Source organism: Nonomuraea sp. NPDC050310 (assembly GCF_040655795.1).
Classification (GTDB): Bacteria; Actinomycetota; Actinomycetes; order Streptosporangiales; family Streptosporangiaceae; genus Nonomuraea.
Genome location: NZ_JBFAKP010000031.1, coordinates 1 through 57,671 on the forward strand (window position 1 = coordinate 1; position 57,671 = coordinate 57,671).

The 57,671-nt window shown below is 71.2% G+C and carries 42 protein-coding genes and 3 pseudogenes; 15 read left to right on the plus strand and 30 right to left on the minus strand.

All coding sequences use genetic code 11. The features are described 5' to 3' along the window. The 13 genes from AB0I67_RS39480 to AB0I67_RS39540 all read right to left on the minus strand — a co-directional run. Positions 1-266 (minus strand): aldehyde dehydrogenase family protein (locus AB0I67_RS39480; RefSeq protein ID WP_357935173.1); only part of this gene is annotated, 266 nt, incomplete at its 3' end. Positions 267-283: 17 nt separating this feature from the next. Further along, on the minus strand, positions 284-1,072 hold the full coding sequence (locus AB0I67_RS39485; RefSeq protein ID WP_357935175.1) for an HAD-IIB family hydrolase: 789 nt from the start codon (positions 1,070-1,072) through the stop codon (positions 284-286). Next, entirely contained in the window at positions 1,069-1,869 is an 801-nt protein-coding gene (locus AB0I67_RS39490; protein WP_357935178.1) for an inositol monophosphatase family protein, read from the minus strand. Before AB0I67_RS39490 ends, AB0I67_RS39485 begins: the two co-directional genes overlap by 4 nt. After that, positions 1,860-2,624, minus strand: a complete 765-nt coding sequence (locus AB0I67_RS39495) for an HAD-IA family hydrolase (protein ID WP_357935181.1) — start codon at positions 2,622-2,624, stop codon at positions 1,860-1,862. The genes AB0I67_RS39490 and AB0I67_RS39495 overlap by 10 nt, the downstream gene beginning before the upstream one ends. Then, complete coding sequence (locus tag AB0I67_RS39500) at positions 2,621-3,706, minus strand: ABC transporter ATP-binding protein (RefSeq protein ID WP_357935184.1); 1,086 nt, start codon at positions 3,704-3,706, stop codon at positions 2,621-2,623. Before AB0I67_RS39500 ends, AB0I67_RS39495 begins: the two co-directional genes overlap by 4 nt. Then, positions 3,707-5,533 (minus strand): iron ABC transporter permease, encoded by a 1,827-nt coding sequence (locus tag AB0I67_RS39505; RefSeq protein WP_357935187.1) that lies wholly within the window; start codon positions 5,531-5,533, stop codon positions 3,707-3,709. A gap of 23 nt (positions 5,534-5,556) precedes the next feature. Next, positions 5,557-6,222 (minus strand): DUF47 family protein, encoded by a 666-nt coding sequence (locus tag AB0I67_RS39510; RefSeq protein WP_357935190.1) that lies wholly within the window; start codon positions 6,220-6,222, stop codon positions 5,557-5,559. Further along, positions 6,213-7,193 (minus strand): inorganic phosphate transporter, encoded by a 981-nt coding sequence (locus tag AB0I67_RS39515; RefSeq protein ID WP_357935193.1) that lies wholly within the window; start codon positions 7,191-7,193, stop codon positions 6,213-6,215. The genes AB0I67_RS39510 and AB0I67_RS39515 overlap by 10 nt, the downstream gene beginning before the upstream one ends. Beyond that, positions 7,193-9,031: a 3D-(3,5/4)-trihydroxycyclohexane-1,2-dione acylhydrolase (decyclizing) gene (iolD, locus tag AB0I67_RS39520; protein ID WP_357935196.1), complete on the minus strand. Its 1,839-nt coding sequence runs from the start codon at positions 9,029-9,031 to the stop codon at positions 7,193-7,195. Before iolD ends, AB0I67_RS39515 begins: the two co-directional genes overlap by 1 nt. Further along, positions 9,028-9,909: a deoxyribose-phosphate aldolase gene (locus tag AB0I67_RS39525; RefSeq protein WP_357935199.1), complete on the minus strand. Its 882-nt coding sequence runs from the start codon at positions 9,907-9,909 to the stop codon at positions 9,028-9,030. Before AB0I67_RS39525 ends, iolD begins: the two co-directional genes overlap by 4 nt. Further along, positions 9,902-10,903 carry a 5-dehydro-2-deoxygluconokinase gene (gene iolC, locus AB0I67_RS39530; RefSeq protein WP_357935203.1) on the minus strand — a complete coding sequence of 334 codons (1,002 nt, stop codon included), beginning with the start codon at positions 10,901-10,903 and terminating at the stop codon, positions 9,902-9,904. The genes AB0I67_RS39525 and iolC overlap by 8 nt, the downstream gene beginning before the upstream one ends. After that, the gene (locus AB0I67_RS39535; protein WP_357935206.1) at positions 10,900-11,745 is read right to left on the minus strand and encodes a TIM barrel protein; all 846 of its coding nucleotides are present in this window, start codon (positions 11,743-11,745) and stop codon (positions 10,900-10,902) included. Before AB0I67_RS39535 ends, iolC begins: the two co-directional genes overlap by 4 nt. Next, positions 11,742-12,713 (minus strand): Gfo/Idh/MocA family oxidoreductase, encoded by a 972-nt coding sequence (locus AB0I67_RS39540; RefSeq protein ID WP_357935208.1) that lies wholly within the window; start codon positions 12,711-12,713, stop codon positions 11,742-11,744. The genes AB0I67_RS39535 and AB0I67_RS39540 overlap by 4 nt, the downstream gene beginning before the upstream one ends. A gap of 222 nt (positions 12,714-12,935) precedes the next feature. Between AB0I67_RS39540 and AB0I67_RS39545 the strand changes: the two genes are divergently transcribed. Both AB0I67_RS39545 and AB0I67_RS39550 read left to right on the plus strand, forming a co-directional pair. Then, positions 12,936-14,105, plus strand: a complete 1,170-nt coding sequence (locus AB0I67_RS39545) for an ABC transporter substrate-binding protein (RefSeq protein ID WP_357935211.1) — start codon at positions 12,936-12,938, stop codon at positions 14,103-14,105. A 97-nt stretch (positions 14,106-14,202) separates the two neighbouring features. After that, positions 14,203-15,477: a phytase gene (locus AB0I67_RS39550; RefSeq protein WP_357935214.1), complete on the plus strand. Its 1,275-nt coding sequence runs from the start codon at positions 14,203-14,205 to the stop codon at positions 15,475-15,477. Between the two features lie 165 nt (positions 15,478-15,642). Here AB0I67_RS39550 and AB0I67_RS39555 read toward each other — a convergent pair whose 3' ends face one another. Then, entirely contained in the window at positions 15,643-18,381 is a 2,739-nt protein-coding gene (locus tag AB0I67_RS39555; protein WP_357935217.1) for an AAA family ATPase, read from the minus strand. Between the two features lie 65 nt (positions 18,382-18,446). Here AB0I67_RS39555 and AB0I67_RS39560 point away from each other — a divergent pair, with 65 nt between their 5' ends. The 3 genes from AB0I67_RS39560 to AB0I67_RS39570 all read left to right on the plus strand — a co-directional run bounded on the left by AB0I67_RS39560 (position 18,447) and on the right by AB0I67_RS39570 (position 21,670). Further along, the gene (locus AB0I67_RS39560) at positions 18,447-19,670 is read left to right on the plus strand and encodes a GNAT family N-acetyltransferase (RefSeq protein WP_357935220.1); all 1,224 of its coding nucleotides are present in this window, start codon (positions 18,447-18,449) and stop codon (positions 19,668-19,670) included. A 40-nt stretch (positions 19,671-19,710) separates the two neighbouring features. Further along, positions 19,711-20,700, plus strand: a complete 990-nt coding sequence (locus tag AB0I67_RS39565; RefSeq protein ID WP_357935223.1) for an aldo/keto reductase — start codon at positions 19,711-19,713, stop codon at positions 20,698-20,700. A gap of 268 nt (positions 20,701-20,968) precedes the next feature. Continuing rightward, the gene (locus AB0I67_RS39570; RefSeq protein WP_357935226.1) at positions 20,969-21,670 is read left to right on the plus strand and encodes an alpha/beta fold hydrolase; all 702 of its coding nucleotides are present in this window, start codon (positions 20,969-20,971) and stop codon (positions 21,668-21,670) included. 385 nt (positions 21,671-22,055) lie between these two features. On the opposite strand, the gene AB0I67_RS39575 is transcribed toward AB0I67_RS39570, so the two are convergent. The 5 genes from AB0I67_RS39575 to AB0I67_RS39595 all read right to left on the minus strand — a co-directional run bounded on the left by AB0I67_RS39575 (position 22,056) and on the right by AB0I67_RS39595 (position 27,577). Beyond that, positions 22,056-23,444 carry an OmpA family protein gene (locus tag AB0I67_RS39575; protein ID WP_357935230.1) on the minus strand — a complete coding sequence of 463 codons (1,389 nt, stop codon included), beginning with the start codon at positions 23,442-23,444 and terminating at the stop codon, positions 22,056-22,058. 545 nt (positions 23,445-23,989) lie between these two features. After that, positions 23,990-25,300, minus strand: a complete 1,311-nt coding sequence (locus tag AB0I67_RS39580; protein ID WP_357935232.1) for an ABC transporter permease — start codon at positions 25,298-25,300, stop codon at positions 23,990-23,992. Further along, complete coding sequence (locus tag AB0I67_RS39585; protein ID WP_357935233.1) at positions 25,297-26,022, minus strand: ABC transporter ATP-binding protein; 726 nt, start codon at positions 26,020-26,022, stop codon at positions 25,297-25,299. Before AB0I67_RS39585 ends, AB0I67_RS39580 begins: the two co-directional genes overlap by 4 nt. Further along, positions 26,019-27,074, minus strand: coding sequence for a peptidoglycan-binding protein (locus tag AB0I67_RS39590; protein ID WP_357935236.1), 1,056 nt, complete (start codon positions 27,072-27,074; stop codon positions 26,019-26,021). Before AB0I67_RS39590 ends, AB0I67_RS39585 begins: the two co-directional genes overlap by 4 nt. After that, positions 27,071-27,577: a hypothetical protein gene (locus AB0I67_RS39595; protein ID WP_357935239.1), complete on the minus strand. Its 507-nt coding sequence runs from the start codon at positions 27,575-27,577 to the stop codon at positions 27,071-27,073. Before AB0I67_RS39595 ends, AB0I67_RS39590 begins: the two co-directional genes overlap by 4 nt. Positions 27,578-27,716: 139 nt before the next feature. On the opposite strand from AB0I67_RS39595, the gene AB0I67_RS39600 reads away from it, so the two are divergent. Together AB0I67_RS39600 and AB0I67_RS39605 are read left to right on the plus strand one after the other, a co-directional pair. Next, positions 27,717-28,373 (plus strand): response regulator transcription factor, encoded by a 657-nt coding sequence (locus AB0I67_RS39600; protein WP_357935242.1) that lies wholly within the window; start codon positions 27,717-27,719, stop codon positions 28,371-28,373. Then, complete coding sequence (locus AB0I67_RS39605; RefSeq protein ID WP_357935245.1) at positions 28,370-29,560, plus strand: HAMP domain-containing sensor histidine kinase; 1,191 nt, start codon at positions 28,370-28,372, stop codon at positions 29,558-29,560. Before AB0I67_RS39600 ends, AB0I67_RS39605 begins: the two co-directional genes overlap by 4 nt. A 106-nt stretch (positions 29,561-29,666) precedes the next feature. Here the strand turns inward: AB0I67_RS39605 and AB0I67_RS39610 are convergent, their stop codons facing one another. The 4 genes from AB0I67_RS39610 to AB0I67_RS39625 form a co-directional block, all read right to left on the minus strand. After that, the gene (locus AB0I67_RS39610) at positions 29,667-30,701 is read right to left on the minus strand and encodes an alpha/beta hydrolase (RefSeq protein ID WP_357935248.1); all 1,035 of its coding nucleotides are present in this window, start codon (positions 30,699-30,701) and stop codon (positions 29,667-29,669) included. After that, on the minus strand, positions 30,698-31,351 hold the full coding sequence (locus AB0I67_RS39615) for a DUF998 domain-containing protein (RefSeq protein WP_357935251.1): 654 nt from the start codon (positions 31,349-31,351) through the stop codon (positions 30,698-30,700). Before AB0I67_RS39615 ends, AB0I67_RS39610 begins: the two co-directional genes overlap by 4 nt. Before the next feature lie 168 nt (positions 31,352-31,519). Then, positions 31,520-32,143, minus strand: coding sequence for a PadR family transcriptional regulator (locus AB0I67_RS39620; protein ID WP_357935254.1), 624 nt, complete (start codon positions 32,141-32,143; stop codon positions 31,520-31,522). Between the two features lie 20 nt (positions 32,144-32,163). Then, entirely contained in the window at positions 32,164-32,439 is a 276-nt protein-coding gene (locus AB0I67_RS39625; RefSeq protein ID WP_357935257.1) for a hypothetical protein, read from the minus strand. 385 nt (positions 32,440-32,824) lie between these two features. Between AB0I67_RS39625 and AB0I67_RS39630 the strand changes: the two genes are divergently transcribed. Together AB0I67_RS39630 and AB0I67_RS39635 are read left to right on the plus strand one after the other, a co-directional pair. Beyond that, positions 32,825-34,597 carry a protein kinase gene (locus AB0I67_RS39630; protein ID WP_357935259.1) on the plus strand — a complete coding sequence of 591 codons (1,773 nt, stop codon included), beginning with the start codon at positions 32,825-32,827 and terminating at the stop codon, positions 34,595-34,597. A gap of 379 nt (positions 34,598-34,976) precedes the next feature. Beyond that, on the plus strand, positions 34,977-35,474 hold the full coding sequence (locus AB0I67_RS39635) for a hypothetical protein (protein WP_357935262.1): 498 nt from the start codon (positions 34,977-34,979) through the stop codon (positions 35,472-35,474). A gap of 159 nt (positions 35,475-35,633) precedes the next feature. Here AB0I67_RS39635 and AB0I67_RS39640 read toward each other — a convergent pair whose 3' ends face one another. Beyond that, positions 35,634-35,984 carry a hypothetical protein gene (locus AB0I67_RS39640; RefSeq protein WP_357935265.1) on the minus strand — a complete coding sequence of 117 codons (351 nt, stop codon included), beginning with the start codon at positions 35,982-35,984 and terminating at the stop codon, positions 35,634-35,636. A 9-nt stretch (positions 35,985-35,993) separates the two neighbouring features. Here AB0I67_RS39640 and AB0I67_RS39645 point away from each other — a divergent pair, with 9 nt between their 5' ends. Then, positions 35,994-36,098, plus strand: coding sequence for a WD40 repeat domain-containing protein (locus AB0I67_RS39645; protein WP_357935268.1), 105 nt, complete (start codon positions 35,994-35,996; stop codon positions 36,096-36,098). 303 nt (positions 36,099-36,401) lie between these two features. Here the strand turns inward: AB0I67_RS39645 and AB0I67_RS39650 are convergent, their stop codons facing one another. Beyond that, on the minus strand, positions 36,402-37,826 hold the full coding sequence (locus AB0I67_RS39650; protein WP_357935271.1) for an FG-GAP and VCBS repeat-containing protein: 1,425 nt from the start codon (positions 37,824-37,826) through the stop codon (positions 36,402-36,404). Positions 37,827-38,627: 801 nt separating this feature from the next. Between AB0I67_RS39650 and AB0I67_RS39655 the strand changes: the two genes are divergently transcribed. Continuing rightward, positions 38,628-39,077, plus strand: coding sequence for a hypothetical protein (locus AB0I67_RS39655; protein WP_357935274.1), 450 nt, complete (start codon positions 38,628-38,630; stop codon positions 39,075-39,077). Positions 39,078-39,291: 214 nt separating this feature from the next. Continuing rightward, positions 39,292-39,786, plus strand: a complete 495-nt coding sequence (locus AB0I67_RS39660; RefSeq protein WP_357935278.1) for a hypothetical protein — start codon at positions 39,292-39,294, stop codon at positions 39,784-39,786. A gap of 17 nt (positions 39,787-39,803) precedes the next feature. Here the strand turns inward: AB0I67_RS39660 and istB are convergent, their stop codons facing one another. The 5 genes and pseudogenes from istB to AB0I67_RS39685 all read right to left on the minus strand — a co-directional run bounded on the left by istB (position 39,804) and on the right by AB0I67_RS39685 (position 45,653). Continuing rightward, positions 39,804-40,379, minus strand: coding sequence for an IS21-like element helper ATPase IstB (istB, locus tag AB0I67_RS39665; protein WP_357935335.1), 576 nt, complete (start codon positions 40,377-40,379; stop codon positions 39,804-39,806). Between the two features lie 31 nt (positions 40,380-40,410). Continuing rightward, positions 40,411-40,602 (minus strand): hypothetical protein, encoded by a 192-nt coding sequence (locus AB0I67_RS39670; protein WP_357935281.1) that lies wholly within the window; start codon positions 40,600-40,602, stop codon positions 40,411-40,413. Further along, positions 40,599-42,256: pseudogene (gene istA, locus AB0I67_RS39675) on the minus strand (IS21 family transposase). The gene AB0I67_RS39670 and the pseudogene istA overlap by 4 nt, the downstream one beginning before the upstream one ends. Positions 42,257-42,371: 115 nt before the next feature. After that, positions 42,372-43,289: a site-specific integrase gene (locus AB0I67_RS39680; RefSeq protein WP_357935338.1), complete on the minus strand. Its 918-nt coding sequence runs from the start codon at positions 43,287-43,289 to the stop codon at positions 42,372-42,374. A 1,246-nt stretch (positions 43,290-44,535) separates the two neighbouring features. Then, a pseudogene (locus tag AB0I67_RS39685) lies at positions 44,536-45,653 on the minus strand (IS630 family transposase). Between the two features lie 251 nt (positions 45,654-45,904). On the opposite strand from AB0I67_RS39685, the pseudogene AB0I67_RS39690 reads away from it, so the two are divergent. The 3 genes and pseudogenes from AB0I67_RS39690 to AB0I67_RS39700 form a co-directional block, all read left to right on the plus strand. Next, a pseudogene (locus tag AB0I67_RS39690) lies at positions 45,905-46,937 on the plus strand (IS701 family transposase); the annotation flags it as partial. Positions 46,938-47,463: 526 nt separating this feature from the next. Next, positions 47,464-52,317 (plus strand): amino acid adenylation domain-containing protein, encoded by a 4,854-nt coding sequence (locus AB0I67_RS39695; RefSeq protein ID WP_357935283.1) that lies wholly within the window; start codon positions 47,464-47,466, stop codon positions 52,315-52,317. Next, the gene (locus AB0I67_RS39700; RefSeq protein ID WP_357935286.1) at positions 52,314-57,566 is read left to right on the plus strand and encodes an amino acid adenylation domain-containing protein; all 5,253 of its coding nucleotides are present in this window, start codon (positions 52,314-52,316) and stop codon (positions 57,564-57,566) included. The genes AB0I67_RS39695 and AB0I67_RS39700 overlap by 4 nt, the downstream gene beginning before the upstream one ends. The last annotated feature ends 105 nt before the right edge of the window (positions 57,567-57,671 follow it).

Genomic DNA, 57,671 nt, shown 5'->3' on the forward strand with positions numbered 1-57,671 from the left:
TCGGCCGAGATCAGCGCGGCCAGCTCGTCGCGGTGGGCGTGCATGAGCTCGCGGAAGCGGAACAGCACCTGCGTCCGCTTGACCAGCGAGGCGTCCCGCCAGGCGGGGAAGGCGGCCAGCGCCGAGGCGACCGCGGCGTCCACGTCGGCCGCCGAGGCCAGCGCGACCTTGCCGCTGACCTGGCCGGTGGCCGGGTTGGTGATGTCGGCGGTGCGGGCGTCGCCCTCGACCTCCACGCCGCCGATCCAGTGTGTCACCTTGTTCATGCTCACCACGTTCATGCTCACCACTCCCATCCGTTGGCCTGGAAGGCCAGCTCCACGAGGTCCGCGACGGCCCCGTCCGCGCAGGCCGCGACGACGGCGTCCGCCTCGGCGCGCACCGCGGGGTGCCCGTCGCCGACGGCGACGCCGGTCCCGGCGGCCAGGATCATGTCCAGATCGTTCGGGTTGTCGCCGACCGCCGCGACCTCGCCCAGCTCCACCCCGCAGGCCGCGGCCAGTTCGCGGAGCGCGACCCCCTTGCCCGACTTCTCCGGAAGGATCTCCAGGTAGGTGGCCTCCGAGAACACCGTCGCCACCCCGGCGACGTGCAGGTGCGGCAGCGGGTCGCCGATGAGCATCACCTTCGTGATCTCGTCGGCGGGCAGCTCGGTCCAGGCGCCCGGGTCGTGCAACGCGATGCCGTCGCGCGCCGCATAGTCGCGCAACGTGGGCACGTCCGACACGGCGTAGGCCACGCCGCCGGTGAAGGCGACCGGGAAGACACCTCCGGGCAGTTCGTCGAAGAGGCCGAGCAGCACCTTCCAGGCCTGGCCCGGCAGACAGCGCGAGCGCAGCACCTCGCCGGTCGCGAGATTCACCGTGCGGGCGCCGTTGTAGAGGATCGCGGGGCCGTCCAGCTCCAGCTCCTCGTAGTAGCGGAGGGCCGACGCCTCCATGCGGCCCGTGGCGATCACCACGGTGCCGCCCGCGTCGCGGAAGCGGCGTAACGCCTCCCGGCTCGCGGGCACCATCGCGAGATCGCGGCCCACGAGGGTGCCGTCCAGGTCGGTCACGATCCAGCGGATCACGCGTCACCTCCCGGGACGAGGTCCGCCAGCACCGAGCCCGCCAGGTCGAAGCCGCCCACGCAGGCCAGGTAGCCGCCCGGCTCGAGGACGCTGCCGGACAGCGGCAGGTAGGTGCCGCCCGCCTGCCGTACCAGCAGGGAGCCGGCGGCGACGTCCCAGGCGTTGACGTGGGTGCCGTAGGCGACGTCCGCCCAGCCCGCGGCGACGTGCGCGAGCTTCAGCGCGGCGCTGCCCGGCCTGCGGGTGCTGGCGAACGCCTCCACCATGCGGGCGAATCGGTGCAGAGCCTCCTCGCCTCCGGCAGCGAGGTCGCGCGGCGTCGGGAAGCTGGACAGCAGCATCGCCTCCCGATCGGTGCGCGCTCCGGCGCTGCGCAGCGGCCGGCCGTTGCACTCGGCGCCACCCAGCCAGGCGGTGAACTCGTCGTCCCGCACCGGGTCGTACACGACACCCGCCACGACCTCGCCGTTCACCGCCGCCCCGATCGAGGTGCAGAAGAACGGCAGGCCCGCGGCGAAGTTCGCGGTGCCGTCGATCGGGTCGACGTACCAGCACACCTCGCCGGCGCCGTGCGAGCCGCCTTCCTCGCCCACGACCACGCTGTCCGGGCAGAGCCGCCCGAGCACCGCGCGGATGTCCTCCTCGGCGGCCTTGTCGTGCTCGGTCACCGGGTCGTGGAAGTCACGCTTGGTCAGCACCTCGGGCCGCGAACGGAAGGCCGCCCGCAGCCGGTCACCGACGGCTCTGGCCGCCTCCGCCGCGATCGCGGCGAGCTCTCGCGAAGTGGTCACGTCCATGTGCGCTCCAGCAGGTTCAGCAATCCGTGCGGATCGTCGACGGTGGCGTGCGGCTCCTGCCGTACGCGGTAGGGGATCTCCTCGGTGCTGCGCGAGCGCATGAGCACGGAGGCGCCCACACCTGCCCGCGCGCCGCAGACGACGTCGCGGTCGTGGTTGTCGCCGACGTACCAGACCTGCTCGGCCTCGACGCCCAGCGCACGGCAGGCAATCATGATCATCTCGGGGTTGGGTTTGCGCACGCCGACCTCGTCGCTGTAGACCTGCACGGCCACCAGGTGGTCGAGTCCGGTGGCGGCCATGAAGTCCCGGTGCACGGCCCCGCTCAGGGCGTTGCTGACGACCGCGGGCCGCACACCGTGCTCCCAGCAGGCGGCGAGCAGTTCCTTCATGCCGTCCCGGACCTCCCTGCGGCTGCGCAGTTCACCCATACGGCGGCAGAGCGGGGTCGCCTCGGCCGTCACCAGGGCGCGGGCCTGCTCGGGCCAGTCGGTGGCGACGAACTCGGCCCAGAACCGGCGATGCGTCATCTCCTCGGGGGCGTACTGGCGCGAGGTCGAGTCCTTCCAGAAGGAGTCGGCCTGCGCGCCCGCGCGGACATCGCTCTCGATCTCCTCGACGGTGAGCCCGCCGAAGCCCGCCCGGCCGAGCAGGGCGTGGAGTTCGGCGGCGAGCTCGGCCCGCCAGGTGGTGCGCTTGACGGTCTCGACGATGACGCCTCCGAAGTCGAGCAGCAGAGCCTTGGGCGTGATCACGCGTACACCTCCGCCTCGTCCCAGGCGGTGAGCCGCGTGCCGTCCACGCCGAACAGATGCAGCTGGTCGGTCCAGCACGTGACGGTGTCCCCAGGGTCCGCCTCGATGGGGGAGTGCGAGACGGCGAACAGCTCGGTGTCCAGGACGCGCAGCCGTACGGTCCAGGTGGAGCCGGCGGGCAGGACCGCCTCCACGAGCGCGGGCTCCGTCCACGCCCCGGCGCGCGGCGCGCCGATGCGCAGCGCCTCGGGCCGCAGGCCGATCGCGGACGGCTCGCAGGTGACCCGACGCTTCTTGACGAAGCGGGTGAGCGACTCGGCCAGCGGCCCGCGCTCGACGATGGCCATGGGCGGGCTGCCGACGAATTCGGCGACGAACCGGTTGGCCGGGCGCGCGTACATCTCCATCGGCGGTGCGAGCTGCTGCAGCTCGCCCTGGTTCATGACCGCCACATGGGTGGCCATGGTCAGCGCCTCGAGCTGGTCGTGGGTGACGAAGACGATCGTCGCGCCCGACTCCTCGTGGATGCGCTTCAGCTCGGCCCGCATCTCCAGCCGGAGCCGGGCGTCGAGGTTCGACAACGGCTCGTCGAGCAGCAGCACCGCGGGGTCGACGGCGAGCATGCGGGCGAGCGCCACACGCTGCTGCTGGCCGCCCGACAACTGCGACGGGTAGCGATCCATGGCATCGGCGACGTGCACCATCTCCAGAGCCGCCTCGGCCCGCGCGCGGCGCTGGGCGGCCGGGACCTTGCGCATGCGCAGCCCGAACTCCACGTTGTCGCGCACCGACAGGTGCGGCCACAGGGCATAGTTCTGGAAGACCAGCCCCATCTCGCGCTTCTCCGGCGGGACGTACAGCCCCTGCTCGACCGAGTCGAGCACCCGGTCGCCGACGGTGATGCTGCCGTCGGTCGGCTGCTCCAGTCCGGCGATCATGCGTAGCGTGGTGGTCTTGCCGCAGCCCGACGGGCCGAGCAGGCACATGAACGCCCCGTCGGGGACGGTCAGGTCGAGGTTCTTGACCGCGAAGTCGCCGCCGCCGTAGCGCTTGGCGATTCCGCTCAGGGTGATGGTGGGCATCTATCCTCCCAGGCCGGACGCCAGGCTGCTCTTGGTCAGCCGCTGGGTCAGGTAGGTCATGGTGAAGGAGATCAGCGCGATCACGAGCACGACCGCGTTGGCGAGCTGGGTGTAGCCGTAGTCGACCAGGCCGATCGACAGGGTGGTGAGGAGCTCGGTGCCGGTGGTGGTCAGCATGACCACGATGCTCAGCTCCTTGAGCCCGGAGATGAACGGGAGCACGATCCCGGTGACGAGGGCGCCCTTCTGGATGGGGAAGATGATCCGCCGCATCCGCTGCCACCAGGAGGCGCCGGCGATCTGGGCGGCTTCTTCGGGTTCGCGGCCGAGCTGCGTCATGGCCGCGATGCCCGAGCGGGAGCTGTAGGGCAGATGAGTCACGGCCATGACGAGGATGAGCAGGAACGTGGTGCCGTACAGGGCGGGGATCGGCCCGCGGGCGACCGCGAACAGGGACAGCGACGCCGCCGCGAACGCGATGCCGGGGATGAGGTAGGGCAGGAACGAGACCTGCCGTAGGAAGGCCGCGATGCGGGGGGCCGAGCCGCGCACCGCCACGTACCCGATGAGCAGGCCGGCGACGGCGCAGATCAGCGAGGCGATGCCGACGATGCGCAGCGAGTTCCACGCCGCGGTCCACAGCTCGGTGCCGCGGAAGACGCCGTGCGGGAAGCCGACGGCTCCGGGCAGGCTCTCGGCGAACCAGTAGCTCAAGGTGAACGTCGACAGGTCCATCGGGACCCGGGTGAGCGACGACAGCAGCAGCGTCAGGATCGGCACGAGCACGCTCACCACGAAGATGACCCCGCCCAGCGCGAAGGCGGGCCAGCGCCACCGCCGCAGGTCGCTCAGCCGGTCCATCGCGCCCTTCCCGCCGACGGTGACGAAGCGGCGGTGCTCGCGCAGCAGCCGCGCGTCGGTGAAGACGATCAGGACGCCGATGACCACGATGATGGCGGTCAGCACGGAGGCGACGCCGGTGCTGCGGTCGCGGATCGACTGGTACAGGCCGGTGGACAGCACCCGGTAGTCGGCCGGCAGCCCCAGCACGTACGGCGTGCCGAACGTGCCGAGCACCCGCCCCACCACCAGGAGCACGGCCGAGGACAGCGCCGGCAGCATCAGCGGGGCGACGATCCGGCGGATGACCACGCGGCGCGGCGCGCCCAGGATGCGGGCGGAGTCCTCCAGTTGCGCGTCGATGCGCCGCAGCGCGTTGCCGACGAGCAGGAAGACGAACGGGTAGTAGTGCAGGCCGAGCGTGACGATGATCGGCAGCGGCCCGTAGGCGAGCCAGTCGGGCGTCGCGATGCCCTGCGCCTGCAGGACCCCGAGCTGTCCTCCGGCCCGGTCGTTCTTGAACAGGGTCAGCCAGGCGAGCGAGAAGGTCCACGAGGGCAGCATGTACGGCACGACGAGCGCCCCGGCCAGCCACTTTCGCCCGGGGACGTTGGTGCGGGTCACCATCCACGCCATGCCGCCGCCCACGACCAGCGCGAACAGCACCGTGCCCACGGAGATCACCAGCGTGTTGAGCAGCGGTTCGTAGAACAGCGGCCCGCTGACCTGCGAGCGGAAGACCCGCCACAGGTAGTAGCCGGTCCACTCGCCCGGCCGTTGCCCGGAGTGCACCTCGTCGCCGTACTGCAGGCGGAAGGCGTCGGACAACACCGCGACGAGCGGGGCGACGACCAGGTAGGCGAGCACCACGACCAGGATGAAGCCCAGCGCGGCGGTGGGGTCGTGGCGAAGGACGCGCAGCCGGTAGCGCAGCCTGCGCCGCCTCTGCGGCGGTGGTGGGGGCTCCACCTTGGTGAGAACAGCCATCGATTCGATTCCTTCGGGGGGTGTCAGTGGCTTCGTTTGAGCATCGCGTCGGCCAGCGCGTCGGCGGCCTCGCCGAGCCGCTGGCCGACGGCGTCCATCCGGGAGAGCAGTTCGCGGCGGCGCAGGGTGTCCATGTCCAGCGGCATGGTGAACAGCTCGCCCAGGCGGCTCTGGCGCAGTTGCCGCATGCGCGTCCTGGCCTTGCGCGTGGCCAGGACCGCCTCGGTGACCGAACCGGGATCGTCGATCATGTGCTGGACCGCGAGTTCGAGCTCGTCCAGGCCCTCGGCCAGCGCCTGGAGCGGTTCGGCGGCGAAGCCGAGGTCGTCGGGTCCGAAGATGTCGGCCTCGCGCACGTAGTCGCGCAGTTGGTCGAGCACGTCGTCGATGGAGCGGGACAGCCGGAACAGGTCCTCCCGGTCGATGGGGGTCACCAGGACCCGGCGCAGCAACGTGACCAGCTCGGCGCGCGCCGCGTCGCCCTGGTGCTCCACCTCCGTCATCCGGGTGCGGGCCAGCGCCCGGTCGAGCCCGGCGGCCATCTCGGCCGCCAGGTGCGCGCCTGCCTTGGCGGCGGCGATCTGCTCCCTGACCAGGTCGACGACGCCCCTGCCCGATCCGCCGCGCAGTTCGTCCCAGGCGCGGGCGAGCCCGCGCCGCCGCCTGCGCGCCGGTCTGTTCACAGCCATCTCACCGCCAGGCCGGCCAGGCAGCCCAGGGCCATGGACGAGGGGAGCGTGACCGCCCAGGCCGTCCCTATGGTCACCACGCCGTGCCATCGCACTCTCCTGCTTCCCTCGCTGGCGGCCGCGCCGACGACGCCGGCCGTGACGGACTGGGTCATGCTCACCGGCGCGCCGAGGACCGAGCTGCCGAGCACGGCCCCGGCCGCCGCGGCCTCCGCCGACACCACGTGCAGCGGCCGGGCCAGGACGAGCCCCCGGCCCAGCCGCGCGCCCACTCTGGGCAGGCTGGTCAGCGCCCCGGCCAGGAAGACCAGCACGAGCAGCGCCATCCAGGCCGGGCCGACCTGGACCGGTCCGATGCCGCCGACCCCGTGCCGGCCGACCTCGACGGCCACGCTGACCACGGCCAGCATCTTCTGACCGTCGTTCACCGCGTAGGCGACGCATTGCGCGCCGTACGCCAGCAGGTGCGCGGTCAGCACGATCCGCGGCATGCGGCCGTGGCTGGGCACCCGGCGCGACAGCGCGCCCAGGAGGTAGCCGAGCAGGACCCCGGCCAGCGGCGCTCCGGCGCCGATCGCCAGCACGGTGACCAGGCCGGACACCGAGACGGGCAGTCCGGCGCCGAACCCCGCGCCGGTGATGCCGCCGACCACCGCCAGGGTGAGGCTCGTCGGCAGTCCCCGTCCGGCCAGCACCGCGACCACGCCGACGGCGATCACCACACCCGCCAGGAACGCCGCCGCGCCGCCGTGCGCGCCGAGCCCGGCCAGCCGCTCGGTGAAGGTGGCCGCCACCGCGACCCCCAGCACGTACGGCACGGCCATCAGCGCTCCGGCGAGCAGGGTTACGGTCAGCCAGCCGGGCACCTTGGGGAAACGCAGGCAGAGGCCGATCAGCGCCGCCCCGTCATTCGCGCCGGTGACCAGCACGAACATGACGGCGGTGGCGGCGAAGGCGAGGGTCCACGCCATCACAGGTACAGCCGCTGCTCGCGCTTGGCCGCCGCATAGCGTTCGCGCGCCTGCCGGACCGGGTCCAGCCCGGACACCTCGGCGACCGGCACGTCCCACCAGGCCAGGGCCTGCGGCCCGGAGCCGGGCGCGGTCCTGGCGTACACGACGGTGGTCCGGGCGGCGGCCACCGCCTTGTCCAGCGCCTGGCGGAAGGAGTCCGGGTCGCTCGCCGTCAGCACCTCCGCGCCCAGGCTGGCCGCGTTGGCCGCCAGATCGGTCGGCAGCGGGTCGCCGTCGAGCTGGCCGGAGCCGCCTCGCGCCCGGTAGGCCGTGCCCAGCCGGCCCGCGCCCACGGCTTCCGACAGCGCCCCGATCGAGGCGAAGCCGCCGTTGTCGACCAGCACCACGACGAGCTTGACGCCCTCCTGGACCGCGGTCGCGATCTCCTGCGCCATCATCAGGTAGGAGCCGTCGCCGACCAGCACGAAGACCTCGCGCTCCGGGGCCGCCAGCTTGACGCCGAGCCCGCCCGCGATCTCGTAGCCCATGCAGGAGTAGCCGTACTCGACGTGGTACTGCCCCGGATCGGAGGCGCGCCAGAGCCGGTGCAGGTCGCCCGGCATCGACCCGGCCGCGTTGACCACGACGCCGCCGTGTGCCGCCTCGTTGACCAGGCCGAGCAGGACCGGCTGGGTCAGCTCGGGCCCGGAGCAGGCCCGGTCGGCGACCTCCTGCCAGTCTCGTGCCAGCCGTACGGCCAGCGCGCTCCACTCGGGGTCGGCCCGCCAGCCGCCGGGGTCGAGGGCGCGCAGCGCCTGCCGGGCGTCGGCGACGAGCATGACGGCGGCGTTCTTGGCCGCGTCGAAGGCGGCCACGTTGACGTTGAGGAACCGCGCCCGGCCGAACAGCGTGCGGGAGGCGGTGGTGAAGTCGGTGTAGCGGGTGCCGACGCCGATGACCAGGTCGGCGTCGCGCGCCAGGGCGACGGCCGCGGCGGTCCCGGTGTGGCCGATCGCCCCGGCCGCGCACGGGTGGCCGTACGGCACGGCCCCTTTGCCCGCCTGGGTTTCCGCCACCGGGATGCCGTGCCGTACGGCGAAGGCGAGCAGGTCGTCGCAGGCCCCGCTGTACTTCACGCCGCCGCCGGCCACGATCAGGGGGCGGCGTGAGGCGCGCAGCTCACGGACGGCCCGCTCCAGCGCGGCCGGTTCGGGTTCAGGGCGGGCGACGTGCCACACCCGCCGCGCGAACAGCTCCTCGGGCCAGTCGTACGCCTCGGCCTGCACATCCTGCGGCAGGGCCAGCGTCACCGCGCCGGTCTCGGCCGGATCGGTCAGCACCCGCATGGCCGCGAGCAGCGCGGCGGGCAGTTGCTCGGGCCGGTTGATGCGGTCGAAGAAGCGCGAGACCGGCCGCAGGCAGTCGTTGACCGTGACGTCGTAGGAGCGCGGGTCCTCCAGCTCCTGCAACACCGTGCCGGCCGCGCGGGTGGCGAAGACGTCGCCCGGCAGCAACAGCACCGGCAGCCGGTTGATCGTCGCGAGTGCGGCCCCGGTGACCAGGTTGGTCGCGCCGGGCCCGATCGAGGTCGTGCAGGCGAAGGTGGACAGCCGGTCGCGGGTGCGGGCGTAGGCGACCGCGGTGTGCACCATGGCCTGCTCGTTGCGCGCCAGATAGTACGGCAGCTCGTCGCGCAGGCCCGCGCCCTGCTCGGCCAGCGCCTGGCCGATCCCGGCGACGTTGCCGTGGCCGAAGATGCCGAAGCAGCCCTCGATCAGCCGTCGCTCAACGCCGTCACGCTCGCTCCACTGCCGCGACAGGAAGCGGACCAGCGCCTGGGCCGTGGTGAGCCTCATGATTCCTCCAGAAGCGCGGCGGCCGTGTCGACCGCGGCGGCCACGTCGTCGTCCGGCGGGTAGAGCAGCGCCCGGCCCACGACGAGCCCGCGCACGCCGGGCAGCTTCAGCGCCTTGCCCCAGGCGGCGTAGGCCTCGTCGGCCGCACGTCCAGGGTCGCCGCCGAGCAGCAGCGCCGGCAGCGTCGTGGCCGCCATGACGCGCTCCATCTCCTCGACGACGGGCAGCTTCAGCCAGGTGCGGACCGAGGTCGTGCCGAGCGCCTGCACGACGCTGATCGCCCGGATCATCGCGTCGGCGGTCAGGTCGTGGCGGACCGCACCGTCCACGCGCGCCGACCAGAACGGCTCGATCATCGCCATGAGGCCGTGCCCGGCGAGCGTGGAGATGGCGTGGCCGCAGCGCTCCAGCGTGGTGACGGTCGCCGGGTCCTGCAGGGCGATCCGGCAGAGCATCTTGCCGCCGTCGTAGCCCATCGCGGCGATCGAGTCGGCGGTGTAGGCGGTGAAGCGGTCGTCGAACTCGAAGACCGAGCCCTGCACGCCGCCGCGGTTCATCGAGCCGATGACGAGCTTGTCGTCGAGCGCACCGAGCAGCAGCAGGTCTTCGACGAGGTCGGGGGTGGCGAGCAGGCCGTCCACGCCGGGGCGGGCCAGCGCGGTCATCAGCCGGTCGAGCAGATCGAGCCGGTTCTCCATCGCCAAGGGTCGAGGTCCGACGCCCAGCGCGCCTCTGGCGGGGTGGTCGGCGGCGATGATCAGCAATTGGCCCCGGCCGTTCAGCAGTGGCCTGCGGCGCCGTTCGGCGGCGATCGTGAGCACCCGCTCCGGGCGTAGTGCCCGGTCCTCGCGGAGGCGGTCGAGGGCGTCCTCATGCATGCGCGGCCTCCTCGGCCTCATGGGCGGCATCGGCGGCCGCGGTCTTGCCATCGGCCGGCATCAGGGCGCCGATCTCTTCGGCGGTCGGCATGGCGGGTGCGCAGGCGAGGCGGCCGGCGACGATGGCTCCTGCGGCGTTGGCGAAGCGGATCGTCCTCTCCAGTGGCCAGCCCGTCAGCAGGCCGTGGCAGAGCGCGCCGCCGAACGCGTCGCCCGCGCCCAGCCCGTTGACCACCCGCACGGGCACGGGCGCGACCTCGACGCACTCGTCAGCGGTCATCGCCAGCACGCCGGCGGACCCGCGCTTGACGACGGCGAGTTGGACGCCCGCCTCCAGCAGGGCTCGCGCCGCCTCGTACGGTTCGCGGCGCCCGGTCGCCACCTCCGCCTCCTCCGCGTTCCCGACCGCGACGGTGACGTGCGCGAGCGCCGCCCGCGCCTGCTCCGCCGCGCTCGCCGGGTCCGCCCAGAACATGGGCCGGTAGTCCAGATCGAGCACTGTGTACGGCACGCGGCCCCGAGCCGTCCAGGCCGCGTGGTGCGCACCCCGTGACGGCTCCTGTGACAGCCCGGTGAGCGTCGCCCAGAACAGCCGCGCCCCGGCCACGGCGGCGAGGTCGAGATCCTCTGCCCGGATCTCCAGATCGGGCGCCTTGGGCAGCCGGTAGAAGTAGAGCGGGAAGTCCTCGGGCGGCCGGATCTCGCAGAAGGTCACCGGTGTGGGCAGGCCGGGCACCTCGGTGACGTGCCGGTCGCTCACCCCGTAGCCGCGCAGCGCGTCCCGCAGGAAGGCCCCGAAGGGATCGGCGCCCGTCCTGGTGATGATCTCCGCGGAGTGTCCCAGGCGGGCGGCGGCGACGGCCACATTGGCCGGGCTGCCGCCGAGATACTTGCCGAAGGATTCGACCTCGCGCAGCGACACGCCGATCTGGAGGGGGTAGATGTCCACCCCGATCCGGCCGATGGTCAGCACGTCGGCGCGAGCGTCGGTCACGCCAGTCTCCTGAGGAAGTCCAGGCTCTCGCGCACGTCCGCCACGGGTCCCGCGCCGGGGCCGGGTTCGCCGGCGAGGACGACATCCTGTTCCATCACGTACCAGCCGGTGTAGCCGGCCGCCTCCAGGCCGGTGACGATGGCCTTCACGTTCACGTCACCGTGTCCGAGCGGCCGGTACAGGCCGGCGGCGACGGCCTGGGTGTAGGTCAGCTCGCCTGCGCGGACCCGGGCGGCCATGGCCGCGTCCACGTCCTTGAGGTGCACGTGGGCGATCCGGTCCGGTGCGTCCGCGGCGATCGCGACCGGGTCGGCGCCGCCGACGAGCAGGTGGCCGGTGTCGAGGCACAGCTGTGCCTCGCTGCCGTCGAGGACCCGCGCGACCTCGTCCGCGCTCTCGACCATGGTGCCGACGTGCGGGTGCAGGACCACCGGCCGGTCGAGCCCGCGGGCGGCGCGGTCGAGGTTGGCGAGCAGGGTGTCCCAGCCGGCCCGGTCCAGCTCGGGGCGGGCGTCGTAGCCGTCGACACCCGTGGCCGCCGCGAGGACGGCGACGGCGCCGGGCTCGAAGGAGGCGACCGTGGCGCGCAGGGCCGGCAGCGGATCGTGGGCCGGGTCGTGCAGCACGACGGGGACGAAGCCGCCGACGGCGCGCAGGCCGTACCGGCTGAGGAGGGCGGCCCGTGCGGCGGGCTCGGCCGGCAGGAACCCGTCGGGGCCCAGCTCGGTGGCGGTCAGCCCGAGCCTGGCGATCTCGCCGAGTACGCGAGCCGGGTCGAGCTGGTAGCCCCAGCCGGGGACCTCGCACACTCCCCAGGAGATGGGGGCCGCAGCGATCTTCACTTGGCCACCTCCTGGAGGCGGACAGGACGGCCGGCGTGGCGGGACAGGTCGGCGGCCTCGGCCAGGTAAAGGGCGGCCAGGGCGTCGCGGACCGTGCAGGGGCTTTCTCGCTCGCCCCTGGCGGCCGAGAGAAAGGCGGTGATCTCCGCCTCGTAGGCGGGGGCGAAGCGGGTCTGGAAGTCGGGCCAGGGATCGGCAGGGGCGCTTCCCGCCTCGGCCAGGGTCAGGGGGGCGCGCTCGCCGAGGCCGACCGCCCAGGTGCGTAGCGTGCCGCCGAGCTCCATGCGCACGTCGTAACCGGCGCCGTTGTAGCGCGAGCCCTGCAGGGTGACGAGGGTGCCGTCGGTCATCGTGATCACGGCGGCGCTGGTGTCGACGTCGTCGGCTTCGGCGAAGTAGGCGTCGCCCCGGTTGGCGCCGGTGGCGTAGACGGTGTCCGCTTCGCGGCCGGTGACCCAGCGCAGGATGTCGAAGTCGTGGATGTGGCAGTCGCGGAAGATGCCGCCGGAGACCGGCACGTACGCGGGCGGCGGTGGGCTCGGGTCGAAGGTGACCAGGTGGGCGCGGTGCAGTTCGCCCAGTTCGCCGCTGAGGACGGCGTCGCGGGCGGCGGCGAATCCGGCGTCGAAGCGGCGCTGGAAGCCGATGTGCACGAGCGTGCCGGTGCGCTCGGCGGCCTCGGCGACGCGCCTGGTCTCGGCCACGGTCGGCGCCGCCGGCTTCTCGCAGAAGACCGGCAGCCGCAGCTCGCAAGCCTGGAGCAGCAGGTCCGCGTGGGTCGCGGTGGGGGTGGCGACGACCACGGCATCCGCCGTCCAAGGGTCGCCCACCCGGGCCCCGACCTCCGCGGCCACCGCCTCGGCCAGCGCGGCGTCGGCGTCGGCCACCACGAGCTCGTCCGTTACGCCGCTTAACGTCTGCGCATGAAACCGTCCGATGCGCCCAAGGCCCACTAAACCAACACGCATGCCGCCTCCTCGCTCAGGAGCTCCAGTTGTAGATGAACGACGGGTTAACGTCAATACTTTGTCCTGACATAAGGACTTGCTGCATCACCCACAAGGCGGATCGCTTGGACATGAAGATGTCTTGACAAAGTGTTCACGTCGCGTTCATCGTGGTGCGCACTGAGCGTCGGTCGGGGCTGGAACGGCGCGAACGGCCATGCACTTCAGAGGAGTACCGCCACCATGCGGCGTACCAAGAAGATCGTCCCAGTCGCGGCCCTGCTGGCTCTGGCCGCGTGCGCACCCTCTACCGGCGGCCAAGCCGGCACCGCGGACGCGACCGCGGCCAAGCCGCTGCCCTCAGCCTCCGTCGACACCGCTTTCGATCTGAACGCCCTGGTCGAGGCGGCCAAGAAGGAAGGCAGTCTGGTCGTCTACGACTCCAGCGGCGACATCGAGGAGGTCGCCAAGGCCTTCACCGCCAAGTACGGCATCGCCATGGAGGGCGTGAAGTCCGACACGCCGGAGACCGCCGAGAAGATGACCCGCGAGCACGCGGCCGACAACGTCACCATCGACGCCGCCATGTACGAGGACGGCGGGGTACTGATGGGCCAGCTCATCCCGCAGGGCATCGTGCAGACCTGGGTGCCCGCCGACCTGCAGGACCAGATCCTGCCCGAGGACCGCAACCCCCTGCGCGCCCTGTCGAAGGCCACCGTCTTCGCCTACAACACCAAACTGTCGCCCGGCGGCTGCCCGATCAAGAACATCTGGGACCTCACCGAACCCGCGTGGTCGGGCAAGTTCCTCATGCAGGACCCCTTGGGCAAGCCGACGGTCACCTCCTTCCTCACCCAACTGGACTCCCACGGCAACCAAGCCCTGGAACAGGCCTACCAGGACAAGTTCGGCGAGCCGCTGAAGACCAAGGAGAAGAGCGCCGCCTACGAGTGGATCAGGCGGATCGCGGCCAACAAGCCCGTGCTCACCAGCTCCGACGAGGACACCTCCAGCGCGGTGGGCGCGCCGAACGCCGCCGACAAGAAGATCGGCTTCATGTCGATCTCCAAGTTCCGCAACAACGAGGACAAGGGCTACGCACAGTCCACCTGCGAGGGGATGAAGCCCTTCGCCGGCTTCAGCTACCCCAAGTACGTCGCCATCGCGGCCAAGTCGAAGCATCCGAACGCGGCCAAGCTGTACGTGCACTTCATCATGACCGAGGAGGGCGTCAAGCACGAGATCGGCGAAGGCGGCACCTCCGGCAACAGCACCGTCAAGCCCCTGGTCGACCCGCCCGGCCTGACCGACTGGAGCACCCAGCTCTTCCACACCGATCCCCAGAAGCTGGTCGCCGACCTGCAGAACCGCCAGATCATGTCCGACTTCTGGCGGCTCACCCACCGCTGATCACCTGCCCTCCACAAGCCGTTCGCCCCGGCGACATCTCTCCCGGTTAGAAAAGTCACTCGCCGACGAAGTCGGTTCACCCCCTGTGAGGAGAACAATGCGTCCTGCCCATCCGCTGCTCCTGGCCGCCCTCAGCGTCGTGCTGTTAAGCGGCCTGGCGGCACCGGCCGCCGGTCAGAGCATCCCGTCCATCCAGCCGAAGGTCGAGACGCCCGCGCTGTTCGACGACGAGGCCGGCGGCAACGCCAACGGGGACGACCCCGCCATCTGGGTCCACCCCGGCGACGACGAGGACAGCGTCGTCGTCACCACCGCCAAGGAAGGCGGCCTGAACGTCTACGACCTCGACGGCGACCTCACCCAGCACTTCGACGCCCCGCCCGCCCCCGGCCCCGACGACGAGAACGGCCGCTTCAACAACGTCGACGTCACCTACGGCTTCGCCGGCAAGGACCTGGCCGTCGTCACCGACCGCGGCCGCGACCACCTGCGCTTCTACGCCATCCACGACGGCCACCTCACCGACGTCACCGACCCCGCCGTGCCGTTCCTGTTCAACACCACCCAAGAACAGGTCAACGACCAGGAGACCGGCTACGGCCTGGCCCTCTGGAAGGACGCCACCGGCACCTACGCCCTGGTCAGCCGCCGTCACAAGACCAGCGTCGCCCTGTTCAAGCTCCAGGCCACCGCCGGCGGCAAGGTCGGCTACCAGCACGTGCGCAGCATCGACCTGCCCGCCTCCTTCACCCTGCCCAACGGCACCTCCTGGACCCCGTGCATGGAACCCGACGAGCTGGCCCAGGTCGAGGGCATGGTCGTCGACCAGCAACGCGACGTGCTCTACGCCGCCCAGGAGGACGTCGGCATCTGGCGCGTGCGCGCCGACCTCACCACCGCGCCGGTCCTGATCGACAAGGTCAAGGAGTTCGGGGTGCCCGGCACCTACGACCCCGAGACCGAGGAGTGCACCCCCGGCGCCGACCCCGGCTACGGCGGCAGCCACCTGTCGGCCGACGCCGAAGGCCTGACCATCTACTACCGCGCCAACGGCCGCGGCTACCTGCTGGCCTCCAGCCAGGGCGACAACACCTTCGCCGTCTACCGCCGCGAGAGCGGCAACGCCTACCTCGGCCAGTTCCGCGTCGGCGCCGACAACGGCATCGACAGCGTCGAGCACAGCGACGGCTCCATGGTGCTGAACGTGCCGCTCGGCGAGTTCGAGAGCGGCCTGTTCGTCGCCCACGACGGCGCCAACACCCCCGAGGTGCCCGACCGGGAGAACACCAACTTCAAGTACGCCGAATGGGACGACATCGCCGACGAACTCGACCTCGACGTCGACACCGACGGCTGGGACCCGCGCGACTGATCGCGCTGCCCGCACAGAGCACCTGCGCTCCCTCGCCGACCGGTGAGGGAGCGCAGGTCTTCGTCCGGCCGTCCTCGTCGCCGCCTGGCCTACCCGAGGCGAAGGCCTCATCGTGTCGCTCGGGCCACCTCGAACGGGCGTCGGCGATGGGCGGGAGACGTGACGCTAGGAAGAGAAAGGCCCGGTCAACCCTTCGCGGAAGGCGATGGCCGTCGCCTCGGTGCGGGTGGTCGCGCCCAGTTTCGCCAGGATGTGCGAGACGTGCACGCCTGCCGTACTCGGCGAGATGTGCAGCTGAGCGGCGATCTGCCGGTTGCTCAAGCCCTCGGCGATCAACCTGAGCACCTGGTGCTCGCGTTCGGTGAGCCCGTCGTGAGCCGGTCGGGGTCGCCCGAGCAGGGCGATCTCGCGGGAGAGCGGCGCGGCGCCCAGGTCCTCGGCCAGCCGGGCGGCTTGCCTGCGCCGGACCGTCGCGCCGGGCTTGTCGCCCGCGGCCAGGGCCGCCCGCGCGCCGTGGTACAGGCTCAGCGCCAGCTCGTACGGCTGCCGCAGCTCCCGCCAGGCCGCTGCCGTCTCGTCCCAGCCGGTGTCCTCGATCAGGGCGTGCAGCATGATCTGCCAGGCGCGGTCGAGTGGCCCGTCGACCCCGAGCTTCGCGTCGGCCGCGGCGAGTTCGGCCTGACGTTCGGCGACGCGCCCCCGCACGTCGTCGCCGGCGCCGTGGTCGAGCCGGGCCCGCTGCGCCAGCGCGCCGGCGACCAGGACCGGCCGGGCGTCGCTGCTGTAGACGCGGGTGAGCTCCGGGTCGGCCAAAGCCCGCTCCAAGCGCCGGTCGGCCTGTTCCGGGTCCCCCCGGGCGACGGCCAGCAGGCAGAGCAGTTGATGGCGGGGGAACAGGCTTCCGCTGTCGGCGTGCTCCACGGCCGCCGCGGCGTCGGCTGCCGCGGCGACATCCCCGCGCAGCAGGGAGAGGTAGCCGTCGAGGACGAGCAGGATCTGCCGCGACAGCGGTGGCGGGTTCTCCGCGATGCTCTCCCGCAGCACGGTGGCCGCCTCATCCCACCGTCCGGCCAGGATCAGCGCGTGCCCGGCGTAGCGCGCGAGCTCGGCGCCGCGACTGCGGCCCAGCCCGTAGCGGCGGGCGTGGCGCATCCCGTCGAGGGCCGCGTCGATGGCGCGCTCCTGGTCGCCGGCCCTGGTGTGCATGGTGGCCTCGTACATCGGGACGGTCATGAGCAGGTCGTGGCTGTCGAGCCGCTCGGCGAGCGTGCGGGCCTGCGCCAGCAGGCCGAGGTCGCCGGTCATGGATCCGACCCCCAGCAGCCCGCGGATGGTGACCGTGGGGTCGCCGGTGCGCCGGCCGACGGCCAGCGCCTCCTCGAAAGCCTCGCGTGCCTTGCCCACCTCGGGCAGGAGGCCCATGGCCAGCACCCCGAGCAGCCGCCCCCGCTGGATGCCGCCGGGATCCGCGGGCAGGAGTTCGAGGGCTCGTTCCCAGTCGGCGACGCCGTTCACGTTCAACCGGTGCCGCAGTCTGCCGCGCAGCTCCAGCAACTGGGCGGTCCGTTCCGGCTCGTGCCGCTCGTCGATCGCGCTCAGCCCCGTGGTGGCGTAGTCGATGCCGCGTGCGTAGTCGCCGCTGAGCATGCAGGCCTCAGCAGCCCTGGTCAGGATGTCGATCCTGTCGACCTCCAGCTCCGCGTCCGGGTCCCAGAGGTCGAGGACCTGGTCGAGCAGGCGTACCTGCTCCTCGTAGGCGTAGGACCCGTGTGCCTGGTCTGCGGCCAGGTAGGCGGCGGACAGGGCCTGCTCGCGGTCCCCGGCGGCGTAGGCGTGCGCGGCCAGTTCCGCGTGAAGCCCGACATCACGCAGGGCATCGGCGTAGCGGGCGTGCAGCCGGGCCCGCTCGCCGGGCAGCAGGTCCTCGTACACCGCCTGCCGGATCAAGGCGTGGCGGAAGTCGTAGCCGTCGCCCGTGGTGACCAGCAGGCCACGGTCGACGAGCTCGCGCAGCAGGGCGTCCAGTTCGGGCCCGTCCTGCCCGGCCACCTGCGCCAGCAGCCGGTGGCTGACCCGCCCGCCCGCCACCGAGGCCAGGCGCGCCAGCTCGCGAGCGGGGCCCGGCAGTGAACGCGGTCCGTGCAGCAGCAGGTCACGCAGGCTGTCCGGGGTTCGCTCACCGGCGTGGGCGAGCGCCTCGACGAACAGCGGGTTGCCGTCGCTGCGTTCGTGGATGCGGCGTACGGCGTCCGCGTCCGGCTCGTCGCCGAGGATCGCGGCCAGTTGGCGGCCCACGTCCTCCCGGTCCAGGCGTTCCAGGCGCAGCATCGTCACGCGCGGGTGGCGGGAGAGCTCGGACAGTGGCGTTTCCATGGGACGGTGGGTGATCACCAGGAGCACGCCTGCCCGGGTCACGTTCCTGGCCAGGAAACCCAGCAGCTCGCGCGTGGCGGCGTCGGCCCAGTGCAGGTCCTCGATCAGGACAACCAGCGGCTGGTCCGCGGCCACCCGCTCGATCAGGGACAGGACCTCCTCGAACAGCCGGTGCTTGCCGCCCTCCCCACCGCCCGCCTCGCCGAGCTCCGGGAACCAGCGCGCCAGCTGGCGGTAGGGCCCCGGCAGAATCCCTTCCACCCTGATCAGGCGGCGCAGCACCGTCACGAACGGCGCGTACGGCAGGCCGTCGCTGCCCAGCTCCGCGCAGCCACCCGCGACCACCCGCACCTCCGGCCCCAGCGAGCGCGCGAACTCGGCCAGCAGCCGCGACTTGCCGATCCCCGCCTCCCCGGCCACCAGCGCCACCGCCGGCCCCTGCTCGACCGCCGTGTCCAAGGCCGTCGCCAGGGCCGCGAGCTCCTCCGCCCGGCCGACGAACCTCGGGCTGACCACGCGCTCCGCCACCACGGAACCAGCATAAATACCCAGATCACCAGATGCGCTGGGCCTGTTTACCCGGCCAGGCTCGATCCATGACAGCCACCTACCCGCTCCGCACCATCGGCGCCCACGAGCTCGACGCGTGGGCACGCATGATCACCACGACCTACGGCCAGGACTGGGTCGACGGCGGTCTGAGGAACGCCGCCGTCTCCATCGAGCCCGGTCGCACCCTCGCCGCCTACGACGGTGCGGAGATCGTCGGAGGCGCGTCGATCTACGGCCGGGTCATGACCGTCCCCGGCGGGACGACGCCCGTCGCCGGCATCACGCTCGTCGCGGTCCTGCCCACGCACCGGCGCCGCGGCATCCTCACCGCGATGATGCGCAGGCAACTCACCGACCTGCACGAATCGGGTGGCGAGCCGATCGCCGCGCTCAACGCCGCCGAGGCCACGATCTACGGACGCTTCGGGTACGGCGTCGCCAGCCACGTGGCCGAGGTCCGCGGGGACAAGCGGCTCATGGCCCTGCGCCCCGGCGCCGACCTCGGCGACGGCACGATCAGGCTGCTCTCCCGCGAGAAGGCGCGGCCGCTGCTGGAGAAGGTCTACGACACCGCCCGCCGTACCTCTGTCGGCTGGGTGGACCGTACGGAGAAGTTCTGGGAGGCCAGGCTGGCCGACGGCGAGCCCGCCCGCGACGGCGGGACGGCCCTGCGCTTCGCGGTCCATCTGGAGGCCGGCGGCGAGGTCACCGGCTACGCCCTCTATCGCTCCAAGCGGGACCTCGTGCACGTCATCGAGCTCGCGGCCACCACCAGGCGGTCGTACGCCGCCATGTGGCGCTTCCTCATCGACCTCGACGCGCACACCGGGCTCGCCTACGACGGCGCCCTCGACGAACCCCTCAACCACCTGCTCACCGACCCACGCGCGGCTCGCACCACGCTGATCGACAACCTGTGGGTCCGCCTCGTGGACATCGGCCGCGCGCTCACCGCTCGCCGCTACGCGACGCCCCTGGATCTGGTGCTGGAGGTCCAGGACCCGTTCTGTCCATGGAACGCCGGTCGCCACCGCCTGCTGGCCGATGGCGACACCGTCACCTGCGAACGCACCCAGGCTCGGCCGGACCTGCGCCTGACGGCGGCCGAGCTGGGCGCTGCCTACCTGGGCGGCACGTCCCTGACCTCCCTGGCGGCGGCGGGGCGTGTCGAGGAGTTCCGCCCGGGTGCGATCGCCGCCGCCTCGCTCGCCTTCCGCTGGGAACGCGAGCCCTTCCATCCCTCGGGCTGGGCCTTCCCCGCCTTCTGACCTGGCGACGCCGTAATCGCCGACAAGGGAGACACACCACATGCGTACGCATCGGCTCGGACACAGCACGACGACGGTCACCGAACTGGGCTTCGGCGGCGGGCCCCTGGGCGGCCTGTTCGCCCCGCTGGACGACGACACCGCGGCGCAGGCGCTGGCGGCCGCCTGGGAGTCAGGAATCCGGTACTTCGACACCGCGCCGCACTACGGCATCGGGCACTCCGAGCGCCGCATCGGCGAGCTGATGCGCGGCCGGTCACGGGCGGACTTCACCCTGTCGACGAAGGTGGGACGGCTGCTGATCCCGCAGGACCCGCGAGGGCGGATGGACGAGAGCTTCGCCGTCCCTGCCACCCATCGCCGGGTCTGGGACTTCTCCCGCGACGGCGTCCTGCGCAGTGTCGAGGACTCGCTGACCCGCATGGGCCTCGACCGGATCGACGTGCTGTACCTGCACGACGCCGAACAGCATTTCGAGGCCGCCCTGCGCGAGGGCTATCCGGCGTTGGCCGAGCTGCGCGCCCAGGGCGTGGTCGGCGCCGTGGGCGCGGGCATGTACCACCCCGGCAAGCTGGCCCGTCTGGTACGGGAGACCGACGCGGACGTCGTCATGCTGTCGGGTCGCTACACCCTGCTGGACCACAGCGCCTTGGACGAACTGCTGCCCGCATGTGCCGCGCGCGGCGTCTCCGTCGTCGCCGCCTCCGTCTTCAACTCCGGACTGCTGGCCACCGACAGGCCCGCCGAGGACGCACGGTACGACTACGGACCCGCCACCCCTGAGCTGCTGGAACGGGTCAGCAGAATCGCGGACGTCTGCGCGGGGCACGGTGTGAGCGTCCCGCAGGCCGCTATGGCCTTCCCCCTGCTGCACCCGGTGGTGGCGGGCGTCGTCGTCGGCATGCGCTCGGAGGAGGAGGTGCTGCGCAACAGGGAGGCGTTCGCGGCGCCGATCCCCGCGGGGCTCTGGTCCGATCTGCGCGAGGCGCGCCTGCTGGACGAACGCGCCCCGGTGCCCGCCGCATCGTGAGTCCGACTTCCTCGGTGTCGGTCAGGTGCTTCAGGAGAGTCTCGCCGATATGAGGCTCCCTGCCCGCGTGCGAGCGCTTGGGCCGCTGCATGGGATCAGACCCCGGATCAGTGCCGGTTCTCGACGCCGGCACCAGACGTGCCGCCCCGGACGAGCTGGTGCGGTCGACGGGGTCGCCTGCCCGGCGTTCGCGAGTACGGCTGAGCTGGATGGATCCAGGAGGCTGCCGAGACCGTTTCCCGGTTGGTCGCATGGCTAGCATCTCGCCATGCGTCTTTACGTTCGAGAGTTCGATGGACCGGCTGATCGTACGGTGCTGGTCATCCACGGCGGCCCGGACTGGGATCACAGCTATCTGGTGGAACCGCTGAAGACGCTGGCCGGCGAGCATCGCCTGCTGTTTCCGGATCTGCGGGGGTGTGGCCGTTCTCCGGTTGCCGATCCACTCACCCCCGACGCGATGGTGGGAGATCTCGTCGAGCTCATCGGCGCCTCGCGGGTGGACGTGCTCGGGTTCTCCTACGGCGGTCTGATCGCCCAGCGGCTGGCCGTCCAGGCTCCTCACCTGGTGCGCCGCCTGATCATCGCGTCCAGCAGCGTGCTGCCGGTGCCCGCGGACGCCTTCGACGGGTGGGAGGAGTATGAGCGCCGCCGCGCCGCGCACCCGTCGGTGTGGGACACCTCGCCGCTGGAGGGGGCCGACCTGACGCGTGCCGAGGCGCTGGCGACCGCTCCGTTGCACGTCTGGCGGCTGAAGCAGGTGAGGTTCACCGGCACCTATCTACGGGCATGGCGAGAGGGCCGGTGCTGGAAGAGGCGGGGCACATGGCGCACATCGATCAGCCGGAGGCCTGGCTGGCCGCGGTCACGCGGTTCCTCGTCACCGCCGTGTGATCCAGCAGTTTCCCGCGAAGATTGTCGACAGGACGGGCATCGCGCCCGGCCGTCGCACGCGCCACTCCGCCCGTGAGCAGTCAGGTACGGCCGGCCACCGCCTTGCGGGACGCGCCGACAGCGAGCTCAGCTCATGGCCGCCGCCCAGGCGTGGCGCGCGCACTGTCCTGTTCGGCGGTTGCCGCTCTGCCGACCGGCCCCACCGGAGCCGGCTCGCCTCCCGACCGCTAGGCCAACGCCCAGTAGCTCAAGGAGAGCCCGGCCGCCGGACCCCGTGGAGCGCCGGCCGCTGGGCCATCCACGACCGCGCCGGCCCGACCTGCGACACCTGCTTCCGGGCGATCGCGATCTCCAAGTTATGGGCGGACGAGCCGGATCCCTGCGGCATCACCCCGCATGATGCTGGAGCGCATCTCCTGGACAAGGCACCCCGCGCGGAAGCCGGTAAGGCGTCTGGCGGCCTACCGGTCCCAGCGCACGATCGGCACCTCGGGGACGGTCTGCCCGCCCTGGACCTGCAGCGTGATCGAGGTCCTGTCGTCGGGCGGCGCGGGGAAGTAGGCGTACGCCCGGCCCTTCCGCCCCTCGGCGAGGTGGTGGATCTGGTTCTCCGCCCAGCGAATCGGGAAGTAGCGCGCCTTGGTCGCCGGGTCCACGACGACGATGGCCCCGTAGCTGGACGGCCTGACGAAGTCGTTCACCCACCACTCGAACGGCCCGGGGATCGGGACGTGGTCGACCAGGGCGGTCACGTCGAAGCTGACCACCAGGTAGGCGCCGTCACGGAAGGCGGGCAGCACGTCGACCTTGTACTTCCCGCGGTGGTCGAAGGTCGTCACCGGCTCACCCGGACTCGTGCGGAACGGCGCGGGTGGCAGCACGGAGCCGCGCACGTCACCGACGGACGGCTCGCTGCCCGTGGCGCCCGGGTTCTCCTGCTTGATCGTGTAGGAGATGTCGACGCGGCGGTTGAGCGCGCGGCCCTCGGGGTTGTCGGCGCCGCCCGGCTGCTCGTTCGGGGCGACGGGCTGGGTTTCTCCCTTGCCGTCGGTCTGGTACCGGTAGTCGGTGCCGAGCTTGGCCTGGAGGTACTCGCTGACCGAGTCCGCTCGCCGTACGGAAAGCTGCTGATTGTAGGCGTCGTCGCCTTTGCTGTCGGTGTGCCCGGTGACGATCACGGGCGGCTTGGCCGGGTCGGCACGGCGGCGAGTCTCCTCGACGACCTCGTCGAGGACAGCGGTCGCCTTCGGGCCGAGCTTGGCCTTGTCGAAGGCGAACAGGACGTCGGTGCGCAGGCCGATCGTCTCGGTGGTCCCGTCCTGCCTGGTGGTGCGTCTCGGGGTCTCGACCAGTTCCTCGACGTTCCAGGCGCCTTCCCAGATCTGGCCTTGGGGAGCCACGATCTGCCACGGGTCGCCCGGCTTCGAGACCGGGTCCGCGGCGCCTTCCGTGACGGGGATGCCGGTCAGCGGGCCCATCTGCGTCGTCGGCGCGACCGTGACGGTCTTCGTCCCGGGCGGCAGGGGCGGGAAATACACCTCCACGGGGTACGGCACGCCGGGCTGGAAGTCGTCGCTGTACCTGCCGTGCCGGGTGCCGAACGCCTGGCCGTCAGCGTCGTTCTCGCGAAGCGGGGTGTAGTGCCTGCCGTTGACCGGGTCGAGCAGCCGGAAGTCGGCGAAGTCGGCCCGGGAGCGGTCGCTGGCGAAGTGCCCGGTCTGGGGCTTCTGCGTGGGGTTGGTGATCACCATGCGCAGGATCGTCAGCTTGGGACGGCGCTCGACGGCCTCGACCTCGACCCGGAACGGTTCGGGGACGTCCCAGCCGGCCAGCCCCTCCACGGCGTACACGGGCGGCGGCGCCGACGGCTGCGCGGGCGGCCGGGAGGCCGTGTCTGTCGTGGGTGACGCGCACGACGCGATCAGCAGAGCGGCGACAGCGACAAGAGCGGCGGAACGCAACTTCCCTCCCCGAAGTGATCGAACCGGGGAGGCTACTACAGGGCGGCTTGCCGCGAAAAGCGAGTTGCGCGGGGCCTTGTGTCGCTGGTGGTGACTGGCCACTCCGACGCGTTACGGGCCGGCCCCTGACTGGGGCCGGCCGGGCGATGGCTCAAGTCCAGGGAGATTCACGTCTGGCAGGAAATTGACGGAAACGTCTACCCTGAAGCCATCTTCTCGGAGGCTGTAACTCGCGGTTCAATCGATGAGGCCGAACGGATCATCGGTCAGAGAATTCCCCTGAATCTTGCCTCTCTGCTGACCGAACGGAAGCAAAGGGCGGTGTGGTGTGATCAAGCTCTACACCACGGGATTGACGCGGCGCGAAGTGTGAGCGGTCCTGCCCGGAGCGGGATGGATCACCTCTGACTGAGGTCGTCGCGGGTTCGTGGGTGTCAGTGTGCAGTCAGGGCCTCCGTGGGTGACAGCCGGGACGCGCGCACCGCCGGGTACAGTCCCGCCACTCCGCCGATCAGCAGCGTGGCCGCCAGCCCGCCCGCCGACGCCCAGAGCGGGATGACCGTCGGCCACTCCTGCGTGGAGGCGTACAACGTGACCACGAGCGAGCCGAGCAGCACGCCGCCCGCGCCGCCGAGAGCCGACAGCAGTTGCGACTCTCCGAGGAACTGCAGCCGGATCTGGCCGCGGGTGGCCCCGAGCGAGCGGCGCAGGCCGATCTCCGCCCGCCGCTCCAGCACCGAGATGACCATCGTGTTGGCCACCCCGATGCCCCCGACCAGCAGCGCCACACCGCCGAGGCCGAGCAGAAGGCTCGTCAGCGTCTCGTCCGCGGCCTCCTTGGCGGCCAGCGCGTCGGACGGGCGGGAGATCTCGACCTGCTCCGGGTGCTCAGGGTTGGCCGTGGCGGCCAGGACGTCCCGCACCCGCGTCACCGCGTCGTCCCTGGTACGGGTGTAGACGTGGGTCGGGTAGCCGTCGAAGCCCAGTTCGGACTCGGCGACCGGCCAGCCGATGAGCGCCGTCCGGTCCAGGGACGACACCAGCGGCACCGGATGCAGGATGCCGACCACGGTGAACCACCGGCCGCCGAGCCAGACCTGCGTGCGCGGTCCCGCGGTGGCGATCCCCAGCCGGTCGGCCGCCTCGGCGCCGAGCACCACCGCCGGGTACTGCGAGGTGGCCGCGTCCAGCCAGACGCCGTCGGCCATCTTCGCCCCGACCGTCCCCAGCAGGTCCGTGCGGGTGGCCATCACGGCGATGCCGCCCGACTCGGTCTCGGGGATGCGGTCGTGCCGGTACACCTTGGCCGGTACGGTGCCCGTCGCCGTCACGGAGGTCACCCCGTCGATGCGGCCGATCATGCCGAGCGACTCGGAGGGCAGGTGTGATTGCTCGCCAAAGATCGATCGGCCGGGGGCGACGGTGAGCAGGTTCGTGCCCAGGGCGGCCAGTCTGCGGTTGAGGTGCTCCTGGCTGGAGGTGGAGATGCCGACGACGGCCAGCATCGCGGCGATGCCGATGGCAATGCCGAGGGCCGACAGGAAGACGCGCATCGGCCGGGCGCGGAGTCCGGCGCCGGCGACCCTGACGACGTCGCGCGGCCGCAACCGGGCCGGCACCGGCCGCCGCCGGTTCCGCGTCGTCGCACCGGGCACCGTGCGCAGGGATCGGCTCTCCGCGGCCCGCACCCCGTCACCCCGGCCGCCGATGCCCTCCGGGCCGCTTGTGCTGTCCCGGCCGTTCATGAGGCGTTCACCGCCATCGACACCGAGTCCTGGATGATCAGGCCGTCGCGCATCTCCACCTGCCGGGGCAGTGACGCCGCGATCTCCCGGTCGTGCGTGATGATCACCACGGTGGTACCGGCCGCGTGCAGCTCGCGCAGCAGCTCCATCACGATCGTCCCCGCCGCGGTGTCCAGGTTCCCGGTGGGCTCGTCGGCCAGCAGCAGGACGGGGCCCGCGACGACCGCCCTGGCGATGGCGACCCGCTGTCGTTCCCCGCCCGACAGCTCGTGCGGCTCGTGCCGTATCCGGTGGCCGAGCCCGACCCGTTCCAGCATCTCGACCGCGCGGGCGCGCCGCCGGGCGAGCGGGACGCCCGCGTACAGCAACCCGTCGGCCACGTTGTCGACGATCGGCACCCCCGAGGCCAGATGGAACTGCTGGAAGACGAACCCGATGGTCGCCGCCCGCAGCGCCGACAGCTCACGGTCCGACAGGGCGGCCACGTCCCAGCCGTCGATCGCGACCGTTCCGGCCGTCGGCCGGTCCAGGGTGCCGATCATGTTGAGCATGGTGGACTTGCCCGATCCGGACGGGCCCACGATCGCGACGAGCTCGCCGCGCCGTACGGTGAGCGACACCCCGCACAGGGCCGCGACGCCGCCCGGGTACAGCTTGGAGACCTCCCGCAACCCGATCACCTCTGTCCCGGACGAGGTCGTGTGCTCCGCCGATTCGCTCATGCGGGCACCCCCACGGTCATGCCCTCGGCCAGCCCGGTGCCCGAGATCTCCACCCTGCCCTCGGCGAACATGCCGGTCTCGACCCGGGCGTAGGACGTGCTGGTGCCCTGGACGACCTGCACGCCGTACCCCTCGCCGGGCAGCGCGACCAGCGCGTTGATGGGTACGGCCAGCACGTTCTCGCGCCGTTCCGCCTGGAGGATCACCTCCACCGGAGCGCCGTCCAGGTCGCCCAGCTTCTTGCCGTCCTTGACCGACACCGTGACCTCCACGGTCGTCGGCTCGTCCGGCTTGGCGGCCTGCCCGGCGACGACCGTGCCGATGCCGGTCACCCGCCCGGGCACCGTGGTGTCGTCCGGCAGTTCGACCGTGGCCCTGGCGCCCTTCTTGACCAGTTCCTGCTTGGCCACGTCCAGGTGGACGACGACGGACCGGGTGGTGTCGGTGTGGCTGAGCACGGCCCCGCGCGCCGGGGCGCCGGGTGTCGCCTTGTGGTCGGTGACGCGCACCGCGCCCGGCGCCACGAGCACCTGGCCGGGCTTGACCGTGCCGGTCTCCGGCAGGCCGAGGTCGTCCTGCCAGTCCCGTACGGCTTCCGCCGTGGCGGAGGTGTAGTCGTCGTCCGCGGTGAACCCGTCGTAGCCGAGCTTCTTCAGATTGCGTTCGACCAGTTCCACGTCGGGTCCCGACAGGCCGGGGCCGAGCTCGCGGTAGAGCGGAAGCTTGCCGTACAGCAGCACGACCGGCTCGTTGTCCACCTTGTAGACCGCCTGGCCGCGCGTGACGTGCCGGCCCTCGGGCGCCAGCCAGGTGAGGGTGCCGGACAGCCCGTGGGCGGCGGCGACCGTGGGCGTGCCGTACCCGAGGGTGCCGGGGACCTTCTCGGTCTGGGTGAGCGTGACGCGGGTGATCTGCGCGGTCGCGGGCGGCAGGGCGCTGCGCGCCGGCGTCCCCGCCTCGGCCCCGCCGAAGCCCTTCGCGGTCGCGACGCCGGCCGCGACCACCACGGTCACCGCCCCGATGCCCGCGGCCAGGCGGGTGCGGCGCTTCATCGGCCGCCGTCCTGGACGAGCAGCGGCTCACAGGCCTCGGTCGCCTTCCGCACCGACGGGTCGGCGGTGTCGAACCGGCTCTGATCGCCGAATCCCCCGTTCGGATCGGGGTCGGGGAAGCCGGAGACGCCGTTGTCGCGCATGCACTGCGCGAACTTCCTGCGCTGGTCCTGGACCTGTGGATCCTGCTGGCCGCCGAGGATGCCGCTCGGCATGTGCTCACGGCAGGCGTTCAACGCCTTCTCCTGCGTGGCCTCGTCCACCGACAGGCCGCGCAGCGGCGCCGCGGGCAGCTTTCCGTCGGGGCCTGGGTCAGGGAAGCCGGGGATGCCGTTCTCCCGCAGGCACTGGGAGAACTTGCGGGCCTTGTCGGCGTTCTGCGCGTCGGGCGCGGCGCTCCCGCCCGTGGCAGGCTTGGTCGCGGCCGGCTCCGCACCGCCGCAGGCGGCGCTCCCGATCAGCAGTACGGCCAATGCCAGGGTCACCCCTCCACGTCGCCACATGGGTTCGTCCTTTCCTCGTCGGTGTCGATGGGCCGCAGTCAATCCACGCGGCGGTATCCACGACGTAACTCGGGCCGGGGTTACGCCCGCTTCACCTGCCGGGGCGGAGGATGGGCGCGACCGAGGAGAGGGGACGCCCGTGCGGGTTCTGGTGGTTGAGGACGAGCGGATCATCGCGGACGGGATCGCCGAGTGGCTGCGCCGCGAGTCGTTCGCGGTCGATGTGACCTACGACGGGCAGGCTGCGCTGGAGCGCGTGTACAGCAACGACTACGACGTGGTCGTGCTCGACCGGGATCTGCCCCGCGTGCACGGCGACGAGGTGTGCCGGTGGATCGTCGAGTCGCGCTCGCGTGCGCGGGTGCTGATGCTGACCGCCGCCGGGCGGCTGCGTGACCGGGTGGCCGGGCTGTCCATCGGGGCCGACGACTACTTGCCCAAGCCGTTCGCGTTCCTGGAGCTGTCCGCCCGGGTGCACGCGCTGGCCCGCCGTTCGCGCCCGGCCGCACCGCCCGTGCTGGAACGCGCCGGGATCCGGCTGGACCCGGCCCGTCGCGAGGTGCGGCGCGACGGGCGGCCGGTCGTCCTCGGGAACCGCGAGTTCGCGGTGCTGACCGAGTTGCTGCGGGCCGAGGGCGCCGCGGTGTCGGCCGAGGACCTGCTCGAACGGGTCTGGGACGAGCACATCGACCCGTTCACGAACGTGGTGCGCGTCACCATCATGAAGCTGCGCAGGAAGCTCGGCGACCCGCCCGTGGTGATCACCGTGCCGGAGAAGGGGTACCGGATCCCATGACGTTCCGCCTACGGCTCACCCTCGTGTACGGCGGGTTGCTGCTGGCCGGCGGGATCGTCCTGCTGGCGGTGACCTATCTGCTGGTGGCCCAGCAGATGGACAACGGGCTGGCGAGCAGATACCCGGCGCTCGCCGCGGGCCTGGACGGCACCCAGCTCCAGCTCGCCGGGCAGATCGAGGTGGACGGCAGGCAGGTCGGGCTGCGCGAGTACGTCACGCAGATCCAGGCGCAGCAGCGCCAGTACCGTGAGGACCTGCTCGACTCCCTGCTCACCATGGGCTGCGTCGCGCTCGGCGGCGTGGGCCTGACCGGCGGCGCGCTCGCGTGGACGTTCGCCGGACGGGTGCTGGCCCCCGTGCACCGGATCACCGAGACCGCCCGCCGGATCGCCGGCGGAATGGGACGCGGCCTGCACGAGCGCATCGCGCTGACCGGGCCGCGCGACGAGATCAAGGAACTGGCCGACACGTTCGACCTGATGCTGGAGCGTCTGGACGGCTCGTTCGACGGCCAGCGCCGCTTCGTGGCCAGCGCCTCGCACGAGCTGCGCACCCCGCTGGCGGTCAAGAGCGCGCTGATCGAGGTGGCCGTCACCCGGCCGGGAGCCTCCTCCGACGCGCGGGAGCTGGGCCGGGCGCTGCTCGCCGTCAACGACCGGCACGCGCGGCTCGTCGACGGCCTGCTGATCCTCGCCGACAGCGAGAACGAGGTGACCGAACGCCATCCCGTCGATCTGGACGACGTCGCCGGCACCGTGCTCCTCACGACGGCGGGGGAGGGCCCGGTGAAGGTCTCGTCCGCCGACCTGGCGGAGGCGCCCGTGGCAGGCGACCCCTACCTGCTGGAACGGCTGGTGCAGAACCTCGTGGAGAACGCGATCAGGCACAACGTGCGCGAGGCCGGCGCGTGGTTGTCGGTGCGCACCTGGACCGAGGACGGCCTGGCGATGCTGGAGGTCGCCAACAGCGGGCCGGTGATTCCCCGGTACGAGGTGGCGGCGCTGTTCCAGCCGTTCCGCCGGCTTCAGGACAACCGGCCGCCGGTCGGGGACGGCGGGGAACGCGGCTTCGGCCTGGGCCTGTCCATCGTGCGGGCCATCGCGGACGCCCACGCCGGAACCGTCCGGGCTGAGCCGCGGGACGGCGGCGGCCTGGTGGTCACCGTGAGCCTGCCGCGAAGGCCGTGAAGGGGGGTCAGGACATCACCGCCTTGCGCGCGGCCGCCGGGACCACCTGCCCGAGATCGGCACCGCCGTCGCGCCTCGATCCCGGCTATGGACGAGGTCGTTGCTCTCAGCCGTTCCGGGTGATCCAGTCGAGCATCCTGATGTACGCCATGGGAGCCCTGCGGTGCAGGTTGATCGCGTGGCCGACGTCGTCCAGCACGACGGCGTCCACCCGGGGCGCGCCCGGGTAGTACGGCCGCTGGTCTCGCACGAGGGCGACCGGTGAGCTGCAGTCGTTGGCGTCGGCGGCGCAGATCAGGCGGTCCCGGTCGCCGACGACGAACAACACCGGCACGGAGACGGCCTCGCTCACCCCGGGGGCGGCGGCGTCGCCGATGGTCATCAGCTCGCTGATCGTGTTGGTCTCCTTCGTGGCGCTGTCCCGCGCGATGACCTCGGGGTCGGCGGCCGGCCGGTGGTACATGAGCGCGGGCCGCTGCTCGTCTCGAACCGTCACATAACCGTAGTCTCCCGCGGGCACCTGCGCGGCCAGTCGCGGCACCTCGCTCACCGGCTGGCCGTACCGGGCCGCGAGCGCCGCCGCGGAGGGCGACTTGAGGCGGGAGGTGCCGGTGAGCACCAGGGCGTCGGCGGCGTGGAAGCGGGAGGCGGCGAGTATCGCGACCTCGGCGCCGTAGGAGTGCCCGACGAGCACCACCTTGGCGAACGGCCGCCGCCCGGCCGTGCCCGCCCGCAACGCGGCGACCACCTGGGCGACGGCCAGGGCGTTGGACTGCGTGGTCACCTCGCCACTGGCCGGGTGGGAACTGCGGCCGACACCGATGCGATCGAGATTGAACGTCGCGTGACCCGCCCGGCCGGCCCGCTCGACGTAGGAGTAGTGGTGGCGGCGGTAGGGGAAATCCCAGTACACGTGGCTGTAGTTCAGGCCGTGGACGAGCACGTGGACCGTGGTGGCGGTACGGCCCGCGGGGAGGCACAGCCGGCCCCAGATTCGATGGCGTGCGGGCTGGTCCACCGCGGTCGCGACCGGCACGCGCATCTCACTGCAGGTGGCGGACGCGACGGCAGGCGCCGGACTGGTGGTGAGCGCGACCGCCAGCGCCACCACAGCCGCCACGCGCGGCAGGATGATCTTCACGACCGCCTCCGTCCCCGGAACGCCAGCCACCCCATGGCCGCGAAGCAGGCGTGCACCTCGACGATGCCCAGCCGTTGCACCAGACCGGCGAACCCGTGCTCGGCTCCGTCCGGGGTCTGCCGGAAGGTCAGGAAGAACGCGACGAGCAGGACCAGCGTCAGCGGGCCTGCCGCCAGCAACCAGATGCCTGGCCGGCGCCACTCCGGCAGGCGGTGCAGCGACGCCCCGGCAGCCGCGAAGCCGATCACCGGAGCGCCGATGGCCAGCAGGTAGCCGAGGGAGTGCGGAAGCACGTGCTCCAGATCGAAGAGCCCGCAGATGATGTGCCCGGCTCCGGAGAGCGCGAGCAGCACGGTGACGGTCGTACGGGCGGGCGGCTGGATCGTACGGAAGACGCCGGCCACGCCGACGATCAGCATGACGCCGGTGACGACGAACGCCGCGTTCATGTACGGTCCGGTCGCGCCCATGCCGAGCCCGCTGACCGGCTGGCTGAGGGGCGAATAGCCGGCGAACCGGTGGCCGAAGAGCGTGTACCCGGGACTGAGGAAGCCGAGCACGAGCCAGGACAGCTCGAACAGGGCAGGACCGGCTACCGCGCCGAGAGCGGCCCAGCGGGCGGCTAACGGCGGACGAACGGCAAGGAACATGACAGAACTCCTCCAGAGAGCAGGCTCGTGGTGAGACATTCCGCGGAGGAGAGTTCCGGCTACGCTGGTGGTTGCCTATCTCGTGCGACCGGTTCCGTTCCCGCGGGATCAGTACGAGGCGACCTCGGCCGTGGTGTTCCCGCACCTCGGCCGAGATCGTTTTCGGGGTCAACCTGGCGGCCCACCCCCTGTCGCGAAGCGGCCGTGCGCCCGCGCCCACGCGTCGTGCCAGCCCGTCCCGGGTTCCACGATGCGGCGGACGAACCGCTCGACGAAGGCGATCTCGGCGTCGAGCACCGCGAGCCGGTACTCCTCCTCGATGACGAACAGCTCCGGAAGGCCGGAGCTGAGCGTGCCGTCGATCAGCGCCACGGTCTCCTTGCGCCGCTCGGCCAGCCGCTCCAGCCGCCCCCGCAACAGCGCCACGGCCTCGTCCGGAGGTAGCGCCCCGATCAGCGACAGTGCCGCGACGAAGCCGGGATACTCGTGCCTGGGCTGTTCGACCAGCTCGCGCAGCCAGTCGCGCAGTTCAAGGCGCCCCGCCTCGGTCAGGCTGTACACGGTCCGCTCCGGCAACTGCCCCTGGCGGCTGGTCTCCACCTCGGCGATCAGCCCCGCCTTGAGGAGCTGGCCGACCACCATGTAGAGCGATCCGTGGGTGAACTTGATGCTGCGGTCGTCTCCGTGGTCCCGCAGCGTACGGCTCAGCTCGTACGGGTGCATCGGCCGCCAGCTCAGGTACGACAGGACGGCCAGGGCCAGCAGGTTCGCGGGTTTGCGCGGCTTCGGCATCGGGGCTCCTCTAGTCAGGATCAACTATCATTCTTCGAGTAGTCGATGTCAACTACCCGATTTCGGCGAAGCCAGCGGTGGTGGTTGCTAGACGAAGTGGTGTGGCCTGAGGTGTGGCCCGGTGTCGGGACCGCGGCGCTCCAGTCGTTGATCGCGGCTCTCTCCCACACCGGCTCGGCCCGGTCGCGGATCGGCTCGAGCCGCCCGGTGAACACTGAGAGGTCGCCCGCGCCGATCCACACGCGCTCGAGGCTGGCGAACGCTTCGGAGCCATCCGGCGCGATCAAACCGCTCACGTGCGCCGGTTAGTGATGGCCACGTCGGTCACGCGCTCGCGCCCGACGCGTCGCTGCCGGACCTGATCGGAGCGCCGGACACCGCCGCGTCCGGGGTGGCCGAGGTCATGCGCAACCACACTCGTCCCGTGACCCGGAAACGGGCTTCGAGCGGCCGCGGGCGCGGGAGGGGCAGAGATGATCGTCCATCACCTCCCCGCCCAGGTCTCCACCGGGCTGACCCTCACCGTCGCGAGACGAACGCGCCCTGCGAATACCTCATGGTCATCTCACGCAGAACCTGATCGGCCCGTCATCGCCACCGGCCATCCCGGCGCGTTGCGTGATCTGATGGAATGCCGGCTCCGGCGCTGGTTCGTACCTGATTCACCCTAAGATCCCCTTCATGCAGCCACTGCGCCAGGGGGATCCGACAGCGCTGGGCCCCTACACGCTTCTCGGTTTCCTCGGCGAGGGCGGCCAGGGCTCCGTCTTCGCCGGACGGGCGCCGGACGGCACCGCCATCGCGGCCAAGGTCCTGCACGCCCGCTTCGCCGGTGACGCCGCCGCCGTGCAGCGCTTCCAGCGTGAGGTCGAGCTGACCCGCCGGGTGGCCCAGTTCTGTACGGCACGCGTGCTCGACGTCGGATTCGCGGGCGCGGTGCCGTACATCGTCTCCGAACTGGTCGAGGGCGTCTCCCTCCAGCAGGCCGTACGCACGCGTGGCCCCTTGACCGGCGACGATCTGGTACGGCTCGCGGTGGCGACCATGACCGCGCTGATCTCCATCCACCGGGCGGGCATCGTGCACCGCGATTTCAAGCCTTCCAACGTGTTGCTCGCCGCTGACGGGCCCAGGGTGATCGACTTCGGCATCGCCAGGGCGCTGGACGCCTCCTCCGTCACCGCCAGCAGCGTGGTGGGCTCGCCCGGGTACATGTCGCCCGAGCAGATTCGGGCCGAGCAGATCGGGCCCGCCTCGGACCTGTTCTCGTGGGCCGGGACGATGGTCTACGCCGCCACCGGTTCGCCCGCCTTTGGTCTCGACTCCGTCCCTGCGGTCATGCATCGGGTCCTCACCGCCGAGCCTGACCTCCAGGCCATCGGTGAGCCGCTGCACGACGTGCTGAAGGCGTGTTTCCAGAAGGATCCCGCGCTGCGCCCTGACGCACAGACGGCCTGGCACGCGCTGATGGACGGCTCTCCGGCCGCCGCACCTGTGACGCCTCCCCGGGACCGCGTGCCCAGTGGCCCTCACGGGGACAGCGGCCCCGGCGAAGCCGGGGTTTCTCGCCGTGACACCACACCGGCGGCGCCCAGACCAGACCAGGCTGCCCGCCGTACCACCAAGTGGGGACGTCCCGTGGCGGCGGCGGCCGGGGTGGCGGTGGCGGTGGGTGCGGCCTACATCCTGTGGCCGGCGCCCTTGACCGGGCCGCACGCCGTCGCAGACCCAGCGGCCACCACCACGCTCGGCCTGTCAGCCTCAGCCCCGCCGGCTCCTGCCACGCCGGCGCCCGGCACGCCGACCGGTACGACCCCGCCGGCTTCCGCCCGGAAGGCCACCCCGAGCACAAGCCCGACCCCCTCGCCGGCCGCCACTCCCACGCCCACCCCGACGGGCACCCCCACCCGACGCCCTGCAGCGTCTGGACGCTGGGATACAAGGGGTGACGTGTCGGAGTGGGACATCACCGGCCCACGCAGCGCCAAGCTGACCGGATACCCCCAAGAACCCACCGGCCCCGGCTGGGGGTTCCTGATGTGGACGAAGCGGCCGATGAGCACCAGCTTCACGCTCTCGGTCCGCACGCGCCTGCTCGAGTACGGCCGCCGGGACAAGACCCCGAAGTACGGCTTGCTGTTCTCCAACACCGAGCCCGGCAACGACATCGGCTACTACGTCGAACCGCTCACCGCGGACGGCAAGCTCACCGTCCTGGTGATGGAGAAGGGCGCGTTCAGCTGGGAGCGCATCTCCTGGCCGTTCGGCTTCGACCCCGATGACTTCCACACGCTCAAGGTGACCAGGAAGGGCTCGACCTACACCTTCTATCTGGACGGCCGGCAGGTGTCCCGGCGCGAGGTGCCCGGAGTCGACCCAGAAGGCGTGGGCCGGGTCGGTCTGGCCGGGTTCGATGTCCTCGCCGAATTCCGTGACTTCAGAGTGCGGAGATGACCTCCCTCATCGCCGAGCCGCAAGGGGGGCCAGGTTGGTGACTCGACTCGCGAAGCGCCTGGTGCGGCTCTCAGTGGCAGGGCGGTTGGTACGGCACGCCGGGCAGGTGTCGCTCCCACTGCGGCGGCCACCGGCCGGGGCGGGCCGGCCTCGAGAGTGGTAGAGAATATTTGCGCTCGCTCATGACCTCGGGTCCGTCGACCGCGTCAGCTACCGGACCGTCGATCGCCCCCAGCTCCCTTCCTCGAGCATCCAGGCGCATGGCGATCGTGAGGCCGCTCTCAGCGAGCGATACCAGACGTTTCATCTGGTGAACTTCTTCTCCCTGCCGTCAGTCCAAAGGGGGTGTACGGCTCGCGGGTAGAGAAGGAGGGCCGTCATGAAGAAGGTGCTTGTCGCGGTGCTGACCGGCGGGGCGCTCCTCGCCTCGGGGACGCCCGCGCTTGCTCAGGACGCTGGGCCCACGCTGGGACCCTACGGGTATGGCAAGGTCAAGCTGGGGATGAGCGCGAAGAAGGCCAAAGCAACCGGAAAGGTGGCGCGCAAGCGGACCGCCGCTGGGGGAACATGCTCGGGGTGGTACTTCAGGGCGCACCCCACCGGCAAGTCCCGGGTGGGCCTGTACATCTCCAAGAAGGTCGGCGTCGCGGTCATCTTCGCGCCCAGGGGCGTCAAGACCCCTGAGGGCATCGGCATCGGCTCCACGATGAAGCAGGTCAAGAAGGCCTACCCGCGGCTGAAGTTCGTGCTGGACACCGGCCGGCCCTATGTCTCCGTCCCCGGCAACCCGAAGGCCTACTACGAGTTCTTCCCCGAGAAGGACGGCATCGTCGCCGGGGTGGCTCTGGGAAGCAGCACCCAAGACTGCGTCAGCTAGGTACGCACCGGAAAAGATCATGGTCTCGGAGGGAACCCGGGCCCGTTGTCCAACGGCTTTGTCTCATGTCTCAGCGCGTGCCCCTGCGCGTGCAGACGCGCGCGAAGGATGAGACGAGACGATTGGACAAAGGTGGAGAGGGGCGGGGAGCGTCCAGGGTCAGCGGCGGCGGGGGAGCGCTTCAGGCATGACGTCACCGGCGGCCTTGACCCGGCGGGCCGCAGGGACCAGGCGCGGGCGCAGCAGCACTGAGCTCGGCCGGCTGGAGTTGGAGGCTGCGGTGCCCCGCTGCGGCGCCTGGATGAGCCGGCCCGCTACGGCCTGACCGCTCATTCCGCTGCCGGACGCTCGCGCGTCCGGGACGTCTTGGGTGCTCACGGTGGTGAGGCTGTATGAGACCAGCAGGACCAGAGTCTGGTCAACCTGGAGCTCGTCGAGGTCGCTCTGTCCGGCCTGGACCTGGCGCGGCAGGTTGTCGGGAGCGAAGAAGGCCAGCCACTCACCGCCCACGACGGCGCGGTGAACGCGTTGGCGTGGAGCCCTGACAGTCACCTGCTGGCCAGCGCTAGTGGCGACGGCACAGTCCGGGTCTGGAAGGCAGGAGCAGATAGGCCCGGTGCGTGATCTCTACGAGCGAAGGGGGCTGGCGGTGGCGAAGCGCTTTGCGCCCCCTCCGAGGTCGACACCAGCCAGAATCCGCTCTGCCCGGGATTGCATAAGGCTGACCTGCGCAAACGCAGACAGCTAATCCCATGCATGAACGAACCGAAGATGTATGCACTGATGTCCGCTTTTCGGAGGCGACTCTGCATGATCATGCAACGCCGGAGCGTTCCCTGCCTTGCGGCACGAAATGATCACTCGCCTCCAATGATTGCCGAACGGTGCGTGAGGTACTGACATGCCACAGGCGGTAAGTCGGACGGCTCAGTGCAGCAGGGCGTAACCGAACCGGCCGGCCTCGCCGAGCCCGGCCGCGGCGGCATGGACGACCTGGCCGCCGGCCGGGATGCCGGTGGCGGTGCCGGGCAGGACGGCCAGCATGCCCTGGAAGGCGTTCTTGCCGGGCGCGCCCACCACGAGTTCGCCCTTGCCGTCCCGGGTGAGGTCGATGATCGAGACCGACAGGCCGAAGGCGTCGCCGGAGACCGACTGCTCGCTGACCGGGTCGCCGGTGGGGTCGGCGCCGGGAGGGGCGATGCCGTCCTGGGTGATGATCTGCGTGCGGGACAGGGCAGGGCCGACCGGCGAGCCGGGGATGAGGGCGACCGCGCCGGCCCGGTCCACGCCGGACACCGTGGCGTAGGGAAGGCCGATGGCGAGGTCGGCCGTGCCGTCGCCGTTGAAGTCGCCGGTGGCCAGGCTCGGGGTACGGCTCCCCTCGCTCGGCGAGAGGGTGGTCAGCCAGGTCAGGTCGCGGGCGGTGAAGCCGACTCCGTACATGCCGGCGCCGTATTTGTCGCCGTACCAGACGTTGATGGTGCCGGTGCTGGGGGTGACCATGATCAGGTCGCGGTAGCCGTTGCCGTTCACGTCGCCGAGCACCAGCTTGGAGTCGGGCTTCGGGCAGGCCAGCCTGGTCGTGCCGGGTGCGGCCTCGCACGCCTGGGGGCTGCCCATGACGTGCGGGTCGGGGGACGGATTGCGCAGGTCGCCGCTGTACCACAGGTGGGTGCCGGTGTTGGCGAGGGAGTCCCAGCCCACCCACATGCCCTCCAGTCCCCCGTCGCCGTGGATGTCGCCGATCACCGCGGACCGGGCGGTGAGGGAACGGGTGGGGCTGAGCTTGTTGGCCTCGAAGGCGCCGCCGTTGTACCAGCCGCCGAGCGCCTGGTTGTAGCCCGACCGGTAGATGCCCACGATGTCGGGACGCAGGTCGCCCTGGTCGGCCAGCCCGAAGGCCAGCGACTCCATGTGGTTGGGGCCGGTTTCAAGCTGGCGGGTGGTGTCGTTGCCGCTGGTCCAGGAGTGGATCTGGCGCGATCGATAGCCGCTGGAGATCAGGTCGGTTCTTCCGTTGCCGTCGGTGTCGGCCGCGGTCAGCGCCAAGCCCCATCCCGAGCAGGGAGTGTTGATCGAGTAGAGCATGCAGCCGGGTTCCGGGCGCAGGTGGGAGTGCCCGGTGAAACCGTCCGGGCCGCCGTACAGGACGGTGATCAGGCCGGTGTTGCTGCTTCCTGAGACAGCCGGGTAGGACGGCATGCCCACGGCCAGGTCGTTGTAGCCGTCGCCGTTGAAGTCGCTGTTGTAGGCGATCGGCGCGGCTGAGGCGGACGCGGGTGCGGCAACGGAGGTGAATGTCGTGGTCAGCGCGAGCAGCGCGGCCGACCAGGCGATCTTGCTCGCTTGCATGCCAGCATGATCGATGCTGGGTCTTGCGAAGCGGTTGGATGCGAATGGTCTTGCGGTCCGGATGTAGGGACCGCCGGTTCCCGGGCCGGCGGCCCCGCGCCGGCCGCCTCTCTGGACGCCTCGTCCTGGACTCATGAGCGGTGGTCACGCAGGAGGTCCGCAGCGCCATGCGGTGGCTGCAACTCGAGGTGGAGGCGGGCCTGCCCCGGCCAGTGGCCACCGGTCCGCCCAGCTCGGCACTCGCTGCGGTCGACTGGCCGGGGCCGCACACTGGTACGGCAAGGCCGACCGGGCCGTCGACGGCCGCTGGTGGGTCGAGTTGCTGGACGAGCAGGAGACGTCAGATCCCTGCGGGCCCGGTTGCCGGCAGCCCTTGGTGTTGAGGCGGAGATGCTGAACGCGCCTTTGTCGGGTCACCAGTCGATCTCCAGACATAACGACGTGGCCGTAGAGCAGTTCGGCGGCCCGACCTTCACCGGCGACGCCGCGTTCCCGGCCGATCGCGCTGCATGATCGAGCAGCAGGCACTCGCCGCCGGAATGCCGGCGATGGGTACCTCACACGAGTGGATGAACATAGCGGGCCAGCCCGCCCGCAGTACGCCAGGGACCTCGGCCTCTCGCTCACCAGCTTCGAGGAATGGGCTCGGCAAGACCTGCGGCCCACGGCTTGACATAGAGGGGGCGGCCAGCTGCTCTAAGTGCGTAAAGACGCGCGTGCTCGGAGGCGGTTTCGGCGCATCCAGGCCGCTCGGCGGCCCGAGCCGCACAGGGCGCCGATCTGCTCCAGCGTCCCCCCGCCGTGATCGCCGCGTCCGGGTCCGCGCCAAAGGGTGCCGCCGACGTCATCGTCTGGCGCACCGCCACCGCCCGGCTGGACGGCCGCCGTACCGGCCCGCTGTTCCTGACCGGTCGCCGTGCTAGCGTCAAGCTGCTGTCCGGTGACCTCGACCTCGGGCCGCCCTGGCCGTGCACAGCCGGAGGCGCTGTTTCACAGGTGTTCGTTTATGAAACGCTTCGCTGGAGTCGTACGGCACGGCCGACCGCCCAGGGCCACGAGTTCCTCCACCGAGAAGTCCTTTCAGAGGCCATCCTCGGCGTCGGCTGCGACTTCGTCCTGATCGGATGCGCCTCCATCACCGACCTGGCGTGCTCCACGCCGTCACCCGCGACAGCGAGCATCGCGTCCGTCCGCAGGCCGGTGACGCGCCGCGCGGGGGATCGGGTCAGCGGGCGGCGTAGGCGCGAATGAAGGCTCGGGCTCCGTCGGTCATGATCTGGCGGATGCGGTCGTGGTCGGCGGTGGCGGGTGATTCTGTGAGCGAGTTTGAGAGCCAGGTTCGCGTGAGTTCTGGTGCCGCTTGCCGATCTTCGGCCCGTTTCGTATGAACGAATTTTGGTGCCACCTGGCGTGCCCGGTTCTGGGCTTGGCGGGGTGAGGTATGCAAGGTTGTCAGACTGTAGGCATGGCTGTGACGTTGCAGGTAGACCGGGTGCCGTTGGCTGAGTTGGATGCCGCTCGTGTTTCATCAGCGCAGCTAGAGCGGGTCGTCAGCTTTGGCGCAGTGGCGGCGTCCGATTATCTCGATCTTGATTGGGCGAGGACGGGCTTGCTCTGGTTGAGCGAGAAGGCCGGAGAGCCGGTGGAGTCGGCGATGCGGCGGGCTCTGGATGGCGATGCGGCGATCGATTCAGCGGCCGGTATGGGTCTTGGCCTGTATTCGCAGGTGTCGTTCCTTGAGCCGCCGAGCGTTGTTGAGGTCGCTTCAGTGTTGGCGGGCCTGGACGTTGAGGTCTTCCTCGCAGCGTTGCCGGTCGACCTGGGCGAGTCCCGGGCTGTGATGGGCGGCGATTTTGGGAGGGACCCGCGCGGTTATCTGGCGGGTCATCTGCAGGCGTTGCGCAGCTTCTTCGGGAAGGGTGCCAGTCGTGGCCTGGCGATGATGGTGTGGTGGGACTGATGCGGTGGCCTCTAGGGTCATGTTGCGGCGTCTTGGTGGGTGCGGGTGTGGGCGAGCCGGTAGGAGTCGGTGCCGGTTTCGATGATGGTGGCGTTGTAGGTGAGCCGGTCGACGATGGCGGCGCATAGGCGTGGGTCGGTGAAGGTTTTGGTCCAGCCGCCGAAGGATTCGTTGCTGGCGATGGCGACGCTGGCGGTTTCCTCGCGGTCGGTGAGGACTTGGAAGAGCAGGTCGGCGCCGCGTTTGTCGAGTTCGAGGTAGCCGAGTTCGTCGATGCACAAAAGGTCGTAGCGGCCGTAGCGGGCGATGGTCTTATTCAGGACGAGTTCGTCGGCAGCCTCGACGAGTTCGTTGACGAGTTTGGCGGCCAGGACGTACTTGACCCGGAATTCGGCCATGGCGGCCTCGGTGCCCAGCGCGATGAGCAGATGGGACTTGCCGGTGCCTGAGTCACCGATCAGGCACAGTGGTTGGCCGTGGCGCACCCAGTCGCATTTGGCCAGGGTGTGGATGAGAGCGGGCTGGACGTTGGGGTTGGCCTCGAAGTCGAAGTCGTTCAACCATTTCTGGCGGGGGAACCCAGCGGCCTTGATGCGGCGTTCGGAGCGGCGGCGTTGCCGGTCTTCATTCGGCCATCAGCAGCTCGGCCAGGAATCCGCGGTAGGTGAGCTGTTCGCGTTCGGCGGCATCAGCAGTGGCGGTGAACTGGCCGCGGATGGTGGGCAGGCGCAGCATCCGGCAGGCCTGGTCAACGGCGGCCTCGGCGGCTGGCTCGGTGAGACCACGCTGGTGGGTGAGCTGGTGGTGGGTGGTCATGACGCATCTCCCTTGCTGGTGGCTGTTCGGCGGCTGGGCAGCAGTTGGTCGTAGGCGGCGACCGAGGGTGGCGGACGGGTGTCGACGGGCAGCGAGGCCAGCCGATGCTGAGTGAGCGAGACGATGTCGTCGGGTAGCTCAGCCGGGTGCCCGACTGGCAGGGCACTGGAGCGTCTGGCTGGTCGGGCAGGCTGTTGGTCGCTCTGGGCGGCTTTACGGGCCTCAACTGCGACAACATCGCTGCTCAACGCACCCACCTTCAGCGCGGCGGCGATCCCGGCGACGACATGGTCCTGGGCCATGCTGCGGTGCAACATCAATACCTCGATCAACGCGCGGGTGCCAGCCGCGTCGCCGTGCACGCGCCGCACCGCGGCCCACCAGGCGTCGTGGACTGGAGTGAACTTCCCAGCGGAGCGGGCCTGCTCCAACGCCGTCGCTCCCGGCAGCGCGCCGGGCTTACGGACCAACACCTCCAGGTAGTGGTCCAGCTCAAGTCGAGAGGAGTTCTTGGCGATCGCTCGTTCATGCCGGGCAACCTCGTCTTGTCGGCGAACACCACCACTTCGTTGGAGTGCAGCAGCACTCGGACCTGTCGACCGACCAGCCGCACCGGCACCGAGTACCGGCTACCGCGCACACAGATCTGGGACCTGCGATCAACCCGCGGGTGGAAGACCCTGCCGGTCTCGAACGGTTCGGAGGGCAGCGACTGGAGCAGTGGCGCCTCGAGGGCGAAGTACTCGCCGACGGTGTGGGCGCGAGATCCGATCCGGCGGCCATCATCCTCCATATCCCATTGGTCGATGAGGGCGTTCAGCTCGGCGATCGCCGTAACCTGCGGGACCGGCACGAGCCGGTTGCGGCGGAACCGGCCGACTTCGCCCTCTACCCCGCCCTTCTCATGGGCGCCGTCCTTACCGGGCCGGCAGTAGAAGGCGTCCAAGCCCACGTGAGAGCGGAACGCGGTCCACCGTTCGTTCTCTACTCGGGCCCGGGTGAATCCGAGCACTTGAGCGACCGCGGAGGTCAGATTGTCGTAGCGGACCTTGCCGGTCGGGATCCCGCCCAGCACCCTGAACGCGTGCACATGGCCCTCGAGAAAGGCTTCCTGCCCGCACGACAGCGTGACGTGGTGCACGGCCTTGCCCGAGTACGACATACGGAACACGAACATGTAGCACTTGGTCCGCCGCCCGGCCAGATCGACCCACACCTCCCCGAAGTCGACCTCGGCCTCCTCGCCCGGCCGGTGCACTTGATCGATCGGCACCTCCGGCGGCGCATGGCCGGCCTCCACCCGGATCTGCGGCCGCCGTACTGCCACGTAGTTGCACACCGTCGAATAGGAGATGCCTTCCATCTCATGTTCAGCGACCAGCCGGTCGAAGATCCGCCGGACCGTGTGTCGCTGCTTACGCGGAGCCCCCAGATCCGCCCGCAACATCGCATCGATCATCGGTTTCAGCGGATCCAGCCGAGACCGTCGCGGCGCCATCGGCTTCCGCGGTGCCGGCCACGCCGACCGCAGCGCCTCAGCAACGGTCCGCCGCGACACCGAGTACTTGCGCGCCAACTCCCGCTGCGACAAGCCCTCCACCCGGGAGTCCCGCCTGATCGCCGCGAACTTCTCCACCTTGGTCAACCGCGCCACCAGTGCCCCCTCACGACCCGAGGCACATCAAACGTCCCACCACACCACCACGAGCGGTACCAAAACTCGCTGAACCGTCACCGCCCGGCTACACGGCGGTACCGAACTTCACTCGTCAGCGGCACCAGAACTCACGCGTAGAACCATCGGGTGAGACGCGGGCGTAGCGGGCCAGCGAGGCCACCGAGGTGTGGCCGGAGTAGGCCAGCAGGGTGGAGGTGTTCGCACCGTCCTCGGCTGCGTGGGTGAGCGCGGAGTGGCGGAGCTGGTGGAGTGTGTACGGCCCGCCGGGCAGGCCGGCGGTGGCGGCCTCGAACAACTCTGCGGCGCGGCGGTAGGACAGCCGGGCCGCTCCGGTAGCCGGGTCGAGGTCGCCGGGCGGCAGCTCGACGCGGGCGCGGCGGCCGGTCAGGAACAGCGGCCCGGTGCGCCGGCCGTCCAGCAGGCGGGGCAGCAGGCGGGCGGTGGCGGTGCGCCAGACGATGACGTCGACGGCGCCACCCTTGCGCCGCACCCGGGCGCGCCGGTTGCGCAGGTCGAGGTCGCAGGCGTCGAGGGCGAGCACCTCCTGGGCGCGGGCGGCGCTCTCATACAGCAGCCGGAACAGCGTCCGCTCCCGCAGCGCCAGGCGCGGGCTGGTGAGCAGAGCCTCGACCTCGGCGCGGGCCAGCGCGCGGGTGCGGTCGAGGGTGCGCGGGCGCCGGCGGATGCGGCGCAGGGGGTCGCCGGTCAGCCAGCCCTGATCACGCCACCACCCGCAGGCTGAGCCGAGCGCGTCCAGGCGGGCGTTGAACGTCGCGGCGGCCGCGTCGCCCCACCGGCCGGTGAACCAGGCCGCGATCCGGTCAGCGCCACTGTCGCCTTCCAGGTGGGTCAGCGGGACCTGCTCGCCGAGCTCGGTGGTCAGGGCGCGCAGTGCGATGGCGTAGGCCTTGGCGGTGTTGGCGGCGGCGATCGTCTCCAGGAAGGCCGCCGCGGCGGCGCCGAGCGCAGGCACCCCGGCCGGGCCGGCGGCCGGATGGAGGCGGTGCACGTTCGCCAAGGTGACCCCCTTCGAGGCCCTATCGCAGATAAGCGCCCGGAGTCACCCCTGCCGCAGCGGGGTGTTCCCCCAGGACGGCATTCACGTTATCGCAGATAATGAATCATTATCTGCGATAGATAGCCATGATCATCGCTACCTCCGATGCGCTCAGATTCCTCGCAGCCCGGCCCTGCCGTTCATTTATAACGATCACACACCGCACCAGCGGTCACTCACAGCTACTTTGGGGCTGGGGCCACGTTCGGGAGCGGAGGGCCAAGTAGCGCGCGTTGGGGTACATGCCGTGGTGGCCCGCCACCGGCGTGGTGGCGGGCCCTCACGGCGCCGGGGCCACAGAGTGGTCCGGTCGCGGGCGTCGTGGCCGGTCGGACTTATCTCATTCCCCGTATGCACGCCTCAGCGGCCGCTTCCTCGCCCGTGTCAGTGTTGAGGAGAAGGTCCATGCATCCGTGGCGGTTGCCTTGTTCGGCCTCATCGCACGCCATCTCCTGGAGGTCGTGGTACTGGAAGCCGTTCTCATTCACGTAGGCGAGGCAGGCGTCGGCGTCGGCGTCGGCGTAGGCGGGGGTAGTGAAGCTGAGGGCGGCGGGGGCAGGGCGAGCAGGGCCAGGGTCAGGGTGGCGAGACGTCGGCGGGTCGTGGATTTCATGGGGCATGCCTCCAGGGTGGTCGAGTGCGTGAGCGGTCAGCGGTGGTGATCATCCCCAGACGAACACGGAGTGTAATTGTCAGTTACGCACTGCTACCGGTGCTGCGCCGCGAGGCGGGGCGCTCCGGTGATGCATGATCATGCAGAACCGCCCCGGAAAAACGGCCGCTGTCACTCTCGATGACACAGAGGCTGCCATACGAGACAAGTACCAGTGGCTCGTGGAACGATTTACCGAAACGTATCCCATCAATAAAGGATCTTCCTTCTAATCCGACGGTCGCAGGTTCGAATCCTGCAGGGCGCGCTTGGATCATGGCGCTGACCTGGGGTAACGCGTGGCCGCACCCTCCTTTGGGACATAGCTCTAGCCGTTCGGTGCTCCGCCGGTGCTCGCCCGTACCAACCCTGTACACACCATGATCAACATGCTGTCTGTCGTCGTGTTCACCGCTCCCTCCGCGCGTGACAACGGCCTCGTTCCGCGCGCTCCCATCGGAACGAGGCCGTCATCTCACCTCGTCGGCTCTTCCTGCTGACAGCTAGTGCTGTGATCGGAAACCTCCACCGGCTCGAATGCGGGATTCAGGCTGCTGGTGTGAGTGGCCGGCAGCCCCAGCGGATGCCCTTCTCACTTCGGATGCGAGCGCGTTCGCGTCGTTGGGCGGCCGGCACGTCGGGATGGCGAGTGTGCGCGTTGCGCCAGCGTAGATAGGCGTGCAGTGCGCGGTCTGGACGGTGTGGTTCGGGTGGTCGGAGTTGGCCAGAGTGAACTGGCGGAGCGGTCCGAAGTGCGCCTCGATCGGGTTGGCCCAGGAGGCATACGTGGGGGTGAACAGCAGCTTGACCTTGTTCTTCTTCGCCCAGGTGCGGATGCGCCAGTTCTTGTGTGCCGACAGGTTGTCCAGGATCACGTAGATCGGGGCGCCGTCCGGACGGGCGGCGCGGATCGACTTCAGAACGGCCCAGGTGTGGTCGATGCCCTTGCGTGCCCGGTTGACACCCCACAGCAGGTCGTCGCCGACGGAGTAGCAACCGTGGAAGTAGGTGGCGCCCTGGGTGCGGTGGTAGGTGGCCGGCAGCCGGTCCGGCTCACCCTGCGGGGCCCAGCCAGTCCCCGCGGTCGGCCGGATGCCGAGCGGGCCGAACTCGTCGAAGGCGAAGGTCCGCCTCGGCCGCTGCGTCAGCGCGTACTCGGTCTGATCGAGCTTGGCGTCGAAGTCCGGATCCGGAGACTCCTTCCAGGTCTTGGTGCGCTGGAAGGAGACCCCGTGTTGGTGCAGCAGGGTACGTAAGGTCTCCAGGTCGATCGAGATGGCCCGGCCGGGAAGGCGGCGCAGGTAGGCGAGGAGCTTGCGGATGGAGCAGCGGGTGAAGGGCTGGCCGAGCTTGTTCGGGCGGGTGGCCGTCTGCGCGACGAAGTCTTCGTCATCAGGACTGAGCAGGCGGGGACGGCCTCCCGCTCACTGAGGGTCCCGGCAGGCCAGCCCGATCTCGTTGAACCGGTGGATCACCTCGCGCATGGTGTCCTCATCGGCCTGCACCAGGCGGGCGATGACCGGCACCGTATTGCCGCCGGCCGAGGCCAGCAGGATCATCGCCCGTCGATAGCGGACCGTGCTCATCGTGCCGCGCCGCACGATCCGCTGCAGCCTCTGGCCTTCCGGGTCCGTGAGCCTGCGGACCTTGACCGGTTGCGTCACCGGGCCTCCCGAGCGCCAATCGAACAAGACCAGCCCATCCAATCGGCCGGTAGGTCCTACCCGCCAACCCGGTGATCATTTCCGGTCACAGCACTGGTACTCCAGTGACACTTCGCGATCTTCGAGGTTGGGACGCATGAGAAGGGCCACTGCGTGATCATGCGGAGTTTGTGAGAACAACCGTAGGTCGCGCAGTGGCCGCGGCCGACCTCGTAACCCCTGACCGATGGCTCGTCACCCTCAATGATCTCCTGGGCCGGATCGCTCACCGATTCACCCGTGTCGAACCACGCCGTACCGCGACCGCCTACGTCCACGCTCTGCGGGCCGACGTGGACCGCAAGAACTGCTGGAACCTGGCCCACCATGCCGGGCTTGCAGGGCCTCAGGCGATGCAACGCCTGCTGAGGAACGCTTCCTGGAACGCCGACGAGGTCCGCGATGACGTGCGCGCCTACGCGGTCGACCACCTCGGGCCCGGCGGGCCCTCATCGTGGATGAGACCGGATTCGACAAGAAGGGCACCGGCTCGGCCGGGGTTCAACGCCAGCATTCCGGCACCCTCGGCCGGATCGACAACTGCCAGATCGGCGTCTTCCTGGCCTACGCCACCGCTCGCGGACGGGCGCTGGTCGACCGCCGCCTCTACCTGCCGGAGCGCTCCTGGCTGGCCGCCCCGACCGGTGCCACCGGGCCGGCGTCCCCGCCGAGGTCGGCTTCGCCACCAAGCCGGCCCTGGTCACCGCAATGATCCTGGCCGCCCTCGACGCCGGGATCGACACCTCGTGGGTGACCGGCGATGAGGTCTACGGCCAAGACCCGCGCCTGCGCGCCGCGTTGGAGGAACGCCAGATCGGCTACGTGCTGGCCATCGCCGGCAGCCGGCGCGTCCGCCTGGACGGGCAGGACACGACCGCTCTCCAGATCGCTCACGCCGTCGCCGACCGGCACCGGCACCGGCACCGCTACAGCGCCGGAGCAGGCGCCAAAGGCCACCGCATCTACGCGTGGGCCTGGGCTCGCATCGACACCCACCTGCCCGGCTGGCGATGGCTGCTGATTCGCCGCAACCTGACCACCGGCGAGCTGGCCTTCTACCGCTGCTACGCCCCCACCCCGATGCCCTTGCTGCGCCTGGTCCGCACAGCCGGGATCCGATGGGCGATCGAGGAGCCCTTCCAGGCCGCCAAGGGCCAGGTCGGATTGGACCACTACCAGGTCCGTGGGTGGACACCCTGGCACCGGCACATCACTCTCGCCATGCTCGCCCTGGTCTTCCTCGCCGTCCTGGTCGCCACTCAGCCCGACCCCGGCAGTGACCAGGCCATCGCCTTAACCATCCACGAGATCCGTCGACTCCTGGCCGCACTCAAGCTCAGCCCCACACCCTCCATCACCAAGCTTCTGCGCTGGTCCACCTGGCGACGTCACCACCAAGCGTGTCCTCGCCATGATCTCAAAGCGTCACTGGAGTACTAGGCGGCGATCCGCAGGGTGACCTGGTCCTGCTCGTTAAGGGTGTTCATGTCGGTGTGCTCCTTCAGGGTGTTTCGTCGATGGCTCTACGATCGCCACCCGACCACCCGCCGGCCGTATCAGCGCTGCGGGTGCGCCCGCTCCCACGCCTCGAACGCCACGTCCCACTAGGCGGCCGATGAGCAGCGGCACACCTGGGGCAGGCGTTGCGGGCGGTGCTCAGGGGGTGACTCGACCGATGACGTTACGGTAATGCAACCTGACAAATCATCACCTTCTTCTCGGGATCATGGCACGCTGACCGGCGTCGTATGTGATCGATGAGGAGACCTCTATGGCGTTACGGGTCCACGAGGCCTTTGCACAGCAGGTGCGTCACACCCCAGAGCGCACCGCCGTCGTGGCGGGGACCACCCGCCTCACCTACGCCGAGCTCGACCACCTCGCCAACGGCATCGCCCACGATCTGGGCCGCCACGGGGCGGGCCGGGAGGCGGCCGTGGGTGTCTGCCTGGACCGCGATGCGACGATGCTCGCGGCACTCCTGGGCGTCTGGAAGGCGGGCGCGGCCTACGTGCCGCTCGATCCCGCCTATCCCGCGGAACGGCTCGACTACATCGCCCGGGATTCCGGCGCCAAGCTCCTGATCACCTCCGCCGACGTGGCGCGACGCGGCGTCCTGCGCGGTTCGGGGACTCCCATCGTGCTCGCCCACGATTCCGCGCCCGCTCCGCACGCCCCTGACGTGCCCGGCGCCGACGGCGACGCCGCCTACATCATGTACACCTCGGGCTCGACCGGCCTGCCCAAGGGCGTGGTCATCGAGCACCGCAACCTCATGGCCCTGCTGACGGCCGAGACCGGCTTCTTCGCCGACGAGGTCACGGGCATGCTGGCGGCCACCTCGATCTGCTTCGACCCGTCGGTCAGCCAGCTGTTCCTGCCGCTGATCTGCGGGGGCACGGTGATCCTCGCCGACAACCTGCTCGCCCTGCCCGGTCTGCCCGCGCGTGACGAGGTCACCACCGTGTACGGCGCGCCCTCGGCGCTCGTCTCGCTGCTGGCCCAGCCGCTGCCCGCCGGGGTGCGGACCGTCGTGTCCGGAGGCGAGCCGCTGACCCGGGCCTTGGTGGAGCGGATCTACGCCAACCCGGGCGTGCGCCGCGTTGTAAACGTATACGGACCAACCGAGTGCACCGTGACCTGCGGTTCTCACGACGTCCCCCGCGACTCTGCCGGGGAGCCTCCGATCGGGCTCGGACACGCCGGGTCGGTGCTGTCGGTACGTGACCCCGACGGGCGCCGTGTGGCCGACGGGGAGACGGGCGAGTTGTGGGTGTCGGGGCCGCTCGTCGGACGCGGCTACCTCGACCGGGCCGAGCTCACGGAGTCCCGTTTCGTCATCCACGAGGGTGAGCGCCACTATCGGACCGGGGATCAGGCCCGGGTCGAGGGCGGGGTCTTCGTCTACGCCGGGCGTGACGACGACCAGGTGAAGGTCGCGGGGTTCCGGGTCGAGCTCGGCGAGGTCAGGGCCGCGCTGACGGCGCACCCGCAGGTGCGCAACGCGGCCGTGCTCGCGCGCGCCGACCAGGCGGGGGTTCGGCGGCTGGTGGCGTACGTGGAGGGGGACGCCACGCCTGCCGGCTTGCGCGGGTGGATGCGGGAGCGGTTACCGGACCACATGGTGCCCGCTCGGGTCGTGGTCATGGAGCGGCTGCCGCTCGGCCCCACCGGCAAGATCGACCGCGCTCGGCTGGCCGCGATGGACCTCGACCCGGGGACTGCCGAGCAGCTCGCGCCAGGCATCTCGCCCCACACCGTGATCGAGCAACGCCTGGCCGGCATCGTCGCCGGCGTGCTCGGCATCCCGGATCCCGTCGGCGTCCACGACCACTTCCTCGACCTCGGCGGGCATTCCATGGCCGCCGCCCAGGCCTGCGCGCGCATCGAGGCCGATCTGGGCGTCCGCGTGTCCCTCACCGCCTTCCTCGGCCGCCCCACCGTCGCCGAACTGGCCGAATACGTCGCCGCGGAACCCGCGGAACCCGCGGGACAAGCCGCACAAGCCGCCACCGCGCTCACCCGGCACCACGGCCGCACCCGCTACCCCCTCACCGCCGCCCAGCACGGCATGTGGCTGCTGCGCGAGGTCGGCCAGAGCACCACGGCCACGGCGATCGCGGTACGGCTGCGCGTGCACGGCATCGACACGCCCGATCCCGTCCAGCGGGCACTCGACCGGCTCGTGGCCGAGCACGAGGTGCTGCGCAGCGTCATCGTCACCGGCCCGGAAGGCACCCCAGAAGCGTCGGTGCTGCCGCCGCAGCCCGTGCCGGTCACGGTGCACGACCTGCGGTCCATGGACGTCGCCGGGCAGGAGGACTACGTCACCGCCCTGCCCGTGGCCGGGTTCGACCTGACCACGGACACGCCGTTGCTGCGCGCCGACCTGCTCTGGGTGGGCGACGGGAGTGCCGACCTGGTGGTGTCGAGCGACCACACGGCGTTCGACGGCTGGTCGATCGGCCTGCTCATGGCCGAACTCGCCCGTCACGTCCCTGGCACGGGGCAGGCGGCCGTCACGGGCGCCCCCGCCTTCCAGGTGGGCGATGTCGCGCTGGCCGAGCAGCAGGCTGTCGCCGGGCTGCAGCCGCTGCGCGCCCACTGGGCCGACGAACTGGCCGGAGCCGCTCCGCCGTACGAGCTGCTGTCCACCGGCGACGGTCCGGGACGCGGCAGGGGCTGGCGTGTCACGCTGCCGCTGCCCGAGCGGGCCGCCGCCGCGGTCGGCGACCTGGCCGCGGCCTGCGGCACCACGCCGTTCTCCGTCTACCTGACCATCCTGGGCCTGCTGGTGGCCGCCCAGACCGACCGGGCGGACGTCCTGCTCGGGGCGGCGGTCGCCGACCGGGCCAGGCCGGGCCTCGACAGCCTGGTCGGACCGCTGGTGGACGCCCTGCCCGTACGGCTGCGCCTCGACCACGACCTGCCTGTCCGCGAAGCGATCGCACGGTCGGCCGCGGCCACAGCCCGGGCCATGGACCACATGGCGCTGCCCGCGCACGAGCGGCTGGCGGTGTCCGGGGTCGAACGGCCCCGCGGGGCCATGCTCACGCCGGTGGTGCTCTCCCTGCAGCCGCCTGCCGTACCGGTGCGGGTCGGCGGGGTCGAGCTGCTCGGCGAGGTGAGCGGCGGCGGCGCGCAGGCGCCGTGCACGGTGTTCGTCAACGCCGGGTCGCGCGGGATGGAGGTGCAGGTCGAGTACGACGAGGACCTGTTCGGGCGGCTTGCGGCAGAGGAGCTGGCCGCGCGGTTCGTGCGCCTCGTCGAGCAGGTGCCAGGCGCGCCTGACCGGCCGGTGTCGGGGTTCGACCTGGTCGGCGAGGAGGAGCGGGCCGCGCTGCTGGAGCTGGGCGCGGGTCAGGCGCTGCCCGCCGACGTGCCGCCGACCGCGGTGCACGCCGTGCTGGCGCATGCCGTACGGCAGGCGGACACGATCGCCGTCGACGACGGGACGGGCACGCTGACGTACGGCGAGCTGGCCCGGAGCTCGGCCCGCGTCGCCCACGCCCTGGTCGGCGGTCCTCCGGCTGATCCGGGCGGCGAGGTCGTCGTCGGCGTGTGCCTGCCGCGTGACCGCAGGCTCACCGTGGCCGTGCTCGGCGTCGCCCGGGCCGGTGCCGCCTATGTGCCGCTCGATCCAGAGCATCCGGCCGAACGGCTGCGCTTCCAGGTCGACGACTCAGGCGCCCAGGTGGTGCTGGCGACGGCGCAGACGCGGGCGGTGGCCGAGGGCCTGGGCGTCGAGGTGATCGACATCGACACCCTCCCGGACGTCACCGCCGAGGACGTCGCCGCCGAGCCGGGCGGCCTCGCCTACGTGCTCTACACCTCCGGCTCGACCGGCCGCCCCAAGGGCGTGGAGGTCACGCATGCCAACCTGGCGGCGTTCGTCGCCGCCGTACGCCAGACCGTCGGCATCCGGCCGGGCGAGGTGATGCTGGGCCTGACCCCGTTCTCCTTCGACGTCTTCGGCTTCGACTTCTGGGCGGGACTGGCCTGCGGCCTGCGCGTGGAACTGCTCGACCGCGACAGCATGGTCGACGGCCACGCCATCGCCAGCAGGATCGAGGCGTCCGGCGCGACCCTGATGACCGCGACGCCGACGACGCTCAGGATGCTGATGGCCGCCGGCTGGGCGGGCGCGCCGATGCAGGTGCTGAGCATGGGCGAGGCGCTCGACCCCGCACTCGCCCGCGATCTCGCGGCGCGGGTGGGGCGGCTGTGGAACGCCTACGGCCCGACCGAGACCACGATCTACTCCACGCTCGCCCTCCTCGAAGGACCTATGGACGACGGCGTGCCGATCGGCAGGCCGTTGCCCGGCGAGCGCGCCTACGTGCTCGACCAGGCGGGCAGGCTCATGCCGCGCGGGGCGACGGGCGAGTTGTGGATCGGCGGCGCGGGCGTCGCCCGTGGATACCGGGGACGGCCCTCGACGGTGTTCGGCGACGACCCCTTCGTGCCGGGCGAGCGCCGCTATCGGACGGGCGACCTGGCCCGGTGGCGGGCCGACGGGTCGCTCGACTACCTGGGCCGCCGCGACCACCAGGTCAAGGTGCGCGGCCATCGCATCGAGCTCGGCGAGATCGAGGCGGTGTTGCGCGAGCACGTGGCGGACGCGGTGGTGACCGTCGTGGACGGTGACCAGCTGGTGGGTTACGTGGTCGGCGCGGGTGATCTCGCCGTCCTGGAGGCCCGGCTGCGGGAGCGGCTGCCCGGCTACATGGTGCCCGGCCAGTGGGTGGCGATGGAGGCGATGCCGACCACGTCCTCGGGCAAGGTGGACCGGCGGGCGCTGCCCAAGCCGGTGCGCACGTCCGTGGCCGATTCACCGCCGCCGGAGACGGAGGCCGAGCTGCTCGTCGCCGAGGTGTGGTCGGAGGTGCTGGAGCGTACCGGGCTCGGCGTGCTCGACGACTTCTTCGTTCTGGGCGGGCACTCGGTGGCGGCGACCAGGGTGACCGGGCGGCTGCGTGAGGTGCTGGAGCTGGAGGTGCCGGTGCGGCTGCTGTTCGAGCGGCCGACGCTGGGAACCTTCGCCGCGGCCGTCGAAGCGCTGCTGCTGGCCGACCTGGACGGCGAGGCGGAGGCGGGCGACTTCCGTGAGGGAGGCGCGCGATGACCATGAGTGACGAGCGGGTCAAGCAGCGTCTCGCCGCCCGCCTCTCGGCGGGCCGCAGGGCGCTGGGCGAGCGGCCCGCGGGCATCCCCGTGGCCGAGGGTCCCACGCCTCTCAGCCCCGCCCAGGCCAGGCTCTGGTTCCTGTCGCAACTCGACGACGGTGCCGCCTACAACGTGCCCACCGCCATCCGCCTGACCGGCGAGCTCGACCCCGACGCCCTCCTCGGCGCCGTGCACGACCTGGCCGAGCGCCATCCGGTCCTGCGCAGCACCGTCGACGGCGAGACCACGACCGCTCTGCCCGCGGACACGATCCCGGTGCGGCTGGCGGAGGTGGGCGGGGACGAGCTGGCCGAGTGCCTGCGCCGCGAGCAGCAGACGCCCTTCGACCTGGCCACCGAGCCCCCGGCCCGCGCCACCCTGTTCCGCGTTGAACCCGACGAGCACGTGCTGGCGCTCACCGTCCACCACATCGCCTTCGACGCCTGGTCACGCGACCTGGCCGTCGCCGAGCTCGGCGCGCTCTACGCGGCCCGGCTGGGCGGCAGGCAGGCGCCGCCACCACCGCGGGTGCGCTACGGCGACTACGCCGCCTGGCTGGCCACCCGCCCCGAGGGTGACCTGGCCTGGTGGGAGGCGCGGCTGGCGGGCCTGGAGGGCGTGCTGGACCTGCCCACCGACCGGGCACGCCCGAGCGTGGCCGCCTGGACGGGCGCCGAGGTGCCGGTACGGCTGACGCCCGAGCTGGCCGCGAAGGTGCGTGCGAGCGCGGCCGAGCGGGGCTGCACCCCGTTCATGGTCTTCCTCGCGGCCTGGTCGGCGCTGCTGTCGAGGATCAGCGGCACCGACGACGTGCCGGTGGGAGCGCCGGAGGCGGGACGCCTGCACTCGGACGCCGATGCGATGCTCGGCTGCTTCGTCAACACGCTGGTCATGCGCTGCGACCTGTCAGGCGATCCGACGGGAGCGCAGCTGCTGGCGCGTACCCGCGAGGTCTCCCTGGACGCCTTCGCCCATCGTGACGTGCCGTTCGAGCGCATCGTCGAGCGGCTGCACCCCGAACGCAGCCTGGCCACTACGCCGATCTTCCAGGTGCTGCTCAACGTCGTCGACACCCCTCCGGCCCCACCGTCCTTCCCGGACCTGGGGGTGGAGGTCTTCGAGCCGCCGGTGCGGACCGCCAAGTACGACCTCAACCTGTCGTTCACCCACACCGGCGACGGCTACGAGGGCATGCTGGCCTACCGCACGGACCTGTTCGAGCCGCGTACGGCGGAGCGGATGGCGTCGTGGTACCTGACGCTGCTCGACGGCATGCTGACCGACCCGGAGCGTCCGGTGGGCTCGATCGCGCTGGAACCGGTCGACGGCCCCCAGGTCGCCGGCCGCCGGGCGGGCTTCGACCTGTCGCGCCCGGTGCACGAGCTCATCGAGGAGCAGGCCGTACGCCATCCGGAGGCGATCGCCGCCACCGACGCGCACGGCAGCCTCACCTACCGCCAGGCCGACCGGCTCGGCAACGGCGTCGCCCACCGGCTGGTGGCGCGGGGCCTGCTGCCCCAGGAGCCGGTCGGCGTGCTGACCGGCCGCGGGACGGCGCTGGTGCCCGCCCTGCTGGGCGTGCTCAAGGCGGGCGGCGCCTACATGCCGATGGAGCCCGCCTATCCCGACGACCGGCTGGCCTACATGGCCGAGACGGCGGGCGCGCGGCTGGTCATCGCCTCGCGCGAGCACGCCGGGCGCGTCCCGGGAGCGCTGGTGCTGGAGGACCTGCTGGAGGAGGCGCAGGCGCCGCCCGGGGTGGCGGTGCGCCCGGACTTCCTGTCGCACGTCAAGTTCACCTCGGGCTCGACCGGCCGGCCGAAGGGCGTGGGCGTCGAGCACCGCTCGCTGGTGCACTACCTCAACGCGGTGCGCGATCACGTGGGGCCCGAGCACGACTCGTTCGGCGTGGTCTCCACGATCGCCTCCGACCTGATCCTCACCTGCCTGTTCGGCGCGCTGATCAGCGGCAAGACCGTGCACCTGGTCGACCAGGACGCCGCCACCGACCCCGCCCTGTACGACGTCGGCGGCGTGGACGTGGTCAAGATGGTCCCCAGTCACCTGGAGTTGCTGGCCGCCCACGGCGAGCTGGCGGAGGTGCTGCCGCGCAGGCTGCTCATCCTGGCGGGCGAGGCCACCTCGTGGGAGCTCGCCGGACGGATCAGGGCAGCTCGGCCCGACCTGGAGCTGCAGATCCACTGTGGCCCCACGGAGACCACGGTCTCGGTGCTGGCCGGCGCCGCGCCCTCCGCGCCGACCGGTTCCGGATCGGTGCCGCTCGGCCGCCCGCTGCCCGGCATCTCCTGCTACATCGTCGACCGGCACGGCAGACCGCTGCCCGCCGGGGTGCCGGGCGAGTTGTGGATCGCCGGTCCCACGGTGGCGCGCGGCTACCTGGGCATGCCCGAGCTGACCGCGGAACGGTTCGTCCCCGACCCGGTCACGGGCGCCGACCGCTGCTACCGCACGGGAGACCGGGTACGGCTCAACGCCGACGGCCTCGTCGAGTTCCTGGGCCGGGTCGACGACCAGGTCAAGATCCGCGGCTTCCGTGTCGAACTGGGCGAGGTCAAGAGCGCCCTGCAGGAGCAGCCGGGGGTCGCGGAGGCGGCGGTGCTGCCGGTCGGCGAGGGTCACTCGCGCCGCCTGGCCGCCTGGGTCGCGCCGGCGAGCGTCGACGTGGCCGACCTGCGGGCGGGCCTGCGGGAACGCCTGCCCGACTACATGGTGCCCGCGGCGATCGTCGTGCTGGACGAGCTGCCGCTCACCCCGCTCGGCAAGGTGGACAGGGCACGGCTGCCCGCGCCGGAGATCTCCGTCGCCGATCGCGTCGCCCCGAGCACCGAGGCGCAGCTGAGGGTGGCGGCGGCGTGGGCGCAGGTGCTCCCCGAGCAGGACTTCGGCATCGACGACGACTTCTTCGCCCTCGGCGGCGACTCCTTCCGCGCCATCAAGGCGATCAAGCTGATCGATCCGTCGCTGCGGGTGATCGACCTGTTCACCAGGCCGACGGTGCGCGAGCTGGCCGCCCATCTGGAGGCGGGGTCGCAGGTCGGGAGCGGGCTGCTGCACCGCCTGGCCGGTCCGCGCACCGCTCGCCGTACGCTCGTGTGCGTGCCGTACGGCGGCGGCTCGGCGGCCTCCTTCGGGCCGCTGGCCGCCGAGCTCGGCGGCAAGGGCACGGCGGTGCTGGCGGTCGAGCTGCCCGGCCACGATCCGGCCAGGCCGGAGGAGGCGATGCTGCCGCTGGGCGAGGTCGTCGACCGGCTGGCGGCCGAGCTGGAGGGCGGCGGGCCCGTCGCGCTGTACGGCCACTGCGTCGGCTCGGCGGTCGCGACGGAGCTCGCGCTGCGCCTGGAGGCGGCGGGTGTCGAGGTGAGCGGCCTGATCGTGGGCGGCAGCTTCCCCGACGCCCAGCTTCCCGGACGGCTCTCGCAGTGGTGGAACCGGCGTTTCCCCGCCCATCGGTGGAGCAACGACCGGGCCCAGCGCGACTTCCTGCGCACCCTGGGCATGGCCGAGGACGCCGGCGACGTCTCGGTGATGGTGCGCGGCCTGCGCCACGACGTGGAGCAGGCGCAGGCCTGGTTCACCCGCGAGCTCCAGTCGCCGCGCAAGCTGCGCGCCCCGGTGCTGTGCGTCGTGGGCGAGCGCGACCGCGCCACCGAGCTGTACACCGAGCGGTACCGGGAGTGGGGCGCCTTCGCCGACCGGGTGGAGCTGGCCGCCATCCCGAAGGCGGGTCACTACTTCATCAAGCACCAGGCGGAGGGGCTGGCCGAGCTGATCGACGGCCACCTGTCGAGCTGGGAGGCGGGCCGGGTGCCCGAGCCGCTGGAGACGGTCGAGGTGGTCGGCGAGCAGGCTCGCCGGGATCTGCGCCGTTTCTACACGGTGGCGGCCGGTCAGACGGCCTCGCTGCTGGGCAACGCGCTGACCTCCTTCGCGCTGGGCGTGTGGGCCTACCAGTCCAGCGGCAGGGTCTCCGACTACGCGCTGGTCACCATGCTGGCGCTGCTGCCGGCCGTCCTCGCCTCGCCGCTCGGCGGAGCGGTGGCCGACCGGGTGGACCGGCGCCTGGTCATGCTCGCCTGTGACGGCGTCTCGGCGCTGGCGACGGCGGCGCTCGTGGTGCTGCTGTGGCTGGGACGGCTGGAGGTCTGGCAGGTCGGCGTGATCGCGGCGGTGCTGTCGCTGGTCACCGCCTTCCACCGGCCGGCCTACCTGGCGGCGGTGGCGCAGCTGGTGCCCAAGCCGTACCTGATGCAGGCCAACGCGCTGGCCAATCTGGGCACCGGCCTGGGCATGCTGATCGCCCCGCTGGCCGGCGCGGCGCTCATCACCCTGGTCGGGGTGCACGGCGTGATCGCCGTGGACGTGGTGACCTTCCTGTTCGGCCTGGCCACGCTGCTGCTGGTGCGCTTCCCCGACCGGCTCTTCCGCCGGCTGGAGGAGTCGTTCTGGCAGGCGATCGCGGGCGGCTGGCGTTTCCTCGTCCGGCGGCGCCCGCTCATGGTCATGATCGTCTTCTTCGCGATCGAGAACTACTTCGGCATGCTCGCCCTGGCCATCACCGTCCCCGTGGTGATGGGCTTCGGCGGTGTCGCCGGGGTCGGCACGGTCACCGCCCTGCAGGGCCTGGGAGCGGTCGCGGGCGGCCTGGTCATGGTCTTCTGGAACGGCACCAGGCGCCGCGCGATCGGCATGGTCGGCTTCGTCAGCGGTTTCGGCTTCGGGATCGTGCTCATCGGCCTGCAGCCGTCGGTCTGGGTGGCGGCGGTCGGCGGCTTCGTCTCGTGGGTGTTCCTGAGCGTGCTCAACGCCCACTGGCTGGCGATCATCCAGCTCAAGGTGGGGCTCGACCTGCAGGGGCGGGTGCTGGCCACCAACCAGATGCTGGCGGTGTCGATGACGCCGCTGGCGTTCCTGACGGCTCCGGCCCTGTCGGCGTGGTTCGGGCCGCTGCTGAATCCCGGCGGGGCACTGGACGGCACCTGGGTGGGCGATCTGGTGGGCGTCGGCGACGGGCGCGGCGTCGCGCTGCTGCTGGCGCTTACCGGAGTGGTGCTCGTGGCCTGGGGCGCGCTGGGACTGGCCTATCGCCCGCTGCGCCTCATGGAGGACGAATTACCCGACGCGATCGCGGGCGCGGAAATCGCCGACAGTCTCGACCTGATCGATAGAGAACTGGCTTCACGCAAATGATGTTTCGTTTTACGAATTATCGTTTTCAAGGCGTTTGATAGTAGTTCGTGTGGATCATCACAATGTTTTCCGGCCCGGCGAACCCGGGCCGGAATTCATTTCCCA

What these genes read in the sequence shown, in the direction of transcription:
- AB0I67_RS39490 (WP_357935178.1), bottom strand. Translation starts at nt 1,869, where the DNA reads ATGGACGTGACCACTTCGCGAGAGCTCGCCGCGATCGCGGCGGAGGCG.
- AB0I67_RS39500 (WP_357935184.1), bottom strand. Translation starts at nt 3,706, where the DNA reads ATGCCCACCATCACCCTGAGCGGAATCGCCAAGCGCTACGGCGGCGGC.
- AB0I67_RS39505 (WP_357935187.1), bottom strand. Translation starts at nt 5,533, where the DNA reads ATGGCTGTTCTCACCAAGGTGGAGCCCCCACCACCGCCGCAGAGGCGG.
- AB0I67_RS39510 (WP_357935190.1), bottom strand. Translation starts at nt 6,222, where the DNA reads ATGGCTGTGAACAGACCGGCGCGCAGGCGGCGGCGCGGGCTCGCCCGC.
- AB0I67_RS39515 (WP_357935193.1), bottom strand. Translation starts at nt 7,193, where the DNA reads ATGGCGTGGACCCTCGCCTTCGCCGCCACCGCCGTCATGTTCGTGCTG.
- iolD (WP_357935196.1), bottom strand. Translation starts at nt 9,031, where the DNA reads ATGAGGCTCACCACGGCCCAGGCGCTGGTCCGCTTCCTGTCGCGGCAG.
- AB0I67_RS39525 (WP_357935199.1), bottom strand. Translation starts at nt 9,909, where the DNA reads ATGCATGAGGACGCCCTCGACCGCCTCCGCGAGGACCGGGCACTACGC.
- AB0I67_RS39540 (WP_357935208.1), bottom strand. Translation starts at nt 12,713, where the DNA reads ATGCGTGTTGGTTTAGTGGGCCTTGGGCGCATCGGACGGTTTCATGCG.
- AB0I67_RS39545 (WP_357935211.1), top strand. Translation starts at nt 12,936, where the DNA reads ATGCGGCGTACCAAGAAGATCGTCCCAGTCGCGGCCCTGCTGGCTCTG.
- AB0I67_RS39550 (WP_357935214.1), top strand. Translation starts at nt 14,203, where the DNA reads ATGCGTCCTGCCCATCCGCTGCTCCTGGCCGCCCTCAGCGTCGTGCTG.
- AB0I67_RS39560 (WP_357935220.1), top strand. Translation starts at nt 18,447, where the DNA reads ATGACAGCCACCTACCCGCTCCGCACCATCGGCGCCCACGAGCTCGAC.
- AB0I67_RS39565 (WP_357935223.1), top strand. Translation starts at nt 19,711, where the DNA reads ATGCGTACGCATCGGCTCGGACACAGCACGACGACGGTCACCGAACTG.
- AB0I67_RS39570 (WP_357935226.1), top strand. Translation starts at nt 20,969, where the DNA reads ATGCGTCTTTACGTTCGAGAGTTCGATGGACCGGCTGATCGTACGGTG.
- AB0I67_RS39580 (WP_357935232.1), bottom strand. Translation starts at nt 25,300, where the DNA reads ATGAACGGCCGGGACAGCACAAGCGGCCCGGAGGGCATCGGCGGCCGG.
- AB0I67_RS39585 (WP_357935233.1), bottom strand. Translation starts at nt 26,022, where the DNA reads ATGAGCGAATCGGCGGAGCACACGACCTCGTCCGGGACAGAGGTGATC.
- AB0I67_RS39590 (WP_357935236.1), bottom strand. Translation starts at nt 27,074, where the DNA reads ATGAAGCGCCGCACCCGCCTGGCCGCGGGCATCGGGGCGGTGACCGTG.
- AB0I67_RS39595 (WP_357935239.1), bottom strand. Translation starts at nt 27,577, where the DNA reads ATGTGGCGACGTGGAGGGGTGACCCTGGCATTGGCCGTACTGCTGATC.
- AB0I67_RS39605 (WP_357935245.1), top strand. Translation starts at nt 28,370, where the DNA reads ATGACGTTCCGCCTACGGCTCACCCTCGTGTACGGCGGGTTGCTGCTG.
- AB0I67_RS39615 (WP_357935251.1), bottom strand. Translation starts at nt 31,351, where the DNA reads ATGTTCCTTGCCGTTCGTCCGCCGTTAGCCGCCCGCTGGGCCGCTCTC.
- AB0I67_RS39620 (WP_357935254.1), bottom strand. Translation starts at nt 32,143, where the DNA reads ATGCCGAAGCCGCGCAAACCCGCGAACCTGCTGGCCCTGGCCGTCCTG.
- AB0I67_RS39630 (WP_357935259.1), top strand. Translation starts at nt 32,825, where the DNA reads ATGCAGCCACTGCGCCAGGGGGATCCGACAGCGCTGGGCCCCTACACG.
- AB0I67_RS39635 (WP_357935262.1), top strand. Translation starts at nt 34,977, where the DNA reads ATGAAGAAGGTGCTTGTCGCGGTGCTGACCGGCGGGGCGCTCCTCGCC.
- AB0I67_RS39650 (WP_357935271.1), bottom strand. Translation starts at nt 37,826, where the DNA reads ATGCAAGCGAGCAAGATCGCCTGGTCGGCCGCGCTGCTCGCGCTGACC.
- AB0I67_RS39660 (WP_357935278.1), top strand. Translation starts at nt 39,292, where the DNA reads ATGGCTGTGACGTTGCAGGTAGACCGGGTGCCGTTGGCTGAGTTGGAT.
- AB0I67_RS39670 (WP_357935281.1), bottom strand. Translation starts at nt 40,602, where the DNA reads ATGACCACCCACCACCAGCTCACCCACCAGCGTGGTCTCACCGAGCCA.
- AB0I67_RS39695 (WP_357935283.1), top strand. Translation starts at nt 47,464, where the DNA reads ATGGCGTTACGGGTCCACGAGGCCTTTGCACAGCAGGTGCGTCACACC.
- AB0I67_RS39700 (WP_357935286.1), top strand. Translation starts at nt 52,314, where the DNA reads ATGACCATGAGTGACGAGCGGGTCAAGCAGCGTCTCGCCGCCCGCCTC.